Consider the following 57671-nt stretch of genomic DNA (forward strand, 5'->3'; position numbering starts at 1 on the left):
AATTATTCATAGAATCTTTGCTATAATAAAAAACCAAACTGCTTATAAAAACAATTTGGTTTTGTCATAGAAATCAGACTGACAACAAGAACACTTAATTTAATAATATAACCCTTGGTTTGGCAATGAAAAAAAGAAAAACAGTTTTAAAGAATAATCGTTTGTTAATGCATAAACACACGCTTCTAAAAACTCATTCTAAACGTAACATTAGGCGTAATACCCAAAGACTGTTGGCGTATGATATCTAACTCCGCATCGCCATCTGCATTTTCATCTAATTGGTAATTGATCGCAATAGGTACTTGTCTATTGTAGAGATTTAATACAGAGACTCCAATCTGTCCTTTCCAATCTTTATTTTTTATAATATCAAAATGATAGGTCAGAGAAGCATCTAACCGATGATAATTAGGCAAGTTTAGCGCATTGGGTGTGCCAAATTCGATCTCCTCATCTACCAGATCAGCATCGGTAAAAGGAGCACCAGACCTCCATAGCCAACCCAAAGAAAACTCCCAATCCTTTATTTCTAAAGTATTCGAAATCCTAAAATTATGAGTAATATCATTATTGCCCGGAAAAGAAGCTTCCTGAAATTCTGGAAATGTATATTCAATATTGTTAAACGTATACCCAATCCAGGTTCTAAAATTTTTAAACCTTCTTTTTAATAAAACATCCACGCCTACCACATCACTTTCTCCGGTAGATAAATCATTATTAATATTATTAAATCCGTTGGTAAGCGAAGTCAAGCCATCAATATTTTTGTAATAACCATCGATTTCGAAATTCCAATTGTTTTTGGAGAATAAGAACCCTCCAGAGAATTGTAAGCTTTCTAAAACAGGTATGTCATCATTATCCGAATGAATCCATAAGTTGTTTTCTAATCGTAGTTGGGTATCTTCAAACTCTACTAATTGGCTGATAGGTTGATATCGTAGTTCTCCAGTAGCTTTGATACGCAAAGAATTTGTAATCGGATATTCTATATTAATACGCGGTTCTACATAGAACTGATCCACCACCGAATAATGAGAAGCACGAAATCCAAGGTTCACAGAACCTTTTTGATCAGTGGTGTATTTATAATTGCTATAAAGCGTGTTCGCACTATTTTTTATGAGGTCTGTTTCATTAATCGGAGTTTCAAAAGTTCCCTCTCTGGTAACGGTATAAGATACTTCGTTGTTAGAAAACTGATATCCCAATGCTAGCGAGTGTTTGTTGTTAAATTTGTACTGCAAATCCACATCAAAACCAATATCTTCTACCGTATTTTTTCGGATGGATTGCTCCTCGATAACCGTTTCTTGTGTTTCTGTAAAGTTATAATCAGAATCATACTTAGAATAGTACCCTTTGATATTCGCCTCAATGTTTTTAAAACTGGTATGAATCCAAGAAAAACTGAGGCCTTCATTTTGGATCGTAAGATTATCTCGTAGTCGATCTTCTTCATTATTAATCTCAAAAGCGAGATCGTTTTTGGTATAAATTCCACTTACGCTAAGGTTATTATGCTCAGTTATGTCTGCAATGAGTTTTACACTAGTATCGTAGAAAAAGAAATTGTTATCTGAGACTTCTTCCTCGATTTCATCTTCTTCCTCTGCATCAATGGGATTTAAAGCTTTGGTGATTTTAGTGTTCTGAAACACTTTTTCGAAATAAGCGGAATAGGTAGGTGTTTCGAGATAATCAGTGTACGCCCTTCTTCCAGAAACAATGACTCCTATTTTTTTTCCGATAGGAGCTTTTAGAAATAGATCCGCATGCGTACCATTAATACCAAGACCACCTTCTAGTTTTTCAGGAATTTTGTAATCACTAGTGATATCAATTACACCAGAAACTCTGTCTCCGTATTTAGGATCAGCACCACCTTTAAATATTTTCGCATCTGATACTACATAGGGATTAAATGCAGAAATTAACCCAAATAAATGCCCAGTATTATACATTTTTATATGATCCCAAAGGATTAGATTTTGATCAGGAGAACCTCCTCTAATCTGAATTCCTGTGGCGGTTTCATCCGGACTGTTGATACCAGGAATGGATTGTATACTCTGGAAAACATCGGGTTCGATTTGTCCTGGTAAGATTCCTAATTCCTCATTGGTGATGATAAGGGATCCATCGATATTTTTTCCCAGTCCTTTGGTAATGTACTCTATGATAAGTACTTCGTCTAATGTGGTACTTTCTTTTATCAACTGAATGCGTTGGCAATCTGATTTTTTAAAAGCAGTGACAGGAATGGCTTTTTCGCTATATCCTACATACTGAATGGAGATGGTAGCAGTTTTATTAATTTTTTCGAATATGAAAAAACCATTTTCATCGGAGATCACACCTTCATTAGATTCGTTTATCACAATAGTGGCATAGGATAGAGGACTGTTGGTTTCACCATCATACAGATATCCACAAATGGTTGTTTTGGTATCAGGCATACTCACCGTAATTTGTCTTTCAGAAATCTTGTTATACGAAAGTTTTGTTAGGGATTGTAGCGTAAGCAGTATCTCATCAATAGGAGTATCTTGGATCTTAATAGAAACGGATTTGCCTTGTATAATATCATTGCTGTAAGAGAAAATAAGTCCGTAAGATTCAGAAATATCGGTAAGTACTTCTTGTAATGGAGCATTTTTATACTCCTTTACAATTTGTGCTTGGGCTGAGTAGGTTACTAGTAAAAGGAATACAATTGCTTTCTTCACGCTTGTTGTATTAAATAACAGTGGGAGTTTTTATTTATTAGACAGTTTTACCTCTTTTCCGTTTACGATATATTCAATATTCATAGGAACCAGTACAGATTCTAAAGCAAGGTTGACATTGTTATGTACAAAGCCTCCAGAAAACAATTTATTTTCGTCTATAGAGGTTCTCACAAAAGTTACGTTGTATTGTCGTTCTAACTCGTCTAACACTTCTTTTAGTGGAATGCTATTAAATAGACTTTCTCCTTGTTTCCATAGTGGTTGGGTCTCTGAAATTTTCACTTTATTTAATGTGTTATCCTTTAGAAGAACAGACTCGCCTTGTGTAATGATTTCTTGTACATCAGCACTGGTTTGCACTTTCACTTTTCCTTCATAGCACGCCACTTCAAAAATGTGATCTCTAGACTTTACATTAAAAATAGTTCCTAGTACTTCGACTTCTCCAGCGGTAGTTGCTACTGTAAAGGTTTCTCCTTTTTTTACAGTAAACAATCCTTCACCTTTTAAATCTATTTCTCGGTTTTGAGACCAAAAGAAACGATTGTACGATAGCGATGATCCTGCATTTACATCCGCTTTGCTACCATCTGGAAGAGTGATGGCAAGTTGTTCTCCATTAGCCGCTTCATGGGTAACTTTATTAAAAAATAATCCTATCACTAGCAGTATGGATGCTGCAGCAGAAATGGTGTAAATAATAGGTTTTAATGGAATAACTTTCTTCTTTTTTTGATGTTGTAATTTTTCTAAGGTTACCGAAAGAGAGGTTTCTTCATCAAAAGGAGGCGCATGAAAATACTCCAGCCCTTTTACAATTTTCTCATAATCTTCAAGCTCTTCAGATGTAGAAAATTGTGCTAGCTCATCATTGGTTAAATCATTGTTTAACCATTTTGCCAAATATGGATCTTTATCCTCTTCCATGTAGTGTAGTTATGTTTCGAATACTCAGATGTTTTAAAAATATCATACAGGTTTAATATCCGTATAACCGGCGTTTAGCAAAATACCCTACCTCGCTTAAATATTTTTTATAATCTTTCTTAGTTTTTTAAGGGCATTGTGCATTCTTTTTTCTACTGCTTTTACCGAAATCCCTAGCATTTCGGCGATTTCGTTATATGTTTTTTTATCGATTCTATTAAGTAAAAATACTTCGCGTTGTGCTTCAGAAAGATCTCCAATAGCATTTTGAAGCTTTATCATAAACTCCTTTTCTTCTAGAATAAAATCTGGAGATTCATGGTTTCTGTCTCTATGTGAAAGTTTGGAGTAGGCTAATCTTACTTTTTGATGTTCTACCTGATTTAAAAATAAATTGGTAGATACCTTATATAGAAAAGCTCGTGCTTTTTCCAGGATTACTTTTTTACAATTATTCCATAAACGGATAAAAGATTCTTGCATGATATCTTCTGCCTGGTCAGGGTCTCCACATTTATAATAGATATGATTTCTGATGGTTCTGGAGTGCGTTTTGAACAATTCGTTAAAGACGTCTTGTTCACAAACAGATTTGGAGGATACACTCATATGTGAATTTTTTTTTCGGTGCAGGGTAGGGTATTTTTTTTCTGCCCGGTTATACAGCCAAAAATAACTTATTATGAATTCCAAAACAAATCTTAGAACTGTGGTACTCCTAATTACAGTGATCGCCTTAACCTCTATTGCTTTTAAATTAAAACCCATCATATCTAGCTATGATGATTTTAATCCAGACAAAGTTTATAAAGTAAACTACAATTATTTTTTTAAGTCTGGAAATAAAAATACTTATGTAAAAGCATTTGTTCCGAAGAATAATTCGAGGCAAAGAATTTCGATAGGAAGTATCTATTTAGATAGTACGCTACACTTTAGTAAAAAGGAAGAACAACACGAAAATCTAAGAGCTGTTTGGAGTACTGATAGTAAGGATTCATACCATAATGTGAATTATGAGTTTATTTTCGAAGGGAAAGATAAAAGCTATATCATCCCTAAGAATTTTCTGAAAACTGCTGTTGGATATGAGTTGTTTTTACAACCTACAGCAAATATTCAGTCGGATCATGATATGATCACGGATTTAGCAAAACAACTGGTACAAAATGTTAGTACTGATAAGGAAATAGTTAGCAACGTTTTTGAATATGTTTCTAGCATTCCTTCGGCACCCATTATTACCCTTACGGATGCGCTCACAACGATTAAGCAGAATAGAGCTTCCTGTAATGGGAAAAGTAGGTTATTTGTAGCTTTATTACGGAATTTAGGATATCCAGCTAGAATTAAAGGAGGAATTATAGCTGAGAATACAACCAAAAGAACATCCCACGTATGGGCAGAAGTGCTTATCAATGAAAATTGGATTCCATTTGATACGCTCAACAATCATTTTGCATATCTACCCTCCAATTATTTAGAAATATATCAGGGAGATGAGTTTTTAATCACACACACTTCTGGAATTCAGTTTGATTATACTTATCAGATCGAAGAAATGAATCACATAGCTTTTTTGAAGATGAACTCTGAAGAAATTTCAAAGCTGTCTGGTATTTCTCTTTGGAGTATGGTTGAATCTGGAATTATCTCGAAATCTTCCTTACATCTATTATTACTATTGCCATTAGGAGGATTACTAGTAGCATTTTTAAGAAATGTTGTTGGGATAAAAACCTTTGGAATTTTTCTTCCTGTTTTAATTGCATTTTCTCTGTTACATACTGGTTTTTTTACAGGAATTATACTATTTGTTGGATTGATTCTATTGGTTGGTTTGATCTCGTATCCATTTGATTCTATTGGATTATTGTATACGCCTAAACTGGTAGTTTCTCTCACTATTATGGTAGGTTTAATGATTATTGCTACGAATATTGGGTTAACTTTTAATATCAGTTGGTTAACTACATTAACATTTTTTCCAACGATCATTTTAACCATTGCGGCCGAAAGATTTTCTAGAGCTACGGTCGAAGATGGCTATAAAATTGCAATTGATAAGCTGTTCCAAACGATCTTGGCTACAACACTATGCTATGGATTATTATCCTGGAAAGTACTGCCTTCTATCCTTATCATTTTTCCAGAAATTATTCTACTCATTATAGCATCAGCAATGCTTCTAGGAAGATATATAGGAATTCGATGGACAGAATTATACAGATTCAAACCTGTACTACAATAGGTGTTCTTACCCTATAGCGAACATACTTTACAACAATATACCATCAATAAACAAAAGACTATGCTTTCCACATTTTTAAGAATAAAACCATCCAAAAAAAATGAAGTGGTGGGTTTAAACGAAAGGAATATAAAATTCATCTATCCCAATAATAAGAAAAAGGATTATCCCTTGGCGGATGACAAAGTTCGTACCAAAGAAATTCTACATCAGCATCAGATTCCTTGTGCTAAAACATATGCAGTCGTAGCGTATAATAATGATATCAAAAAAGCTTGGGAAGTATGCAAACAATATGATGCGATGGCGATTAAACCCGCAAATGGATGCGGTGGTGGTGGAATAAAAATTATTAAAAGAGATCGTAATGGGAATTGGATCAGTAGCGAAAAAGTAATTACAGAACGACAAATATTTCAGCATATGGCTGCGATCATTATGGGATTCTTTTCTCTAGGTTCTCATGATAGGGTTTTGATTGAAGAATGCATAGAACCACATCCCTTTTTCCATAAAATTTATCCGGCGGGAGTTCCTGATTTTAGAATCATCACACTGCATCAAAATCCCGTTATGGGAATGCTAAGAATGCCAACGGATAGATCCGATGGAAAGGCAAACCTTCATCAGAATGGAGTAGGGATTGGAGTGGATTTAACTGCGGGAACATTAACGGAAGTGTATGATGGTAAAAATTACTTTGATCATCATCCCGATAGTGGATTTGTGATACAAAATATGCCTATTCCATATTGGGAAGAGATTCTGAAAATATCTATTGATACGGCAAGAGCTTTTCCTCTAAACTATCTAGGGATTGATATCGTCATAGACAAAAATAAAGGACCTCAGATTATGGAGATCAATGTGCGTCCAGGATTAGGGATTCAACTCGTAAATAAACAAGGATTAAAAAAAGCAATCAAAGAACAAGTAAAAAACTATTAAAAAGGAGAAGAAATTTATGAATACAATAAAGATTTGGATGACCGTTTTGTTGGGGTTTATATACATAAAATCATTTAGTCAGATTAAAAACACCTTCAATATTGGCACTGAAGGTGGCTATGAATACAATTATTTCAGAAGTCCAAAAGAGATACGAACTGATGAAGGAATTTTAAATGAAAGTGATTTAATATCAAGTAGTTTTTATCAGGATGTCGAAGCGGATTATAAATTTAGATATCGATGGAAAAACAATCGATTTAGAATTTCGGCTAATCCATTTGCAAGGATTTTTTATGAAGACATGGATGATAGCTATTGGAGTCTTAATACGGTAGCAAAATATGATTATAAGTTTAATAGAAAAACCGCTCTTATTGCCGAAGCTCGATTAATGAGAATGAATAGAGAAGGACTTGGAGGAGATCAAGATGTGCTTATTAATCCATTAGGATATACCAATTACGGAGGAACATTGGGAGTAGAATTTGCTCCGATCAAAAACAATGAGAGTTCTGTAGAAGGGTTCTATAATTTCAGAAATTTTGATGCATTTGGTGTCAGAGATTTACAATATAGTGAGTTTGGTGTGCAGCTAACTTCTGTGCAAACGTTTAAGATAGGTCGTTTGAAACATAAAGTAGGACTAAGTATTTATGCCAAAAAAAGACTGTATGATACCTTTAATACTAGTGATGTAGAACCCGACGGAGAAAGAGATTGGGATTATGTAAAAGGTACCTTGTCTTATGGATTACCAATCAATAAATACTTACAACTAAGACCTAGTTTTGTGTATTATATGCGTATCGATAATTCTACGAATCGCTCTGGATTTAATCAATTCGGTCCAGGAATCTCACTGAGATATAAGAATAAACGTACTAAAGTGCGCAGCTCTTTTTCATTTATAACTCGAGATTACACAGATATTGAAGCAAGAAATACAGAAGGAACAATTGGAGAAAATTTAAAGTATGAGTATGCTAACTTTCAATTAAATGCATCTCAAAAAATAGGTGGCGGTTTTTCTATCACGACTACGTTGTTTTCTAGAATTAGAAGTACAAATTATACCGATATAGACGCCAGGTCATTTAGGAATTATAGAAATCAATATGCTGGTATAGGCATATTGTGGGAGTTTTAAGATTTCTCCCGAATTGATGGTTGGTTTTTTAGTTAAGCGTTACTTTTGTAGCGCTTAATTTTTTATATATAACAAGCAAAATATTGGAGTATGGCTAGAGACGAGAAGCTTAAAGAACGATGGGAGATACTAGTTCAAAAATTATCTGCTCAATTTGGTGATGGTGAAGAACTGGATTTGGATGCAATCATATATTTAATAGGTGTTCAGGAATTGGGTCAAGTGCATCGTAGATTTAAGAAAGATGAAAAATTGGATCTCATGCATATCGCTATTTGTAGATTGTTAGAACCTTATGGATATTATGAATTCGATTATTTTGATGATGATGGCTGGCCTCATTATATCGTAAAAGAACAACTACCAAATCTAAAAGCAGGAGAACAATCCGTTTTAATGAAAGAAGCTATTGTGAATTATTTTTTGGCGAGTGAGTATATTTTTTAAAAAATGACGCAACCAATCGAAGAACTTGTCATCTAAGGAAGGTAATTATTAAAAAAACTATCTAATGAAAAAGCTTATTGTATTATTTGTAGCGACTCTTTCTTTATGTATTACTTCTTGTGGAAGTGATGATGATGGTGTAAGTCAGGATGCATTAATTGGTTCTTGGCAATTTTCTCAAGAATTTGAAAATGGAGAATTGATTACTTCAGATCCTTGTGATCTTCAGGATGTGGTAACTTTTAATGCTGATGGAACGTTTACGGGAAGATCTTTTGAGGATGATGGAACAGGAACTTGTGTAGAGTTGGAAGGAATTACAGGTACTTGGGAAAATGGTGGAAACAATGTATATAGTTTTACCAGCGATGGGGAAACCGATACAGAAACTATTACTTTTTCTGCAAACACTTTTTCTATTGAGTACTCAGAAACTTTCGAGGGTACAACTACAGTATACAGAGAAGTGTATACAAGAATCTAAATTATAGACAAGATAAACCAAAAAAGGGAACCAAGTAGGTTCCCTTTTTTTATTGATATCTAATATTAGTAATTATCTACTCATGGCATACCAGCAAGCCGAAGGAAGATTACTAATTAAGTCTTTTAATCCTTTCATATCAATAATCAGAATTCCAAAAAATAACTTTTTCATATCCGGCAATTTTTAATTAAACATTATACCATAGCTAACTTTTAGCTATGCACCAATACATTACATTTATTTAGTTAGGTAAGGTCGTTTGGGAAGATTGTATTAACAGATTTACTATCTATTTTAATACATTTAAATATAACAAATTATCAAAGTATTTTCAAGAGTTTTAACGAGCTTTAACGATCTTTTTTACAGTCTTTTATGCTTTTTATGGTTGTAATCAGTTTTTAAGAGAATAAATATCTTAGGCAGAACCGGTTTTTGTACAAAAAGTTTCATTCGCTAGGCCATCTTATCTAGTAAATGACAATATTCTTCTTTGCATTTTCTAGTTGCATGATAGTGCATGACAACACAAAATACTTTTGGAAGAGTGATTTTTCTTAAAAATGAACATTTTATTGGCTAAATCATGCATTTTTTAGATCACATGTATGATTTTATGTATTACAAATGTTAAATTTGCCCTCTCTAATAAGCACAAGATCATGATCGACAAGATTAAAGAGTATATATCGGAAGTTGAAGATTTTTCAGCAAAAACCAAAGAAGAAGTAGAGGCATTCAGAATAAAATTTTTAGGCCGTAAAGGTATTGTTAAAGATTATTTTGAAGAATTTAAAAATATAGCTAATGATCAGAAAAAAGAATTTGGTCAGACGATAAATAATCTTCAAAATAAGGTAAAGCAAAAAGTTGAATACTTAAAAGACGAATTAGAATCTAAAGAAGAGGAAAAAGGAGCTTATGGAGATCTAACAAGACCATCAGAACCCATAGCTCTTGGTTCTAGGCATCCGATATCATTGGTAAAGAATCAGATTATAGATATATTTTCTCGTATTGGTTTTAATGTAAGTGAAGGTCCTGAGATTGAAGATGACTGGCACAATTTTACTGCACTTAATTTACCAGAATATCATCCAGCACGTGATATGCAGGATACATTCTTTATACAAACCGATCCTGATATCTTATTGCGTACCCACACGTCTTCTGTGCAGGTGAGATATATGGAAGAGAATAAACCACCGATCAGAACGATTTCTCCAGGGCGAGTATATCGAAATGAAGCTATTTCGGCAAGGTCACATTGTTTTTTCCATCAGGTAGAAGGATTGTATATAGATAAAGACGTTTCTTTTGCAGACCTAAAGCAAACATTACAATATTTTACTACCGAAATGTTCGGTAAATCTAAGATCAGACTACGTCCATCTTATTTCCCGTTTACAGAACCAAGTGCAGAGGTGGATGTGTATTGGGGACTAGAGACCGAAACGGATTATAAAATGACCAAAGGAACGGGATGGTTAGAGATCATGGGTTGTGGCATGGTAGATCCTAATGTCTTAAAAAACTGTAACATAGATCCAGAAGAATATAGTGGTTTTGCATTTGGTATGGGAATCGACCGTATTGCATTATTATTATACGGAGTTTCGGATATTCGTATGCTTAGCGAAAATGACGTACGCTTTTTAGAACAGTTTAAATCAGCCTTGTAATTGAGAAAGGACATAGAAATACCTGTTGTAAAAGACGTTCACATTGCTGTGGTAAAAGAATGGAATGAAGAGTTCGGTGGATATGATTGGAACTCATATATTATTAATGATCAAGAAACACCTATAGAAATGGTATTTGTGGTAACAAAAGGCTACAATACCGAAAAAAAGACTTCTTTATTACGTCACGGAATAGGTACTGTAGAAGCTAAATCATCTGCTAAAATAGAGATGATCCAAGAAGAGTTGTTTGTAATGAACAATGAGTTTGCGGTTTCGTTCTTTTCGGAAGGTAAATTATATGATAAGAAATACATCTTCAGAAAAAACACCATAAATGAAAATGCTTTTCGTGATCTTCCTGTTATGGAACAACGTGGTGTTTTGGTTTCTTAAATAATTCAGTTAAATAACTTCCTTAAAAACAGGTAAATACCCTGTGTGTAGATGTGCGTAAGGATGTACATTTGTCTCATATTTCGTAATTAAAACTTCACAAATAACTTTATGGTGCATTAAGCATTTATAAAGTTATCAAAATCTTCCCCAGTATCATTGGTATACCAACAGCCGATGGTGGTGGGGATTTTTTAATCTTAAAACCTAAATAATATGAAAAAAGTATTTTTTTTAGCGATAGCAATAACGATTGGGGTATTCTACGCATGCGAAAGAGAAACTGTAGAAGAAAAAACAGAAGTTGAAGCCATTGAAGCTGTAGATGCAACAGAAATTGAAGGCAAAAGATATGGTAGATGTTTCTATTTAATAGAGCCTGGATTGAAGTTTCAAGGGAGATGCTATACTACATTTCCAAGTATCTGTAAAATGTACAAAATTTGTATACCAGATATTATATATGATCCATGTTGGTTCGTACCGTGCTGGATAGATATTTTTGACCCTTGGATTATTTATGAAAAGATAGATCCGAGAGAGTTTATTTCTATCAAGGATAAATTGGAATTGGATATAGATCCAAAAGAAGCCGTAATTCCTTTTGCTTTAAATGAAAGAATTGCTGGATTACAAGTATATAACGAAGAGGGTATACTAAAAGGAGAGACTTTTGTAATTAAAGAAAATCTCGTTTTGGATGCTGAGGTTTCTAAGGAGCTTGGATTACAGGGGAATGTGGTAAAAGCAGGAGAGTATCCTGTTATTATTAACAAAGAGAGTGAAACTTTTAATGTCATTTTGGCTGTAGAAAAAGGTTTCGAAAGATAATATTCATGTAAAATCATCTTAAAGATTGAAATCCACGATGTGGATAAAAAAATGTTGGTAAAAATAAAGGCTGGTATGTAATACACATATCAGCCTTTTTATAAAATGATTATTCCTTTTATTCTTGTACTTCAAATATAATAGGTAAGGAGTATAAAACACTTACAGGAGCTCCATCTTTAATTCCTGGTTGCATTTTAGGTAACATTTTTATGACACGCGAACCTTCTTCTTCTAAGCTAGGGTGAGGCCCTCTTACTTTTATATCCTCGATATCTCCGCTCTTATTTATTTTAAATCGCGCATATATTCTTAATCGTCCTGTTAAGCCAATGTCGTTACCAAGTTTGGTATTAAACTCATTTGCCACATGCTTACTTATTTCTTGGGAAAAACATTTTTTAGCTTCTGCACCAGATAGATCACTACAATTAGGATGTATTGGAGCAGCATCTAATTTCATGAAAGGAACACCTTCTACTTCTACTTTTTCAGTGATTATAGGTTTTACTTTAGAAATAGTTTGCATTAAATTCTTGAAAATCTCGATGTTTTCAGGAGTTAATCCGTTTCCGGGCATACTATTTATATCCTGCATCAGTGTAGAAAATAGTTTCTCACTTTCTTCGGTATAAGCACCTTCATTTTCTATCTTATTTAAGAGATACTCTGCTCTTTCAGTAAGGGTTGTTAGAGGAACCTCTTTGTTTTCTATTACGTGCTGATCTTCAGAACAAGAGCTATATACTAACATGGCTGCAATGACTGGAATTAGCAATAAATATTTTAATTGATAGATTTTTTTTGATTTTGACTTTTGTAACATAACTAGTCGACTTTTAATTAGTGAATGATTAAAAAATGTATTGATAAATGATATTTTTTCGGTTTGAAAAACCTGTGATAAAAGGTCTTGGTAGTAAGCTTTTTTATTAGTGATAGAAATAGCTTTGGCATCTGCGATATACTCCTGAAGCATTGCCATTCTGTTTTGATATATATAGATTAATGGATTGAACCAGAATAATATGCGGAGTATTTCGAAAAAGATGAGATCAAAAGAATGATATTCTTTTACATGAATTTTTTCATGTTCTATCACATTAGTTTTTTTCAGTTGTGATAGGTTATTTCCTATATAAATGGTTTTAAAAAAGGAAAAAGCAGCGGTTGTATTAGGCAAGGAAACAAATGTAATATCTTTGGATTTTACTTTGGTTCCTGTCTTTTTTAGTCTTACAATTTTAAATATTTTATAGATAAATAATAATAAACTGGCTGTTATACCTACATACCATATATATCCTAATATGGGTATTAGTGAGTAATAATTAAAAGCCTCGGTTTGGGAAGCTATAACTACTTCTGGTAGGTTATAAACTTGCATTGGCGAACTCGTAATCAATACTTCTGGCAATTGAATACTATACGTATCTGGGATGGTATTTCTAATAAAATCGAACCTAAGTAAAGGAAGTAGTAAGCTTAAAACTGGTGTGAGAAGCAAGTAGATTCTATTCCAATTAAAAAAGGTTTCTTTTTTAAGAAATAGGTCATAGGTTAATAAGAAAAGTAATTGAAATGCAATGATTTGTAAAATGTAATGTATCATGATATTATTCTTCTTCCTGATTAATTTCTTTGAGAGCGTCTTCCATTTCGGCAATGCTGATATCATTTTTCTTCATAAAAAATGAAACCATGCTTTTAAAAGATCCCTGAAAATATCCATCGATTAGTTTTGTAATACTTTGATTGCTGTATTCAGTTTTCTGGACTATAGGAATATAAATGTGAATTCTCCCTTCTTTTCGGTAGTTTACAAAACCTTTATCTTCTAGAATCCTTACGATGGTTGATACAGTATTATATGCTGGTTTAGGTTCTGGCAACTCTTCAAGAATCTGAACTACACTTCCTTCATGCAAATCCCATAGGATTTTCATGATGTCTTCTTCCGCTTTCGTTAATTGTTTCATTTTTGAATGATTTTTACTTTCAAACTAAGGTCTTAGTTTGAGAATGCTAATGTAAACTAAATATTTAGTTTGAACTAATATTTTAGTTTTAAATTTACATTTTAACATGAATTAGGATCGCATTAAAGGTGTTGAGAAGGTAGAAAAGCCTTTAAAAATGGTAGTTTATCGCTTAAAATAAAATATTAAAAACAAATTAAGAATCTTGCGATATAATCACTTGATCCTATTGTAAAATGAGAGTTTTAGAGATATTTTTTCTTATTGTTATAACAGTTTTACCTTTTATGAAACGACCATTACTTCAGGTAGCATCTAAAAGATATATTATTTATTTTCTTCTGGTACTGACCGTATTACACCTTCTAATAGATGGTTGGCGCTGGCAGATGTTTCCTGCTTATGTAATCATGGCTATTCTGATTTGGAGAATTAGTCGTATTGATTTTATGAAGACCGTTAAGCCAACCTTTATTCGCGTTTTTGGATATCTATTATTGGTTTTAGTTCTTGTTGTAGGATGGTTTATACCACAAGTACTTCCTGTTTTTTCTTTACCAGAACCAACAGGTATATACCAAGTAGGAAGTAAATGGACACACGTGAAAACTGACCTTGATGAAGTAATTACAAAGGATCCTTTTGATAAAAGAGAACTCATGGTAAAAATGTGGTTTCCCACCGATGATATTTCAAAAGGCGAGAGAGAACCTTATGTAGATGAGGCTAATCGGTTAGGTTTTATCAGAAAGTATAGTATGGGAATTTTACCTTCATGGACCATCAATTACCTAGATCGAGTAAAGACCTATGTGTATAAAGGAGCGCCTATTGCCCAACAGAAGTTTCCTGTCTTAATTTTCTCTCCAGGTTATGGTTCTAAATCTACAGGGTATTATGCATTATTATCGGAATTAGCAAGCCATGGATATATCATTGTTAACGTATCCCATACATATGAGAGTTTAGGGACTACTTTTCCAGATGGCACACAGAAGTTTTTTGATTATGAATATCAGTACGAACAAGACGCTTCATCTATGGAGCATATCTTGCCAATAAAAGAAGCATTTAGCAAAGATATTTCTTTTGAGGAGCGTCATAAAATACTAAGAGAAGCCTCTAAAGACTATTTCGTGACTCATATTGTAGAAAGATGGTCTAAAGACTTAATATATGTTATAAGTCATTTAGAAAAATTGAATACTGACGGATTTTTCAAAGAGCGACTAGATTTAGATAATATTGGGGCTTTTGGACATTCTAGAGGTGGTGGAGCTGCAGGACAAACAGCGTTAAAAGACAAAAGAGTAAAAGCTGCTGCTAATATAGATGGGATTCAATGGGGTGAAATGATGGATACGATATTTCAAAAACCTTTTCTTTTCTTATCTGCAGACTGGCCCGAAGATCACGAAAATATAAGTGCTCATGCATATGTAAACAAGAGTACCGATTATTTTTATGAATGTAAGTTGCTGACGTCTGGACATCCAAACTTTATGGATATTCCTCTTATGATCCCGCTACAATTGCTAGCAGGTACGGGTACTATTGATGCAGAACAAGGCTTAAAAATAACTAATGAGTTGATAGTTGAATTCTTTGATAAACACCTAAAAAAGGATGTTAAAGCAGATCCTTTTAAAATCAGGGAAAAGTATAATTTATTAGAAATGAAAGTTCATAAAGGAGATTCTATTAAATAGTAAAGTAGATATGAAGATAATTTTATTTCTAAATGTTTACTTCCATATTATGGTTTACACTAATGGTCAAAGAACTTCACAAGACCACAACGATTAAGAGTTGTAAATGGTCTGGGAAGTTCTTTTTTATTTTTTAACTTAAAACCATATAATCATGAAAAAACGATCAATAGTAATCATTGGGGCAATGTTATTTGCGTTAGTAGCTTGTCAAAAAGAAAATGTAACAGAAGAAACTGGTATTTCGGAAATGAATGTAGAACAAAATAGTATCGATCTACAGGAAAAAAGATCTGGTGAGTTTTGTAGATTTACGTTACAGATTGATGCTCGAAGTGTAATTGATCCTATTACAGGAAATCTTGTATGCCGATATAGTGCAGGTAATGTTTGCGCTATTGTAGAATGTATACCTGATCCAGATATTATTTTTGAATTACCTCCAGTTATTTGGGATCCATGTTTAGTAGTTCCGTGTGGCATAGATTTTATAGATCCTTGGATCATCAATGAACGAATCAACCCTAAAGAGTTTAGATCCTTTAAAGAACTCTATGAGCTAAGGATAGATGAAAGCGTAGAAGGTATTCCGTTCGCATTAAATAAAAATGTATTGGGAGTACAGTTTTATGAAACACCAACATCTGGGTTACAAGATCATGAAATTGCTTATGGAGATCCAACTCCGCAACCAAGTGTATTCTATTTGGAAAACAAAATTGTTTTAGATCCAGTAATGGCGAAAAAAATGGGATTACAAGGAAATGTGATTCTGCCTGGAAAATATCCTGTTATGGTTAACAAGGAAGATAAAACACACAATTTATTGGTAGTAGTAGAAAATGGATTCTAAACATTTAATTGCGTAGTAAAAAATGAAAGCCAGTTCTAGAACAACTGGCTTTCTTATATTTTATGTATGGCACTAATTAGTATCCCACTTTTTCACGTACTCTAGAAAGTACTTTTGCGGCTACTTCTGAAGCTTTTTTTGCTCCAACTGCTAAGGCTTTATCTACTTCTTCAAGATTTTCCATATAGTAGTTGTAGCGTTTACGCTCTTCGGCAAACTTGGTTATTAAAAGTTCGTACAATGCTTGTTTTGCATGTCCATATCCGTAGTTGCCTCCTTCATAATTTGCTCGCATTTCTGATATTTCATCAGGTGATGCAACCAGTTGATACAAGGCAAATACATTACAAGTATCTGGATCTTTAGGTTCTTCTAGAGGAGTACTATCGGTTTGAATAGACATAATATCTTTACGTAATTTTTTGTCTGGTAAAAATAGATTAATAGTATTTCCTTTAGATTTACTCATTTTAGCTCCATCAGTTCCTGGAACGTGCATGGTTTCTGATCTAAACTGAGCTTTAGGTAAAACAAAAATTTCTCCTACTTTATTGTGTATTCTTTCTGCTACATCACGTGTAAACTCTAAATGTTGTTCTTGATCTTTTCCCACAGGAACAATTTCAGCATCATATAATAAAATGTCCGCTGCCATTAACATAGGATAAGTGAATAACCCAGCATTTACATCTTCTAATCGATCCGCTTTATCTTTAAAAGAATGTGCTAAGGTCAACCTCTTATACGGGAAAAAACAATTAAGGTACCAGGCAAGTTCTGTTACCTGTGGAACATCGCTTTGACGATAAAACACAGTTTTTTCTATATCTAAACCAAAAGCTAACCAGGTTGCAGCAGTAGAGTAGGTATTCTCCCTTAATATGTTAGCGTCTTTAATTTGTGTGAGCGAATGCATATCTGCAATAAATAAGAAAGATTCATTCTCTGGCTGATTTGCCATCTGAATTGCAGGAATGATTGCACCTAGTAAATTTCCTAGATGAGGAGTTCCTGTACTTTGCACTCCTGTTAGAATTCTTGCCATAGTATTTTTTAGTTTCCGGCAAAGGTAATTTTTTTGTTCACATACCTCAAACCAATTATGTATTTTTGAAATTATGATCCTAAGGTATATATTAATACTTCTTTGGCGTATTTGGTTTTATATAATGATGGGAGTTCCTATTATTATATTATTTCCAGTGTTGCTGATATTGACTTCTAGAGAAGAATGGTATGCTAAATTCTTTGTAGTAGCTCGTTTTTGGGCAAAGATAGTATTGTATGGTAGTGGTTTTGTTCCAAAAGTGAAACAGGAGGGAGAAGTCGATCGAAATAGAAGTTATATGTTTGTTGCTAACCATACCTCTATGGCCGACATTATGTTGATGTTATATTGTATAAAGAATCCTTTCGTTTTTGTTGGAAAAAAGGAATTGGCAAAAATTCCAATATTTGGTTTTTTCTATAAAAGAACGTGTATTCTGGTAGATCGAAGTAGCCAAAAGAGTAGAAAAGAGGTTTTTGATAGAGCTCAAGAAAGATTAAAAGGTGGTACCAGTATTTGTATTTTTCCGGAAGGAGGAGTGCCAGATGATGAATCGGTTATGTTGGATGAGTTTAAAGACGGAGCGTTTAGACTTGCGATCGATCATCAAATCCCTATTCTTCCGTTAACTTTTCTGGATAACAAGAAACGATTTTCTTATACTTTTTTTAGTGGAAGTCCAGGTTTGATGAGAGCTTTTGTACATAATGAAATTCCTACCAAAGATTTTACTCAGGATCATAAAAAAGAACTTAAGAGCAAAACGAGAATTGTTATTTTGAATAAACTGAGTTCAAATTCCTTATAGATAAATACATTGTTTAAAAACAAAAGCTGTTCCTCCCCAGAAACAGCTTTGTCATCATTGCTTCCCTAGAGCAATAATTTAACCTAACCAACTAAATTTACCTAACACATTTTTAGGTATTCTTTCTTTTTCATGATACTAAAACCTAAAACTTACTCCGGTATATACACCAAAATAATAAGGCCTAAAATTTTGAGCGTTATCTCTAAAACCATTAAACTGATATTTAAAGATAGGCTCCATATTGATCTTAAATTGATCTGATAATTTATAATCAAACCCTATGCCAATATTACCACTAAAGCTAACATCATTTACGGTCTGCTCTCTTGATACATTATCATTTCTAAAACTTCCGGCAATCACAGAAACTTCATCACTTTCTAAAAATAAAGTGCTTACTCCTCCTATCATATGAATACCCATTTTAGAATCTGTAAGGGCATATTTCAGTTCTAAAGGAACTTCAATATATCCTATACTGTGATTAAGCAGTCCAGGATTTTGTGAAGTAACCAGAATTTCACTGTTAACATCTCCAGGTGGAGGTGCAAGGGAAACAGAACCATTACGATAATCCGATACTACAATGCTTTGTGTATTGCCAGCTCCGTTGGCATCTCTTCCTAATGCAGCAATTCCAAAACCTACATCTTCAGTGTTATACCCTACATCTACTTTACTTACACCAGATCTTACAATTAATCTTTTATTGATAGCATACGCAACTTGTATTCCGTAACTAAGATTAACTTCTCCTTGTTTTGTATTATCCGAGAATTGCGGATCTATTGAAGAACCGCCAAAAGAATCATAATAAACTGGTGCTACATTAGGAGCAATATTCCATCTTTTTTCTTTTTCAGGATCCGTAGTGGCAACAACTTTTTCTTTGTTTTCCTTTTCTTTAATAGCATCAAAGATTGATTTTTTACCAGTATTATCTGGATTTTCAATTTCTTTTGACTCCCCAGTATCACTAGCAATAGCTTCTTTAATATTATTGTCAATAATGGTAGGATCTACAAAATTAGAATCATTATCAATAATTGACTGCTTTTTACCATCAACGGTTGTACTTTCTTGCGCTGCTATTTTCTGTAGTTCATTCTTGTTAGAAGTAGTTGTTAGGTTTTGCTTTTCTATTTTAGAATTTGTGCTTTTAGATACAGTAGCAATATCAGATGTAAATTTTTCTTCTTGGATAGTAGTGTTATTTCTTATATCGTTACGATTTAGATTATTCGTGTCTTGTTTTTCTTCAGTTACAGATGTAATTGATGTATTCTGTTTATTAGCAGTATGATTAGAAGGGTTTATATTATCAATAAATGGCTGTGTTTTGTTAGAATCGGATATAGAAGTATCTGTAAGAGCCTCATTATTCGTGCTCATATTCTTTTCTTCACCATCTGTAAAACTAGCTTCCTGATTTACGACACCTTCTTTAGGTTTATTTAACTCGATACTAGGGTTTTTAGGTGTAATTACATTTTCATCCTGAACATTATCATTGGTAACAATTACATTATTTTTATTAGCCGTGTCAGGTAATAAAAAAGAACCTACTGATAAAATAACTGCAACTAAAGCAGCTACTCCTGCAACTCTGTACCAAAAAGGTATAATTAATATACGTTTGCGATCATCATTTTTACGGGCTTTTATTTTTTCCCATACCGCATCATTAGGAGTAACTTCAAAATCTTTGAATTTCTCCTGAAATAATCTGTCTATATTTTTTTTATCATCCATCTTCATCCTTCAATTGATTGAACACGATGTTCTTGATTACTTTCTATTTTTTCTTTTAAAATATTTCTTGCTCTCGCTAAATTAGACTTAGATGTTCCTACGGAGATCTCTAACATTTTGGCTATCTCTTTATGAGAATAACCATCTAAAACATATAGATTAAATACCAATCTATATCTATCAGGTAATTGTTGAATGATCTCTAATAAATAGTCTAAAGAAACATTGTCTTCATCTATTTCTACCTCTACATCTTCAATCTGCTCTTCTCCAATAATTTCGAATACTTTTTGTTTTCGATATTTTTGTAAAGCAGTGTTTATGGTTATTCGTTTAACCCATCCTTCAAAAGAGCCTTTTCCGTTATATTGTCCTATCTTATCAAAAATTGTGATAAAAGCGTCTTGCAAGGTATCTTCAGCACTAGAGTAATTATTCGAATATTTTAAACATATTGAAAATAATTTACTACCGTATAATTTATACAGTTGCTCTTGTGCCTTAGCATCTTGTTTTTTACACTTTTTTATGAGTTGCTCTAAACTCACGAACAATTTTGTTTGAGTTAAAAAGTTTAAACGAAATATTAATCTACAACAGGGACTTCCCTGATTAAAAATTGATTCTCTCCTTGATCATCTCTTCCTTGCCAAAATCTAAAAACATAAGAATCTTCTGAACCTACAATAAAATTAATAGATGCATCGATGAGATCACTTTGTGATAGATCTTCACATTCACGATCATTTACAACAACATTTACTACCGAAACCGTACGTTCATTAGATAATCTGTCATAATCAAAACCACTAAATGAATGACAATCAGAAGGTCTAAAATACGAAACAGTTATTTCATAGGTTTCTCCTCTTGTAAATTGATCCGGAATATCCACTTGCTCTATGGGTACTAACTCATAAGAGAAGTTAATGCCCAAATCATCATTTGTTAAACAACTAGATAAACAGGCTGTTACAATGATTAGTGCTATTATTTTAATCCTTTTCATACTGCTAACTTTGGGGTTATACATACCAAATTCTATTTAATAGATGATGAGTTAGTACGAAGGTTGCGTTTAAAGTATAAAAAAATAGTAGATTTTACTTATTTAATATTTCAGCGAAAAAATTTGCTTTTGTTTTGGTGTTTTGACAAAAAAAAATCCCGAGAACTCGGGATTTTTGTATAGAATTTGAAAATTGTTTATTCACTAACAATTTTGATAGCTTCTTTTATCTTCTCCTCTAATTCTTCCATAAGCTCAGGATTATCATTAAGTAATGATTTTACTGAATCTCTTCCCTGCCCAAGTTTTGTGTCCTGATAGCTAAACCAAGATCCACTCTTCTTTACGATTTCATAATCAACTCCGATATCAATGATCTCGCCAGTTTTAGAAATTCCTGTTCCATACATAATATCAAACTCAGCAGTTCTAAATGGTGGAGCTACTTTGTTTTTTACAACTTTAACACGTGTTTTATTTCCTTGTACTTCGCTATTACTGTTTTTAATCTGTGTCGATCTTCTGATGTCTAAGCGTACAGATGCATAAAATTTAAGTGCATTACCTCCAGTAGTGGTTTCTGGGTTACCAAACATAACTCCAATCTTCTCACGCAACTGATTAATAAATATTACTGTACAATTAGTTTTACTAATAGAACTGGTTAATTTTCGTAGTGCTTGAGACATTAATCGAGCATGAAGTCCCATTTTAGAATCACCCATTTCTCCTTCGATTTCACTCTTTGGAGTTAAGGCTGCAACGGAGTCAATTACGATAATATCAATTGCTCCTGATCTGATCAGATTGTCAGCAATTTCTAACGCTTGCTCACCATGATCAGGCTGTGAAATAATAAGGTTGTCAATATCTACTCCTAATTTTTCTGCATAGAATCTATCAAAGGCATGCTCTGCATCTATAAAAGCAGCAATTCCGCCATTTTTTTGCGCTTGCGCTATTGCATGTAATGTCAAAGTGGTTTTACCAGAAGATTCTGGCCCAAAAATTTCTATAACTCTTCCTTTAGGATATCCTCCAACTCCAAGTGCTAAATCCAAACCTAGAGATCCCGTAGGAATAACTTCTACTTCCTGAACTGCATCATCGCCCATTTTCATTACAGTTCCCTTACCATAAGCTTTATCTAGCTTGTCTAAAGTTAGTTTTAACGCTTTTAATTTTGCATCTTTTTCTTTTTCAGTACTCATGCGCTGACTCTCTTTTGTAATTGATTTTTGCTAAAATACTACAAGTTTTTTGCATAATACTTTCAAATATTCAACTTAGGCAACTAATTTATTAACAATGATCTGGTTCTTTAACCCGTTTTATGCTGCTTAATTTTTTTTTAATGATGGACGCAACCTTTTTTATATAACGGCATCTACCTAAAAAGCAATACTAGAACAATTGTGCGTAAAGAAGATGTAGATGAAGTTTCTTAAAAGAGTCGTAAGACATAACCTTTATGGACATATGACTACGAAAATTAGTAGTTGTATAGTAGAAGGTGGCTAGCTTCTTTATTTGATTTTAATCGTTTAGATGAAATAATTATTCAAATAACGAATTAGCCAAAAAATGCCTTGAAGTGGTTTTCAAGGCATTTTTTTATGGAGACAATCATACTCTTGGATATTATAGCAGGATTTGTACTTTTGCAAAAAATTAAATTATTTCTCTAACTTAAAAATTAGTATAGCATGCAACTGTACAATAAATTAAGTGCAAAAGAGAGAGCAGCCCTTATTGATGAGGCAGGTACGGATCGTCTTACGCTTTCTTTTTATAAATACGCACACATCGGTAACACCGAAATTTTCAGAAATCACTTATTTATTAATTGGAATGAATTAGATGTACTTGGTCGAATTTATGTGGCCAATGAAGGAATCAATGGTCAATTATCGGTTCCTGCACCTAACTTTAATGCTTTTAAAGAACATCTGGATAGCATTACATTTTTAGAAAATGTAAGATTAAACATTGCAAGAGAGCAAGATGTAAAATCTTTTTTAAAGTTGAAGGTAAAAGTTCGTAAGAAAATTGTCGCGGATGGATTAAACGATGATACGTTCGATGTTACCAATAAAGGAGTACACGTGGATGCTGAAAAATTCAACCAATTAATAGAAGATCCCGATACTATTTTGGTGGATATGCGTAATCATTATGAAAGTGAAATAGGACATTTTAAAGGAGCTATCACTCCAGATGTTGATACATTTCGAGATTCATTAGATATTATAGAAGAAGACTTAAAAGAGCACAAAGAAGATAAAAACCTGGTGATGTATTGTACAGGAGGAATCCGATGTGAAAAAGCAAGTGCATATTATAAGCATAAAGGTTTTAAAAAAGTATTTCAGTTAGAAGGTGGTATTATAGAATATGCCAGGCAAGTGGAAGAAAAAGGACTTGAAAACAAATATTTGGGAAAAAACTTTGTTTTTGATCATAGAAGGTCCGAAAGAATATCAAACGATATCATATCTAATTGCCATCAGTGTGGAAAACCTTGTGACACCCATGTAAACTGTGCTAACGAGGCATGTCATTTGTTGTTTATTCAATGTCCAGAATGTGCGGCAAAAATGGATAATTGTTGTTCTGTTGAATGCAAAGACATTAACAGTTTGCCGTATGAAGAGCAAAAAGCACTTCGTAAAGGAAAAGGGAACAGCAATAAGATATTCAAAAAAGGGCGTTCTGAGGTATTAAAATTTAAGCAGTAATGCTAAAATGATTTAGATACTATGGATTTAAAAGAAATCATAGTATCTTTATCGATTAAGTGAATGTTGGATGAGGAACATCCGACCTGAGTAAGAATCATATTTGTCGCATATTTTGCGAGCAAATTACAATATATAAAAGTATATGGGGTGTAGTAGTTGTTCCTCCGGGAAAGACGGACAGCCAAAAGGATGTAAGAATAATGGTACTTGTGGCACAGATGGTTGTAATAAGTTAACCGTTTTTGATTGGTTAGCGAATATGTCGCTTCCAAGTGGTGTAGCTCCTTTTCATTGTGTAGAAGTTCGTTTTAAAAACGGAAGAAAAAGCTTCTTTAAAAATACAGAAAATTTATCGTTAAGTATAGGAGATATTGTAGCTACAGAAGCTTCTCCTGGTCATGATGTAGGGATTGTATCACTTACAGGCGAATTGGTACGTATTCAAATGAAGAAGAAAAAGGTAGATATCGATAGCGATGATGTAAGAAAGATTTACAGAAAAGCATCGCAAAAGGATATTGATATCTGGCAAAAAGCTAGGGATCGTGAGAAACAGATTCAGGTAAGATCTAGAGAAATTGCCATTCGCTTAAATTTGCAAATGAAAATCTCTGATATAGAATTTCAGGGAGATGGATCCAAATGTACTTTTTATTATACTGCAGAGGAACGAGTAGATTTTAGACAGCTTATTAAAGAGTTTGCACAAGAATTCAGTACTAGGATAGAAATGAGACAAATTGGTTTTCGTCAGGAAGCAGCTCGTTTAGGAGGGATTGGATCTTGTGGGCGCGAATTATGCTGTTCTACGTGGCTTACAGATTTTAGGTCAGTGAATACCAGCGCGGCAAGATATCAGCAACTATCTTTAAATCCTCAAAAGTTAGCAGGCCAGTGTGGGAAATTAAAGTGTTGTTTGAATTATGAATTGGATGCTTATATAGATGCGCTGAAGGAGTTTCCGAAGACCGAAGTAAAATTGAAAACGGAAAAGGGTACAGCTGTTTGCCAGAAAATAGATATTTTCAAAGGATACTTATGGTATGCTTATGAAGGAGAATGGATGAATTGGCATAAAATATCTGCGGATCATGCAAACGAAATTATAGAGGCTAACAAGAAAAATGAAAAAGTACTTGGACTAGAGGAATTTGCTTCTGAACTATTAGAAGATACTAAAGTAGATTTTGAAAACGTTGTAGGACAAGATAGTTTAACAAGATTTGATCAACCTAAAAGAAGTAAAAGAAGAAGAAATAAGAACAGGAATAGAAATAAGAAAAAGGTTGCTGCGGATACTACTGCTAAAAAGCAAAACCCGCAAAAAACTAAAGAGAATCCTTCCAATACCAATACTAAAAATTCTAATTGGAAAAAGAATAATCAACGTAATAAAAAACGAAAACCACAGCAACGAAAAAATAATGATAAATCTTAGACTTATTATACTACTTTTTTTAGGCGTTTGCTTGTATTCATGTGATGATGCAAGGGTTTTTGATGAATATAAAACAGTTTCCAGTTCTTGGGAAAAACAAGAAAAAGTTACTTTTAATTTACCAGAATTAGACTCTATAGAAAACTATAACTTATTCATTAATGTAAGAAACAATAATGATTATAAGTTCAGTAATCTTTTCTTGATTAGTGAAATGGAATTTCCAAATGGTAAGATTGTTACAGATACATTAGAATATGAAATGGCAAAACCAAATGGAGAATGGTTAGGTGTAGGTTTTTCTGATGTAAAAGAGAACAAGCTGTGGTATAAGGAGAACGTTAGTTTCACAGAAAATGGAGTGTATAAAGTTACGCTTCAGCATGCTATGAGGAAGAATGGAGAGACATTCGGTATTAATGAACTCGAAGGAATTACAGATATTGGTTTTAGAATAGAATTTGCACAAAATCCTAAATAATAATGGCAAAAGCAACACCTAAATCGACTAGGAAAAAGTCGGCATCAAAAGAAATCAGTGTTTTAAACTATATTAAGTGGTTTTGGATCACTTTTGCTTCAGGAATTGGCCTAGTAATTCTGATATTTCTTTTTGCAAGTTGGGGGTATTTTGGTGAAATGCCAGGTTTTGATGAATTAGAGAACCCTCAGAATGATTTAGCTACTCAGATTATTTCTTCTGATGGAAAACAAATAGGAACTTTTTTCAAGGAAAACAGAACTCCAGTGAGTTTTGAAGATTTATCTCCGAAGTTGGTAGAAGCTTTAGTCGCTACAGAAGATGTGCGTTACTATGATCATTCCGGGATAGATGCTAGAGGTACGTTAAGAGCTGTCACATTTTTGGGAAGTAAAGGTGGAGCTAGTACGATTACACAGCAGTTAGCTAAACTTCTGTTTACAGGTACAAGATCTCGAGGTTGGCAACGATATACCCAAAAAATTAAAGAATGGGTAATCGCAGCTCGACTGGAAAGACAGTACACTAAGGACGAGATTATGGCAATGTATCTTAATAAATATGATTTCCTTAATCAGGCCATTGGAATTAGTTCTGCTTGTCGAATTTATTTTAATAAAACTCCTAAAGAGTTAAAACAGGAAGAGGCTGCTGTATTGGTAGGGATGTTAAAAAATTCTTCTTTGTTCAATCCGCTTAGACGTCCAGAATTAGTTAAAAACAGAAGAGATGTAGTGTTGTCACAAATGGCAAAATATGAATACATCACAGAAAAAGAAAAAGATAGCTTACAGCAGTTACCTTTGACACTAGATTATGCGCCAGAAGGGCATTCTGATGGAATAGCAACTTACTTTAGAGAGTATGTAAGAAGTTGGATGGGAAATTGGGTAAAGAAAAACCCGAAAGGAGAAGATGAAGATGGAAACACTCAGTTTTATAATATTTATAGAGACGGTCTAAGAATTAACGTAACTATCGATTCTCGCATGCAAAAATATGCAGAAGAAGCGGTGCAGGAGCATATGTCAAATCTTCAGAAAGAATTTGACAAGCAGGAAGAGAAAAATAAAACAGCACCGTTTAGAGATCTTACAAAGCAAGAAGTTGATGGTATTATCAAACGAGCTATTAGGAGTTCTGCGAGAAGAAAAAAGATGTTGTCTCAAAATAAAAGCGAAGAGGAGATTCTGAAATCATTTGATATTAAAACGGAGATGAAAGTATTTTCCTGGAAAGGGTATATAGACACTATTATGACTCCTAGGGATTCTATTTTATATTACAAGAGTTTTTTAAGATCAGGAATGATGTCTATGGAACCACAGACAGGACAGGTTAAGGCTTGGGTTGGAGGAGTAGATATTAAACATTTTCAATATGATCATGTGTATCAAGGAGCACGTCAGGTAGGATCGACATTTAAGCCCTTTGTGTATGCTACAGCAATTGATCAATTAAAATTATCACCTTGTGATACATTACCAATGTCACAGATTACAATACCAGCAGGATCTCATGGAGTAATGGAGGATTGGACACCAAAAAACAGTGACGCGGATTATACGGGATATTTAAGTCTTAAAGAAGCATTGGCAAAATCGGTAAATACCATATCTGCACGTTTAATGGACCGTATTGGACCAGAACCAATTGTGAGATTAGCAAAAAAATCAGGCGTTGAATCAGAAATTATTGAAGTAGCATCGATTGCCTTAGGATCTGTAGATCTCAAACTATCAGAGATGGTAGGCGCCTACAGTACTTTTGCTAATGAAGGTATTTATAATAAACCTGTAATGATCACCAGTATTGAAGATAAGAATGGTACAACATTATATCAATTCGAACCAGAAACACGTGATGTTATTAGTAAAGAGGCTGCTTATGTTACCCTAAATTTATTAGAAGGAGTTACACAATCAGGATCCGGAGCTCGTCTTAGATCGGGACCTTCTAATAGATACGATTATAAAAATGTGGTAACAGGTTATCCGTATCAATTTACGAATCCTATTGCTGGTAAAACAGGAACTACACAGAATCAAAGTGATGGATGGTTTATGGGAATTGTACCAAATTTATGTACCGGTGTATGGGTTGGTGGAGATGATCGTGCTACACATTTTAATTCTACCAGATATGGTCAGGGAGCGACTATGGCTTTACCAATCTGGGCATTGTATATGAGAAAATGTTACGCAGATAAATCATTAAAGGTATCTAAATCAGCTTTTAGTAAACCTGAAAACTTAACCATTGAGGTTGATTGCAAAGAGTTTAAGAAAAGGATTAAGGTTGAAGATCCGGTAGAAGACGAATTCGGTCTTTAAAATAAATTTCTGTTATCCATGATGGAGAACAAGGATACGAGCATAAAAGAACAAAAAGGATTTGTGAATCTGGATCAGAGGCTATATATCAAGTGTTTTTGGATCGGCTTTGTTTCTTTGATTGGCATCGGGATTTTGTTGTTTCTTTTGGCGAGTTGGGGTGTTCTCGGAAAAATGCCAACTTTTGAAGATCTAGAAAATCCTAGGACAGATTTGGCAGCACAAATTATTTCTTCAGATGGTGTGCAGTTGGGAACAATTTTTCAACCAAATGAAAACAGAACTCCTATTGTATATGATGATTTACCACAGCATTTGGTAGATGCTCTCATTGCTACTGAAGACGCACGTTTTTATGAGCATTCTGGAGTAGATGCCAGAGGTACATTACGAGCATTTACATCATTAGGAAAAAAAGGTGGAGCTAGTACCATTACGCAACAGCTAGCAAGATTACTTTTTATAGGTCTTAGATCAAAAAATATTGATAAGTACACTCAAAAAATTAGGGAGTGGGTTATTGCTGCACGTCTCGAAAGGCAGTATACAAAGAATGAGATCATAGCAATGTATCTGAACAAATATGATTTTGCGAGACAGGCAATAGGTATAGGATCAGCATCCAGAATTTATTTTAATAAGGAACCCAAGGATCTAACAATAGAAGAAGCTGCAGTGCTTATAGGAATGTTAAAAAGCGCTACCTATTATAATCCTATTACGAAACCAGAGCGTGCTCTGAACAGGAGAAATACGGTTCTGGCACAAATGGTAAAATATGGATATCTACAATTTAAAGAAAAAGATAGCCTTAAGAAGTTACCTATTCAATTGCAATATACTCCTGAAGGATATTCAGAAGGAAGTGCTACCTATTTTAGAAATGTGGTAAAGAAGGAGGTCCAGACTTGGATTAAAGAACATCCTAAGGGTGTAAATGATGAAGGTGTTACGGAATTTCATAATATTTTTAAAGATGGACTAAAGATTTATGTTACGTTAGATTCTCGAATGCAAAGGTACGCAGAAGAGGCTGTTAAAGAACATATGACGAATCTTCAAAAGGAGTTTAATAAGCAAGAAAAAACTAATAGAACTTCACCTTTTCGAGGTATTTCTTCTGGGCAAATAAAAGATATCGTAAATAGAGCTATTAAAAGTTCTTCGAGAAGAGCAATAATGAAAGAGCAAGGTGCAAGTGAAGAAGAAATAATTGCTTCGTTTGATAAGCCAACCAAAATGAGAGTGTTTTCCTGGAAAGGAACTATCGATACGATCATGACGCCTAGAGATTCTATCCTCTACTACAAACGGTTTTTACACACAGGATTGATGTCAATGGATCCCCAAACCGGGGAAGTTAAAGCTTGGGTAGGTGGAATTAATAACAGGTATTTTAAATATGATCATGTAAATCAAGGAGCGAGACAAGTAGGTTCTACATTTAAGCCTTTGGTATATGCTACTGCAATAGATCAGTTGAATTACGCTCCTTGTTACAGAATACCAAGAGCCAAAGTAACGATACCAGTGGGTAAACATGGTGTTTCTGGAGAGGATTGGACTCCAACAAATCCTGATAATAATTATGCGGGCTCTGTTACACTAAAAGAAGGTTTGGCAGGATCGATTAATACAGTTTCGGCTAGATTAATTGATAGAATCGGACCTGCACCTGTGATTAATCTTGCAAAAAAGCTGGGAATTACCACCCCTTTAGATACCGTTGCCTCTATTGTTCTGGGGACCGAGGCTATAAAACTTTCGGAAATGGTAGGAGCTTATAGCGTTTTTGCAAATGAAGGAATCTATAGTGAGCCTTATATTATTTCTCATATAAGAGATAAAAATGGAGCTTTATTGTATGAGAATGTTCCTAACAAAAAAGATGTTATAAATAAAGAATCTGCTTATCTAACGCTCAATTTAATGCAAGGAGTCACAGAAACAGGTTCAGGGAAACGATTACGTACTGAAGCTTCCAATTCATACATTTATAAGAAGCTGGTAACAGGACATCCTTACAAATTTGAGAATCCTATAGCAGGTAAAACAGGAACTACCCAGAATCAAAGTGACGGATGGTTTATGGGCATTGTACCAAATTTATGTACAGGAGTCTGGGTAGGTGGTGATAATCGTTCTACCCATTTCGAATCGATTGCCTACGGAAATGGAGCCACCATGGCATTGCCAATTTGGGCGCTTTACATGAGAAAATGTTATGAAGATCCAGTCTTAAATATATCTAAGTCAGAATTTAAAAAACCACAAAATCTTTCTGTGGAATTAGATTGCGATATTTATAAAAAAGAGGTTAAGTACGAAGATGAGCTGCGCTTTTAGAACGTATTTATCTATCTCTTAAATATTTCCAAAACTATAAGTTTTCAAACGTTTTAGTACTGTTTTTTTTGGTACATTTAATCCGCTAAAAATAGAATAATATGATTCGTAAAATAGTTAACGGAGTTCAGGAAGCTACCGAAGGAGTCAAAGATGATATGACTTTTATGCTAGGTGGTTTTGGGCTTTGTGGAATACCAGAAAACGCGATAGCAGAATTGGTTCGAAAAAATATCAAAGGGTTAACTTGTATCTCTAATAACGCTGGTGTGGATGATTTTGGATTAGGACTGCTACTACAGCAAAAGCAAATAAAGAAAATGGTCTCTTCTTATGTAGGAGAAAATGATGAATTCGAAAGACAGATGTTGAGCGGAGAATTGGATGTAGAGTTGATTCCTCAGGGAACATTAGCAGAAAGATGTAGAGCTGCGCAAGGCGGATTTCCGGCATTTTATACACCTGCAGGATATGGAACTGAAGTAGCAGAAGGGAAGGAGACAAGAGAGTTTAATGGCAAAATGTACATACTCGAAGAAGCTTTTAAAGCTGATTTTGCCTTTGTTAAAGCTTGGAAAGGTGATGATGCCGGTAATCTGATTTTCAAAGGAACAGCAAGAAACTTTAATCCTTGCATGTGTGGAGCGGCAAAAATAACAGTTGCCGAAGTAGAAGAACTAGTTCCTGCAGGAACACTAGATCCTGATCATATTCATATCCCGGGAATTTTTGTACAAAGGATTTTTGAAGGAAAGAACTATGAAAAAAGAATAGAACAAAGAACAGTACGAAAAAGATAAATCATATGTTAGATAAAAACGGAATAGCTAAACGTATAGCAAAGGAACTGGAAGACGGTTATTTTGTGAATTTAGGAATTGGAATTCCAACGTTAGTAGCCAATTATATACCAGATGGGATAGCAGTGGAGTTTCAAAGTGAGAATGGAGTATTAGGTATGGGACCTTTTCCTTACGAAGGAGAAGAAGATGCAGATATCATTAATGCAGGAAAACAGACAATTACAACAATGCCAGGAGCTTCTTTTTTCGATTCTGCTACAAGTTTTAATATGATTCGTGGTCAACATGTAGATCTAACTATTTTGGGAGCAATGGAAGTGGCAGAGAACGGAGATATTGCAAACTGGAAAATTCCTGGTAAGATGGTGAAAGGAATGGGTGGTGCAATGGATTTGGTGGCTAGTGCAGAAAATATTATCGTGGCCATGATGCATACAAATAGAGCAGGTGCTTCTAAATTACTATCTAAATGTTCTTTGCCTTTAACAGGAGTGAAATGTGTGAAAAAAGTAGTTACTAATTTAGCGGTATTAAGTATAACTGAAGATGGTTTTAAATTGTTAGAAAGAGCTCCAGGAGTAAGTGTAGAAGAAATTGAAAAAGCTACAGAAGGAAAGCTAATAATTGAAGGAAATGTGCCAGAAATGGTTTTGGATTAATCAAATCGAATTCTATATGAAAATGAACACTTTTCTAAATTAGGAGAACGAATAATAAATGAGATTAGTTTTTTTTGTAAAAATAGACTTACAAAAATTCAATATTTGTAAGATAAAACTTACTTAATAAATATGTTTTTACCTTACCTAAACCTTTGCTTTAACTTGTAAATAGGCATTAAACGTTATTAAATGTTAAAATTTTGTGTTTTTTGTCGATTTTAATTGTATTTAAACGTAATTTCCAAATTAATTTTGGATATTAGCAATCCCTTGAAAGTAGTACAGTTAAATGTTCTCTTTTAAAAATTAATTAAATTTTTAACCCTCACACATTGCCCTATTATGAAAAAGCGTTTAAATCGTATTCAGAAATCAGTTAAACCTACAATCGAATTGATTTCTAACTGTATGTATTTAGCAAAAAAAGTATTTTTGTTTTAACAAAAGGTATTCCTTTTTGTTATGTGATTTTTTGTTGTTAATAAATCGCAACCTCCCCAAGTCGCGATGAATATAAAAAACCTGTTAGTCTAAGGAGCTTAACAGGTTTTTTATATTTAAAGTTATTTGATTTCTGCGATAATGACACCAAAGTTGCCTTCTAGTTGTTCCCAGCTTTTAGCAGGCAAGTAGGTTTTTGACACAAAACCATCTAAATATAGCGCATTCTTGCAACCTTTCTCCTTAAAGAAGGAAGCGAAGTCATAAAAATTTATTTTTTCTTTGGACATTGCAAATAATAAATTACCGTTTGGTAATATTCCAACTCCGTTCCTAATATGAACATTTGGTGATCCTTGGTTAAATTTCTCATGAACTTTTCCTTCTATCAGTAACATAGGACCTGATTGGGTGGCATAGATTATGTTCTTTTCAAAAGAGAAGTTTTTGGTAGTTACAATATGTGGGGTATTATGGGTAATATAGAAAATTCCATTTGGTTGTAGATAAAAGTTGCCATATGCATTTTGAATAGTATCTAGTGGTGATTTTATAATATTATTTTCTATATACAATCCTTGTGGAGATAAGTCTTTCTTATACATTCCTCCATTCATAGCAAAAACGAGTTCCTTGCCATCATCATTTAGGGCTTTCTTAAGCTTCTGAAAACTTTCATAATTTTTATTGTTTTTATTTTTCCAAAAGAAATGTAATTGTTGATTCTTTAGATCAACTTGGTAACTTATGAATTTTGTATCATTATTGGTTTTTTGCGAGTAGCTGAAACCTATGTAGATAAAATATATTAAGACAAGAAGTGAATATTTATTTTTCATAGTTATGAAATATGGAACCAGAGTGTATAATTGTATTTTATAGGTATGATATGATGCTACGAGTTAGTTTTGTATTCATATAACATTAATTTTTCATTGTCACTGGGAATTGTAATGATTTTTACGAAATCGAAGTCTAGTTTTTCCAATAACTTCTGAGAGGATTTATTTTCTGGAATTGTAATAGCGCTGATTTTTTTTATTTTAAATTGTGTAATAGCAACTTCTTTTAGTTTAGAAGCACTTTCATAAGCGTAGCCCATTTTTTCATATGCTGGTAGAAATGCAAAACCTATGTCAAATCCATCAATTCCTTCTCGGTCATAGAGACCGCAACACCCAAGTTTTATATTGTCGGATTTTCGTATCACCGTATAATTCGAAAACCCGAGTCTTTCTAATTGTGGGAGCATTTTTTGTTCTATATAAGTTTTTGAATCTTCAATAGATTTCACGTTGCGATCACCAATGTTTTGTAACCACTTCGGTGTATTTAGAAGTTCTAAATAAAATGAAGCGTCCCCAATACCTGAGGGTGTTAATAATAATCTATCGGTCTCAAAGTGTTTCATGTATGCTACGAGGTTTTGATATCAAGAATGGTAATATACAAAAAGCCCAGAAACGATAGTTTCTGGGCTTTTTTATAAAAATTAAGGTTATCTATCTATAATTTTTATTCTACGATAAAACGAGCTTTTTGAGTGTTTACTTGTAGCATGTATACACCTGCTTCAAGATTTTGAACATTTATAGTGTTGGAGAAAGTTCCTTTTAGAACTGTTTGTCCAAGCATATTATAAATGATATAGTTTTGAGAACCTGATTTACCGTTATGAACATTAAGAGTTGATCCTGTTACAGGGTTTGGATATAGAGATAATCCTAATGGTGGTCCAACAAGATTATCAGATGTTGTTGCAAATGATGTTGTTGTTCCACAAGGTCCTAAATTCGTCCATCCTGTAGCAGTTCTTTCGTATAAGTTACCTTGGTATGTAACTTTATCACCTACTTGATAAGTTTGACTAGAACTCCATTCAGGTACACCAGCACATTGGTCTACTGGTCCGCTAGAATCACTTAAAGACACATTGTCAATAGCGATATCTGCTTGCCAAGTACTTCCAGTAATTCTGTTAAATCGTAACTGAACTCCTCCACCTACATAAGATGCAAGATCAATAGTAGCTGTTTGCCAAGAATTTCCTTGATTTCCTGTTTCGCTCCAGATACTAGTCCATGTAGCTCCTTCATCTGTACTTGCTTCAACAGCGATACTACCCATATCTGAAGCTCCATACATATGATAAGCGAATGAGAAATTAGCTTGGCTAAGTCCACTTAAATCAAAACATGGAGAAGTAATGATAGCTTGTTTGCTTGGATAACCTGTTCCATTTCCTGAAGCTTCTACATAAATATAGTAAGATCCTTGAGTAGCAGATGATGGTCCTGTGCTACTAGAGGGAGTACCATTAGCATCAACGGTCCAATTAAGGTCATCCGCTGTAGATTGTGTCCAATCTCCTATGGTGTTTTCGAATCCTTCACTATATGGGAAGGAAGAAATTCCTGAGGTACATCCACTTCCAGAACCTCCACCAGTTGTCGTAACATTTATTGTATTACTTGCTCCTGATACATTTCCAGCAGCATCTTTTGCACGTACGCTAAAAGAGTAAGAAGTATTAGCGGTAAGCCCTGTTACATTTGCAGTAGTGTTTGAGGTAGAACCGATAACACTACTTCCTTGATAAACATCGTATTCAGTAACACCTACATTATCAGTGGATGCATTCCAGCTCAATGTTAGAGCGGTTTCTTCTACATTAGATGCAGATAAACTAGTTGGTGCAGTTGGAGCCTGAGTATCAGCAGTTGCGCCACCTATAGTAACGGTGTAATCTTCTACTTCACCATATTGGAAAGATTCACAAGAAGTAGGCACTCCATTATATTTCATAGATACACGCATTCTCGTATTTCCGTCTGTAGCACCACTTGGCACAGTAAAACTTCCACTTACAGGAGTTGTTTGTGTAGCACTTTGTGTCCATATCTGTTCTCCAGAGTCTGTAAAGTCACCATCTTGGTTGTAATCAATCCAAACACTATATCCTTCACTATATACTGTTCCTGTCCAAGTAGGAGTTACAGTAATTGTGTAAGAATCACCTTTTGCTAATCCAGTAGCAACAGAAGTAAAATCTGAATATCCACCACTTCCAGCACCAGACGCGTTATCTATAGTTCCTAATTGAACTCTACTAATATATTCGTCTGCAACACTATTTCCGTTAGAATCACAATATGTCAATTGGAATTCTGTAGTAGTAAAGCTTGCTGTACTGCTATAGGAAGATGTAGTGCCATCAGAACACTTACTTCTTACTTGCACTTCATATGAAGTTAATTGAGTTAATCCACTTAGAGCGGTAGAAGTACCACTTACATCACTTAATGTTGTCCAAGAAGAAGTTCCTGCTACTCTATATCTAACATCATAAGTAGCCGCTGGTACTGATGTCCAGTTGATAGTAGCACTATCATAAGAGATATTCGATGCTCCAACTCCAGAAGGAACCGTAGCGTTACAAACTACTGGAGTTCCAGTTAATCCAGTTACAATTAGAGAGAAGTTTTGGCTTCCTCCTGTTAATGACCCTTTGTGAGTTACTGTAATTGTATATGTTCCAGAAGCACTACCTACATCAATTCTTTCGAATGGATCTACAGTATTGTCACCTGTTCCGTTAGTAGTTATGCTTGTTAATCTATATGGTTGGAATGTAGTAGATCCTTGGGTTACTCTAATATCAAGATCATTTACTAATACTGCATTATTAGAGTTGGTAGCTGTAACTGCCGTACCTGGTCTATCAGTCCAAGAAATAGAAGCCATTAACGGATTAGTTCCGTCAGAATCAACAGTAATTGTGTACGTCTGTCCACTGTTCAAAGTTAATTCTTCAATTTTTGTTTCGTTTCCTGCATTGGTGATAGTCTCAGCAGCTCTTTTAGCATTTAATAATCCCCAACCGTAAACAGCGTCAGGACCAGAAGGTCCAGCATCATCTGCAGTATGTAGAGCTAAACCTTTTAAAGTAGCAGCTCTCATAAGGTTACCATTTGTATTGTCATAATGTTGTTGTAATAATAACAATGATCCAGCAACATTTGGTGATGCCATAGAAGTACCCGTAATACTGGCATATGCTGTATTACTACTTTCGTATGTAGAATAAACTCCAGTACCATTTCCAGTAATGTCTGGTTTGATACGGTAATCATCGGTTGGTCCTTCACTACTTGAAGAGTTAATAGAAACACTATTTAAACTACCATCAGAAGCGATATTAGCATCTTGAGCATTTGCAACAACTAAATTATTTTTAGAAGTAGAATGTCCAGTAAGTTTATCATAAGAAGAATTCCCATCTAGCGGTTGACCGTTGTAACCATTTTGGTTACCATCGTTACCTGCGGCTACAACCATTAGATAGAAAGGAGCGTTAAACATTACTTCATCCCAATCTCTAGAAGTATCTATATAAGCACCAAAATATTGATCAGGTACAAGATCTCCTCTAAATCCGTAAGAGTGGTTAGAAATAATCATTCCATTAGCTGCAGCGCTGGTAGCTTCTGCAACATCGTTGTTCCACATATATCCATCTACTCTTGCCTGAGGTGCCATTCCTTTTGCCGCAGCTTGAACACCAGAAGCCATAATGGTTCCTGTTACGTGCGCAGCGTGGAAGTTTAATTGAGTTCCACCTTCAGATGCAGCATCTTGGATAGTAACACGATTGTTACCTCCAGGCCCATCATATTCTTGGTGAGATGCTCTTGCATGACCACCGTCCCAAACGTGAGCCGTCATGTTCTGACCATCTAAGTTTAATCCTAAAGAACCTCCAGAATTAAGATGATTTGTTCTTGTTGATTCTGCGGCATCCACGTTATAGGTTACGTAATAAATAGGAGTGCCATCTTCAGCAATTTTTTGTAATTCTGCAAAACTTCCGTTTTTAAGAGTGGTTTGAACAGGCCATCCATTTTGTTTTGCAGCCTGAATAGCTTCTTTCTTTTGAATAGCAGCTTTTTCAGCATTTTGCACTTGTAACTTGTTAAGTTCCGACAAGTTACTGCTCCGCATAATTTTTGACTTTTGTGCTGGTGTTTGAGCAAATACTCCAGCAGAAAGAAGAAACATTGTGGAAAACGCGAGAGTTCGCAGTTTTCCAAACCTTTTTGGCATAGTGCCAAAAACCCCAATAAGGTTTTTGTAACTTTTTTTCATTTTTATTGAGTTTGAGTTAGCTTTAATTAAATTTCTCTGATGATTTATCTGAGAAACAGCCAAAACTCTTAAATTATTCCTAATTGGCAAAAGATTTTCGATGAAGGGTTTAATAATGACTATACAAAACCTTAACAAAGAGTTAACGTTTGTTTCATTTATTCGGTAAGTAGGTAAAGGATTACAAAAAGTAATAACTTAACTGTTTAATCTAGTGTTTTTTGCACAAATTCTATAGCTCTATACTCGTTGTAAAAAATTCCCGAAGGCATATAAAAACCTACATGACCTCCAAAATCTGGGGTTTCTAAATAGAGGTCTGAATTTCTTTGAGCTTCGTTGTGTGGATAACAAGTAGTTCCTAGAAAAGTGTCATTTTTAGCATTGATGATTAGTGTAGGGATGGAAATGTCTTTTAGAAATTGATTGCTACTACACTTAGTGTAATAATCAATAGCATCCACATAGCCATGAGCAACACTTGTGTATAAATTGTCAATATCAATAAGGGAGCTACAAGCTTTGATATCGGATATACTAATTTCATTTGGAAATACTTGTTGCCTTTCCAACAACTTCTTTTTTAGACTCTGAATAAAACGTTGCTGATAGATAAAGTTTCTAGGTTTGTTAATTTCATTTAATGAGTTATAAAGATCACAAGGTACGGATACAGCCACAGCAGATTTTACTTGTTTAGGTGTTTTTCTTTCTCCTAAATATTTTAATGTGATATTGCCGCCTAGACTAAACCCACATATCGAGATAGCATGATAGTCTTTCTCTGTAATATGAGATATAATAGTAGCAAGATCATCACTTACTCCAGCATTATAGGATCGGTATAATCTATTTACTTCACCGCTACAATTTCTAAGATTTATGGCAGCTACATTCCATTGGTTTTTGACAAAATGTTTCGCAAGACCTAGGATATATTGCCTTTGTGCGTTTCCTTCTAGTCCATGGACCAAAACAGCTACTTTTCCTTTAGATCTGGGATCACTAGAATAGCTCCAATCGATATCGATAAAATCTCCGTCTTTTAGTTCTACTCTTTCTCGATTTTGTTCTATACCTTTTACTGTTCTAACCAGATTAGGATAGATGGTGGAAAAATGACCATTTCGGAAAAAATATGGTGGTTTGTAGTTTGAAGGGACGAAAGGCATTAGTATAAAATATTATCCTTTGGTTGTACTTTTTCGGGCAGATTTATCTCATCCAGCATATCTCGTAAGTCTATCTCTATAGTTCTACATAATGCTGTCATAGGAACATCGTTCACTCTTCCTTCAAAGGGGTCTTCACTATTACTACCTACTTTTTCCATCGTAGTAAATATCCAGGAAATTAGTACCGATAACGGGATCATTAAAAAGATAAACCAAGGCTGTAAATGTTGCGACATATCACCAAGCTCACTTTCAAAAACATTTAATAATCCAAATGGTAATAGTAATACAAAGATCCAAGTAAAAACAGTACTGAAATATGCATATTGTCTAGGAAAAGGGGTGTTTTTTATACGTTCACATTTACCTTGTAAGTTGTACAATTCTTCTAATACACCATGTAACAGCTGGTTATCAAATGGGCTTATTTTTTCAGAACTTAATAGCTCTTTTAGATGCAGTCCCTGATTTTTTACAAGATGAGTCGCTGCATTTTTTCTTTTTAGAAGGTCGTTGTATTCTTCTTCAGAAACAAAACTTTTAGAGGCATCACAGGCAGGATTTCGCTCTCCATGTTTTTGAAGTAAACGCTCTACTGAGGCATTTTCTTTCATCGAAAAAGAAGAGGGTTGTCTTAGTTGGACTCGTAAGGCGTTGATCCAAGCGATATGACGATATATTAATATTCTCTTGGTTTCTGTAGAATCATCTACTAAGCTCAAAACCTGATTTGCCCAGGTTCTGCTATAATTAACGATTCCACCCCATATTTTACGTCCTTCCCAGAATCGATCATAACTCTGACTGTTTTTAAAACCTATATAAAAAGCTACAGCAATACCAATAACAGATAAAGGTTGAAAGGGGATGTCTATAAATTGTAAGTCAAAAAAATAATAGAGAGAGAAAATACTTGCGGTATAGAGGATAAAGAAGAGTAGATTTTTCCATGCAAATCTTAAAATAAGTCCCCAACCAATATTACGTTTGATGTACATGTGTGATTTTTTGTTCTAAAGTAAGAAGACCTCGTTGGTTTTCAAAATAGAAATATTTAAAAGTCTAGCTCAATCTTGGGGATAATATTAACTAAAGTTTATTATGCAAGCATATTATCTGTTTTGTATTTTTGACCCAATAAAATCTTAAGTATGTATTTAAAAGAGTTCGAAATTCGATGGAATGATATTGATGCTAATCGTCATTTAGCAAATAAGGCGTATATAGAATATGCTGCGCATACCAGAATGACATTTTTATCTGAGCTAGGTTTTGATCAAAGACTCTTAGGTAAGCTTAATATAGGTCCTGTTGTTTTTTATGAACACATCTATTATTTCAAAGAAGTTTTTTATGGAAGACCCGTTAGAGTTTCTTTGGAACTTGTGGGTATGAGTGAAGATGGAAAGTTTTTTGAGTTCTTGCATAACTTTTATGATTATAAAGGAAGAAATTTTGCAAGATGCGAAATGATGGGGGCTTGGTTAGATTTGAAAACGCGGAGATTAATTCCACTTCCTGAAGAAATGCGTGAATTTATGGATAAAGTAGAGCGTCCGGATAGCTTTAAAATACTTACGAAAGAGGACACACGAAAGTTTGCCAAAATCCCAACTGATTTAAGTTAGTTTTTTGGGTTTTTTAGTAACTAGGTAGACTCCTACAAAAACTAGTATTGCCGCTATTATTTGAATCAGTTTTAAAGAATCTGCTCCCATTGCCATGGCAAAACTTATGGCTAATAATGGTTGTAGATATATGAAAGCGCCAATTGTAGACGCTTTTAAAGTTTTTAAAGCAAATACATTTAGAAGGTAAGTAAAAAAAGTGGTTCCTATTACTACAAATACCATTTTCCAAATAACATCATAAGGTAATGAGGTCCATTGAACTTCATTAAATTCTGAAATCGTAACAGGGAAATTAATGATAACACCTAATAAGAAAAACCATTTCATTAAGGTGATAGCATGATATTTAGCCGTTAATGGTTTTACCATTACAAGATAAATTGCGTAAGAAGCGGCATTTACTATAAACAGGGCGTTTCCTAATGGAATATTAGGGGCGTCTTGTCGTACTTCGGCTCCAAATAGTATAAGTCCTAATGCACCCGAGAAGCCTAATAAAATTCCAATAGATCGTAACCAGGTGATTTTTTCATTCAGAAAAATGGCAGATAGGATAAATACCAAAATTGGCGCTATGGTAATCATAACCGAACTATTAATAGGAGTTGATAGTTGTAGGCCTTTGAAAAACATCAACATGTTAATAGCCATCCCAAAAACTGCACAGCCAAAAATTCTTAACCAATCGGATCGATCAATTTTTTGTTTTGGCACCCATATAGAGGCAAGCCAAAAAAGTAAAGTGGCTCCTATAACCCTAAGAAAGATAAATCCAAAAGGTTTAATGTAGGTAGGCATAACACCTTTTGCCAATGTATGGTTAATGGCATAAATCAAACTTGCTCCAAAAGCAGCTAATAGCGCTATGGTTCTTTTATCCATTAATCTGCTTATTTGCCGCTTCAACCACTTTTTTGCTGTTTCCAATAAAAATTTGGTTGTCATATATGATTACCGGACGTTTTAAGAAGGTATAATGTTCTAGAATTAAGTCTTTGTAATCGTTCTCTGAAAGAGTCTTATTTTTTAAATCTCTTTCTTTATAAAGTCTCGCTCTTTTACTAAACAGAGATTCGTACGTTCCAGAAAGTGATTTCATTTCTTCTAGTTGAGTTTGGGTAATAGCTTCATTTTTAATGTCTTGTAAAACAAAGTCAGAAGAAGGATTTAATTCTTTTAAAATTCGTTTACAAGTGTCACAAGTGGATAGATGGTATATTTTTTTCACGAGAAAATAGTTAAAATGTCAAAATACATACAAAGGAAATTCATTTCACGATGAAAACTTATATTTTTGGCTAAAAATTAAGAACATCATCATTACATTTAAAAAGAAGCAATGAAAGATCAATTAGAAATTACCAGAACTAATAGAAGATTAATGTCCAAAATTATGGATAATTATTCATTAGAAGATCTTAATAAAGTTCCTGAAGGATTCAATAATAATTTGATATGGAATATAGCTCATGTAGTGGTAACACAGCAGTTATTAGTATACAAACTTAGTGGTCTACCAATGATGATTGATGATGAATTGGTGTTAAAGTATAGAAAAGGAACTAAAACAGAGGGTTTTGTAGATCAGGCAGAAGTTGAAAAAGTAAAAGAGTTAATGTTTAGTACATTGGATCAAACTGAAAAGGATATTGAAGCTTCTATTTTTAAAGAATATCAGGAATATCCAACTAGTACAGGTTTTGTTTTAAAATCTACAGAAGATGCTATGAGCTTTAATAATTTTCATGAAGGAATACATCTTGGGTATATTTTAGCACTAAAAAAGTCCTTATAATACGTTTTTATTTAAATAGGCTAACGCTTTCTCTTTACTTAATTTTATTTCAATAGGACCTTCTGCATAAGAGCTAACTTCATATTGATTATATAGAAGTATAATATGTTCTTCTGTAAATCCTATAGTAGATGGTAAATGGAAAGTGTCATTCTCAAAAAAATATCCAGTGCTATTGATAGATTCGTTTTTAGGGATATTATGAGTTTCTCTAAATACCTTTTCTGCAAAATCTTTAAAACCTTTATCATCTTTGATAAATTCTTCGTTGTTTATGATTTCACCAGTTTTAAGATCGATATTTAGGTAATTAGAATTACCACTACCATGTGCACCTCCAGTAAAAATATAGGATTCTATAAGAACGGATAGTATATTTTCATTTTGAAAACTAATGTCGCAATTGATACTAGCCTCGTAAGGAATAATTTCATCAGGAAATTCTTTTTTCATTTCGAGATATGAACTATTAAAGCTTTTTAATGCGTTTTCAATATTGTCAACTTTGTTGTCGTCTTCAATATTTAAAGCATCACAAGCAGCTTTTTCAATTCGCTTGTTTATCTTTTCCGACAGATCGTTTTCACTTATAGATTCTAAAAGTAAAACCTCAGTAATTACGCAGTCTGTATTTTCACAATCAAAGTAGGTTTCTATACTTATCGTTTTTTTCTGAAAACGTAGTGGTTCATGTTTTTCACAACTATAGAAATAAGATAGAATTACTAATAGGAAAATGAACTTTATTGGAGTGTTAGTTTTTCTGTTAATCATCTACTAAAGGTGTTCATTGAAATATGATTAGAACGAATTAAATCATACATTTGTTCAGTTTTTTAACATATTACTATTCAAGTTGATTTTTTCGACTCTAAAAAGTAAAATTTGATTAAAGAAACGTCAAAAAATTAAGAAATATTATAAAAATCGAAACTAGTGAAATTTAATACAAAAACAATACACGGAGGTCAGGAGCACGATCCGGCATACGGAGCAGTAATGCCACCAATATACCAAACCTCTACTTATGCCCAGACTACTCCAGGAGGACATAAAGGTTTTGAATATAGTAGAACACATAATCCTACAAGAAAGGCGTTGGAGAATGCATTTGCAAGTATAGAAAATGGAAAACATGGTTTAGCATTTGGATCTGGATTAGCAGCGATTGATGCCGTAATTAAATTACTAAAGCCAGGTGATGAAGTGATCTCTACAAATGATTTGTATGGAGGTACTTATAGGTTGTTTACAAAAATATTTGAAGATTTCGGAATCAAATTTCATTTTATTGGAATGGAAAATGCCGATGCTATAGAGAATTATGTAAATGAAAACACCAAGTTAATTTGGGTAGAGACACCAACAAACCCAATGATGAATATTATAGATATCAAAGCTATTGCTGCGATTTCTAAAAAGAATGATTTACTATTGGCGGTGGATAATACTTTTGCTACTCCTTATTTACAAAGACCTTTGGATCTTGGAGCTGATATTGTAATGCACAGTGCAACGAAATATATTGGTGGGCATAGTGATTTGGTAATGGGTGCTTTGATCGTAAAAGATGATGAAATTGCTGAACGTTTGTATTTTATTCAAAATGCAAGTGGAGCTGTTTGTGGACCTCAGGATAGTTTTTTAGCTTTAAGAGGTATAAAAACATTACACGTTCGTATGCAACGTCATTGTGAAAATGGTGAGGCAATTGCACATTATTTAAAGAAACATCCTAAAATAGAAAAAGTGTACTGGCCAGGATTTGAGGATCATCCAAACCATGAAGTTGCAAAAGCGCAAATGGATGGTTTTGGTGGAATGATATCATTTGTAACTAAGGATAGTAATTATGATGAAGCGATAAAAATCGTGGAGAACCTTAAGATTTTCACACTAGCAGAATCTCTTGGTGGTGTTGAGAGTTTAGCAGGTCACCCAGCAAGTATGACACATGCATCTATTCCGAAAGAGGAACGCGAAAAAACTGGTGTTGTAGATTCTTTAATTAGATTGAGTGTGGGAATAGAGGATGTAGATGATTTAATTGCGGATTTAGAACAGGCTATAGGCTAACTTGTTATTAAATTCAAAAAAATATAGGTATTATTTTGATAATATGATATATTTGACAAGTTAAATTAACCATTAAATAAGAATCTTTTAATCCTATTAACATATGCAAGCAAAAATAGATGCATTTATGGAAGAAGTAAGAGCTCGTAACTCGCATGAGCCTGAGTTCTTACAAGCGGTTCAAGAAGTTGCAGAAACTGTAATACCGTATATCGCTACACAAGAAATATATAATGGAAAAAACATTCTTTTAAGAATGGTGGAACCTGAGAGAGCGATTATGTTTCGTGTTCCATGGGTAGATGATAAAGGAGAGATACACGTAAATAGAGGATATCGAATTCAAATGAACTCTGCAATAGGTCCTTATAAAGGAGGATTGCGTTTTCATCCTTCGGTAAATCTAAGTATACTTAAGTTTCTTGCTTTTGAACAAGTATTTAAAAATAGCTTAACCACACTTCCTATGGGAGGTGGAAAAGGAGGTTCCGATTTTGATCCTAAAGGAAAGTCTGATGATGAAATTATGCGTTTTTGTCATAGTTTCATGAGTGAGCTTTGTAGACATATTGGGCCTGATACCGATGTTCCTGCTGGAGACATTGGAGTAGGAGGTCGCGAAATAGGATTCTTATTCGGTATGTATCGTAAAATACGTAATGAATTTACGGGAGTACTTACAGGTAAAGGAATTACTTGGGGAGGATCATTGATAAGACCTGAAGCTACAGGGTATGGAGCTGTGTATTTTGCACAAAATATGTTAGCTACAAAGAATGATTCTTTTGAAGGAAAGGTAGTTACAGTTTCTGGATCTGGAAATGTAGCCCAGTATGCTACAGAAAAGGCTACTCAGTTAGGAGCAAAGGTTGTTACTTTGTCGGATTCATCAGGTTATATTTATGACAAGGATGGTATCGACGAAGAGAAATTGGCTTTTGTTATGGAGCTGAAAAATGTAAAAAGAGGAAGAATCAGTGAGTATGTAGATAAATATCCTTCTGCAGAATTTCACAAAGGAGAAAGACCATGGAGTGTAAAATGTGATGTTGCACTTCCTTGTGCTACACAAAACGAACTTGATGGTGATGAAGCAGAGCAATTAATCGCAAATGGTTGTATCTGTATCAGCGAAGGAGCAAACATGCCAAGTACACCTGAAGCTATTGCTGCTTTTCATAAGGCAAAAATATTCTTTGCACCTGGGAAAGCTTCAAATGCTGGAGGAGTAGCAACATCTGGATTAGAAATGACTCAGAATTCCTTGAGATATAATTGGACGCGCGAAGAAGTAGACGAAAAATTGAAGCAAATTATGAAAGATATTCACTCTGCATGTTTAGAATATGGAACTCAGGAAGATGGATATGTAGATTATGTAAAAGGAGCTAATATCGCAGGTTTCGTAAAAGTTGCAGATGCTATGTTGGCACAAGGAGTAGTATAATATATTAATAATCCATACTATAGAAGCCGTTCTTATAATATTAGAACGGCTTTTTCATTATCTAAAAGCAATAATTAGTATTTTAGCGTGTTATCAAAGCAGAGTAAATAGCACTCAGAAATTATGCAGTATCTCAGACTATCAATATTTCTAATTTTCCCATTATTTCTTTTTTCTCAAGATTTCAGTAATCAATGGACTGGACATTATTCTTATTTTGAGATTAATGATATATATGCTGCCGAAGATCGTGTTTATGCAGCTTCAGAAAATTCGGTTTTTATTTTTGATACTGAGACCAGAACCTCAGAGACATTTTCTACAATTAATGGATTATCTGGAGAAACTATATCTTCCATTTATCATAGTTCCACTTATGATATTACTGTTGTAGGATACGATAATGGTTTATTAGAATTGATATTAGATGATGAAGTTAGAACTTTTATTGATATAGTGGATCAACCCACAATTCCTCCAACAGAAAAAAGAATTAATCATTTTTTCGAAAATGATGATAAACTTTATATTTCTACAGAATTTGGTATTGTAGAATTTAACTTGGAAAGAATAGAGTTTGGAGATACCTTCTTTATTGGTCCAGGAGGTTCCCAAATTAACGTTACAGGTACAATTGTTGCAGAAAATTCTATATACGCTACTACATTGAATAATGGAATATTTTCGGCGGATGTGACCAATCCCAATCTGGTAGATTTTAACCAGTGGGCTAATCCTATTCCCGGGAGTTTTAGAGATATAGTAATTTTTAATAATCAGATTTTGGTCCATCAAAACTTGGATCTAGTTCAAAGCTTAGAAAATAATGTACTTACTACTGTGTTTACCGCACCATCTCCAATTAGAGATATGTATGCGGATTCTGGAAATTTAACAATTTCGCTAGCAGATAGTGCACTGGTTTTAGATACAAACTTTTCTGAAACCGCATCCATAACGAGTACTACAGAAGATAGTTTTGAACTGAACACTTCTTTAACTATCAATAATGAGGTGTATCTCGGTACAAATACTAGAGGATTACTAGAACTTGAATTAAGTAATCCAGATACAAAAACATTAGTTTCTCCAGAAGGGCCTTTGAGTAATTTTACTTTTGGAATCGAAGCGTTGAATAATAATTTATGGGTGGTGTTTGGTCAGTATGATGTGAATTTTAATCCATTTCCATTACAAAGAAGAGGGATCAGTAAACTTACAGCGGATGGTTGGTTTAATATTTCTAGAAATGAAGTGTTGGGGGCAACATCTTTGTCTCATATTACCATAAATCCAAATAATGAAGATCAGGTTTTTATAAGTAGTTTGAGCAGTGGATTGATAGAAGTCAATAATAATGTAGTTACTAATTTATTTAATGATGTAAATAGTGGGTTCGAATCATTTATACCAGATAATTCTGATTTTGTATTCCTCAATGGTTCCGTTTTTGATAATGACGGTAATTTGTGGGTTAATAATTCTAGAGTAGATGATGGTCTCAAAAGATTTTCGCCTGGTGCTACACAAACCTTAAATGTTGATTTAAGTGGTATAATTTCGGATCCTTTAGGGAATCTTGGATTTTCTGATACTGTAATAGATAGAGATGGAAACCTTTTTATTGGCGGTTGGAATTCTGGAGTTATTGGTTATAATCCCGATACTGGTAACCAAATTCAGTTATCAGGAGAAGCTGAGGGATCAAATATTCCTAGTGATTATATATTAGCATTAGAAATAGATAGAAATAATCAATTATGGATCGGTACCTTTAGAGGGATAAGAGTTTTGTTTAATCCTTCAGGAGTTTTTCAACAAAGTAATCCGCAGGCAAGTCAAATCATTATTTTGGATGATGAAGGTGTGCCTCAGGAATTATTGTTCGATGAGACTATTACGGATATAGAGGCAGACGGTTCTAATAATAAATGGGTAGCGACTGCATCTTCTGGGGTATTTTATTTTTCATCAGACGGGCAAGAAACATTAGCTCATTTTACCACAGATAATTCTCCTTTACCTACTAATAACGTTCGAGATATTTCTGTTGATGATTCTACTGGATCTGTCTTTTTTGCTACAGAAAAAGGCTTGTTAGAGTTTAAAGGTACTGCAACAGGGCCAGAAAATAATTTGGATAATGTTGTGGCTTTTCCAAATCCTGTGAGACCCGGATTTAATGGACAAGTAACTATAAGAGGATTAACTAGTAGGGCTAATGTAAAAATTACCGATATAGAAGGTAATTTAGTTCATGAGGAAATAAGCGAAGGAGGTAGTATACAATGGGACACTACTGCTTTTGGCAGGCATAAAGTGGCTTCTGGTGTGTATCTAATTTTGGTCACGGGAGAAGATCAAGGAGAAACTACTGTTTCTAAGCTATTGGTAGTCAGATAATGGTTGTAAAAACATCTGCAATAGTCATTCATTCTTTGCGATATAGCGAAAGTGATTTAATTGTTTCTTTATTGACGAAGACTAGTGGCCTAAAATCATATCTATTAAAGGGAATTCTAAAATCTAAGCGAGGTAAAATTAGATCATCTTTGTTTCAACCTTTGACTTTATTAGAAATTGAAGCTAATCATAGAGATAAGGGAAATTTAGAGAGAATTCGAGAAGCAAGAATTCTAACTCCTTATTCTTCGCTGCATACAGATTTAATTAAAAACTCTTTAGTCTTTTTTCTTTCAGAGATACTTAAAAATACTATTCAAGAAGAAGAAGTTAATGATGAACTTTTTAATTATTTAGAGACTACTTTTCTATGGTTAGATGCTAACGATAATATTAGTAATTTTCATATTTCTTTTTTAATAAAACTTACACAATATTTGGGCTTTTATCCAGATATATCCAATATTCATTTGGATGTTTTTAATATGCAAGAAGGGTGTTTTCAGAATGATACATCAAACATTTATTGTATGGATGGAAATGTGATTTCCTTATTCAAGGAATTTTTAGGCACGACATTTGAGGCAAGTATGGATATTAAAATGTCTAGAATAGCAAGAAATGAGATTCTTGGGATGTTATTAGTATATTTTGAGCTACATTTGCACGGCTTTAAAAAACCAAAATCACTTTCGGTTTTGAACGAAATTTTTAGTTAAACAATGCGTTTATTTTTTGTTGTTGTATTCACCTTACTTTTTCTACAGGAAAGTGCTTCTCAAAGTATTACCGTGCTTAGTAGAGCAAATGGTCAGCCTATTCCTAGTGTTACAATACACAACAAATCAAAATCAAAAACAGCAATAACTGATTTTGATGGAGTAGCAGATGTTTCGGCTTTTTTGGAAAATGAAAAGTTGTATTTTGTGCATATCTCACATATTACAGCAACAGCGACGAAAGCAGAGATAATTACATCTTCGAATATGTTTTATATGGAGATCGACGAGAACCAGTTATCAGAAGTGGTTATTTCGGTTTCTAAATGGGAGCAGGATAAGAAAGATGTTACTCAAAAAATTGTTAGTATTACTTCTGATGAAATAGCTTTTTCTACTCCTCAAACATCTGCGGATTTATTACAAAATAGTGGTCAAGTATTTATACAAAAAAGTCAATTAGGAGGTGGTAGTCCAATTATACGCGGTTTTTCTACTAATAGATTATTGCTTACCGTGGATGGAGTGCGAATGAATAATGCAATTTTTAGAGGGGGAAATGTTCAAAATGTAATTTCGGTAGATCCTTTTACAATAGATCGTACAGAAGTTATTTTAGGGCCTGGATCAGTCGTTTATGGTAGTGATGCTGTGGGAGGTGTTATGAATTTTTATACGGCACAACCTAAGTTTGCAATTAGTGGTAAAAATAAGTTGAGTGGTAATGCTATCATGAGATATGCTAGCGCAAGTAATGAGAAAACAGGACATGTTGACTTTAATATTGGATTAGAAAAATGGGCTTTTTTGACAAGTGTAAGCTATACGGATTTTGATGATCTAAAAATGGGAAGTCATGGACCAGACGATTATTTAAGAACTGAATTTGTAGAAACGATTAGTGGGGTTGATACCGTTGTTCAAAATGATGATCCGAAGACACAGGTTTCTACAGGATATGATCAAATTAATTTTTTACAAAAAATACATTTCATTCCTAATGAAAGATGGGATATCAATGCAGGATTTATTTATACAGCAACATCTGATTATCCGAGATACGACCGTTTGATTAGACGTAGCGATGATCATTTAAGGTCTGCAGAGTGGTTTTATGGACCACAAAAATGGTTGATGGGAAACCTTCAATTAACCTACAAGTGGAAAAATACATTTTATAATAAACTAAAATTCACGGCTGCATACCAAAACTTTCAGGAGAGTAGGAATGATAGAGATTTTGGAGACGTGATTTTGTCAAGAACAAAAGAAAATGTGGATGCTTATTCTGCAAATCTTGATTTTGAGAAAATATTTAATGATAAAACAACCATGCATTATGGATTGGAGTATATTTTAAATCAAGTGTCTTCTGACGGTTCAGAATTCAATATTTCTACGAACGAGTTAATGGCTGCGCCATCCAGATATCCTGATGGATCTACTTGGCAATCTATTGCAGCTTATGTAAGTCTAAAAAGTAAGCTAAGTGAAAAATTAAGATTCCAAGGTGGATTGCGTTATAATAGAATTATTTTGTATTCGGAGTTTGATGATACTTTTTTTGATTTTCCATTCACCGAAGCTAATTTGGACACTGAAGCTTTTACAGGTACGGCAGGTTTTAGTTGGCTTCCGAATGATCTTTTGCATTGGAAATTAAACTTTTCTACAGCTTTTAGAGCTCCTAATATTGATGATGTAGGTAAGATTTTTGATTCAGAACCAGGATCGGTAGTCGTTCCTAATCCAGATTTAGAGCCAGAGTATGCGTACAATGGGGAACTAGGATTGACTGCAAATGTTGGAAAAAATTTCAAGATTGATTTAGCAACTTATTATACCCAATTGGATAATGCTTTGGTACGAAGAGATTTTTCTCTTAATGGCGAAACAGAAATTTTGTTTGGAGGAGAGTTGAGTAATGTACAGGCTATTCAAAATGCAGCGAATGCTCAAGTTTATGGGTTTGAGGCAGGGTTTCGTTATGATTTTGCTAAAAATTTAAACTTAGCGGCAAAATATACCTTTACAGGTGGAGAAGAAGAGTTGGATGATGGGTCAGTTTCGCCCTCGAGACATGTAGCTCCACAATTTGGAAGTACCAATCTAACCTATGATAATCATAAATGGATGATTGATCTTTCTGCAGTTTACAACGGTCAGTTTGATTTTGAAGACTTAGCACCTTCACAACAAAATAATGTTTTTTTATATGCATTGGACGAAAATGGAAATCCTTATTCGCCATCGTGGTATACGCTAAACGTTCGCTCTAGATATCAATTTACAAAGAGCTTGCAGGCTACTTTTACTATTGAAAATATTACTGATCAACGATACAGACCTTATTCTTCTGGAATCGCTGGTGCTGGTAGAAATTTTATTGCTTCCTTAAAATATTCGTTGTAGACTAAAGCATACGTTTTGAAAGACACATTATACATTTTTGATATTGATGGAACACTTACAGATAGCGTTCCTATGTACTTGATTTCTGTTACTAAGGCGATGCAAGCTTTAGGAATTGTTGATATAGATACTGATTACAATAATTATAAACATCATACTGATAGTTATGCGTTGCGTTACAATTATGAACGTAATTTTAATAAAAGTGTACCTAAGGATTTACTAGATAAATTTGAAAATAACTTGATATCAGCAATGAACGATTTTGATCCTGTAAAGGAGATTAGTGGTGCAAAAGAATTGATAGATAGATTTAGAGGTGACAATATTCCGTTTTGTTTTGCAACAGGAGCGTTACCTAAACCTGCCTTACAGAAATTAAATCAATGTGATATATGGTGCGATGAGCGATTATTAGCTACTTCTAAGACACATGAGTCAAGAGAAGGATTTGTGAAAGATGCTATAGAAAGGGCAAAATCTTTTTATGATAAAACATATTTTGAAAATATCGTTTCGTTAGGGGATGGTCTATGGGATTTAAAAACGGCACAAAACTTATCTTTAGATTTTGTTGGGATAGGAGAAAAGAATAAAGGAAAACTCATAGATAACGGAGCTACTCAATGTTATCCAAATTTAGTGGAGTTTATCAAAGAGTTGTTTTAAAGTCTTATTGCGCTCTTAGTTTTTTCATTAATTCAGCGTCGAAATTTTTCTTAAGAAGGGTAATTTCTTTTACATTTTCATTTGGTATCGCTATCGAAAGAACATAATGTTTAATTTTCCATCCTTTGCTAGTTTTTTCTAATACACCACTACCTCTACAAATACCCATTTGGGTGTCTAATAATTCATCAAACCATGCTAGATTGGAGTTTGACGGAACAAAAATATTTCGTTCAAGCGTACTGAAACTCCACGCTTTCCCTTTGTCAAAATAAGGTTTTGAAAAAGCCTTAAATGAAGTTAAATCCCAATTTTCTGTAGGATCAGTACCAATAAATATAGCATCTTCTGTCATTAGTGAAAAATAGTTGTCAAAAGATGCATCGGCAGCAGCTTTATGCCATTGTTCTAATATGGTATTAATTTGCTCTTTTTCTTGGGCAAAACCACAAAAGGAAACTACAAGCAATAAATAAAGGATATTTTTTTTCATAGTATACTATTCTTCAATTTCAATAATGTCTTCTTCAGGGTTTGCAATAGAATCTCTTAGAATGTCTCGCTCTCTTAATAGCTCTTTTTCGATATTTTCTGGAATAGCAAGAGATAATTCGTTTAACTGTATTATCAGACTATTGTATGCGGTAATTAGTCTAATATTAGCATTTATTAATTTCTGTGAATCTTGTTTTTTATTTTCGCTTAGTTGCAATAGTAAACCCGATTCTGTAGCTAAAACAGCGATACGAGAAATAATGGTATTTACTTTAAGATCTGCAGAAATATTTTCTTTAAAATTTTCAACCATTAAATTCATGCTATCAGCATATTTTCTAACATAGAAAGGATTAGATTCTTTCATGGATACAACTAAGTTTTTAAGATTTTGAAAATCTTCAAAACTTTCTAAGTCTTTAGAAGCTTCTGGAGACAATTTTAAAACATCAACCGTAGCCTTTTCTTTAGATAAACTATCTAGTTGGATAATTTCTTTTTCTTCCTGAGTAGTGTTGGAATTTTCTTTTTTGCATCCTGTACAGAATATAGTAAGAATACATAATGTAGAAAGCAATAATCTCATCGTGTAATTTTCAATAACAGACCAAAAATAAACAATATCGTTGCAACTAAAAATTAAAAGCCTTAAGTATATCTACCTAAGGCTTAAAACAATTACTAATTTATATATTACGCATAATACCAAGCGCCATTTACATAGACCACTTCTCTCCAACCATAACGAGAGCTATAGTAATACCATTTGTCATTGTATCTATATACTCTTAATCCGTATACCGTATAGTATTGACCATTTTCATAAGTTGGTTCTCCACCGCCACCATCTCCATCAGGATACATTTTATCAATTCCTTGTAAATCACTAGAGGATAATGCATTTCTTTGAACGGAATAAGTGCTACCATCTTTTTTAGTGATTGTAGGTTGCCCATTTTTAGAAAAAGAATAAGCTCCATACATCATAATAGATCCAAAATCTAAGGCATCAGTATATTCGTCACCATCATAACCCTGTTCTACATAGGTTCTGAAATTAAACTCTCTTCCGGATTGAATATTCTGAAAATTGATCGTTAGATATTGATCTCTATCTGCTCTACTTTGTTCGTGCCATAAACCTACAGCATGACCAATTTCGTGTATGGTATTTCCAGTACTACATCCGCTTGCAAGATTAATGTTTTGTCTTCCACCAACCATTCCAACATTAGAAGAACAACCACTACCAGGTCTAAAATAGATATAGTTTGGTTCGTTTGTTCTTTCAATAAATGTTAGATTCGTGTTGTTTTCCCAGCTTGCAATTGCATTAGTAACACGTGCCTTGTTCGGTAAATCACTCGCGATTGTGTAATATACCGTATTGTTCGGCCATCTTCCAGAAGTTCTTCCAACGCTTTTGCTTTCGGATGGATCTTGGCCATCTTCCAAAACAAAGTTAGTATCTTCGGAGAAGACGTGATCTTTGGGAAGAATGATATCCCCTTCAAAAATACGATCTCCATTTAGCGATTCGTAATTAATGGGAAGACCTGCATAGAATCCTTCTTCAATAGTTCCTGTCGTGCTAAAATTAGCCCTTTCTGCTCCATCAAAAAGAGGTGTTTCTGGTTCTAAATTCTCTAGATCCGAAATAGGCTCGTTCTCAGAGCATGAGAACATAGCTAATGCTGTTCCTAGCATTAGGATTGATTTGTTAATTTTCATTTGAGTTTGTGTTTTTATGTTATTAACACTTGCTCTAACCAGAAACCACATCAATTAGTATTTTTCTAATAAATAATTAACACTTAATGCGATATAAAACAGGAAACGTTAATATTTGTAACATAAGAACTAAAAATCCTACAAACAGATTGATTTTCAGTGATTTGTTTGTCGACAAGTTTAAGGGTTAGGGTTTTGTATAGTGAGATCAGAAATGATTTGCCAGGTGTTTTCTTGATTTTTTACTAGCAAAAAAGTTACTTGCATACTATTTTCAGGAGCTTCTAGTAGTGCAATAACGGTTGCAGAATGTTCTTTAATATCTAGATGTAAAATAGAGGTTTTATAAGGCGTGCCGCCAATTTTCTTTTGATTCATTAATGAAATATATCCGGCTCCTGAGATGACGGTGGTTTTATCAGAAGTAGGATATCGATTTACCACAACTCGAAAGTCGGGATGTAAAATTTCACCAAACATAACTGTGTTGCGTTGGGCTCCTGCGGTTACAAATTTTTCTACCATAGTTTTAATTTCGTTTTCCATAACCTCTTCATTAGTTTGAGATTTACAATCGGCCGTACATAAACATATAATACAAACCATAATTCGTGCTAAAGTTTTCATTAGTATCAATTTTAGAATTTTAAACGGTGTGAAACTAAGAATACGGAAACAGGATTTTTGTGACGATGATCACAAAGTGTAATTAGGACATTCTTTTACGAATTCTACTCAGAGTTTCTCTGGCAACGCCAATATAAGATGCTAAATATTGAACTGGTATTTGCTGAATAAGTTCTGGATTGTGTTCTAATAAATATTTATATCGATCTTCGGGCTTTAGCGATGTTAACATTGTTGTAAAGGTATGCTGCTCACTTAATAAATGTTCAAGTAGTTTTCTTCCTAAACGTTCAAAGGATATTGATTTGTCATAAAGTTGTAAAAGTTCAGTTCTCTTAATAAAAAAACCTTCTGTATCACTTATGGCTACAATGTTTTTGTTGGAAGTGTTTTGAGAAGCCAAGCTGGATATTTCTGTGGCAAAATCAGAAACACTAAAAAAAGAAGTGTAAATCTCTTTAGTATTAATGAGCTCGTATAGACCCAAAATGCCTTTGGTAACAAATAAAATCCCATGATTGTATTGCCCGTTTTGTAATAGAAATTCCTTTTTTGCTAATGTTTTGTATTCAGAAATTTTTAAAAATTCTTTAAACTCTTCGTCCGTGAGTTTATGAAAGTTATGAAGAGTGGTTTTGAGATGATTAATAGCATTGTCCATACTATACGTAAACTAACTTTTGTTTTGTGTAAAGCACTAAGGTATTGTTTTAAAAAAAAGAACACAACATTACTTATAAAGAATATAATTCGTATTTCTGCTCAATCCATTGGTTGAAATTTATATAACCTAATATGAAATTTGGGATGGGATTTTTCTTTAGTTCTAAAGCTAACTCCTCAAAAGCATCCTTCTTTGCTTTTTCAGAAAGTTCGACAGTTTTGCTTAAAAATTTCAACATGAGCTTTTCATAGACTTCTATGTTTTTTTGCTTTTTAATATGTTTTTTTAGTGCATCTATTAAATATCTCATCGAAAATCCATTTCCTAGTTCGTAGTGTGTTAAAAGGTTGAGCCAATAGGTGTAGGTGATAAGGTCTTTTCGGTCTTTTTTTGTCTGATTGTTTAGAATGTCATTGATCCAGTGAAGGGATTTTTGAAAATCTCTTTTTTGAAAGTAGATGTTGGCAAACTGAAATCTAAAAGAAAGCCAATAATTATCTGGAATTACATTTTTGTTTTCCTCTATAAAACCATGAATATTTTCTATAACCTCTTGTGTGTTGTGAATGTCTTTTAGGTTTCTGTGAATTTCTAATTCTATATTGTACAGACGAAGTTTTTCTTTAATTAATGAAGCAGAATTTACTGTAATCTCTGATGCTTTTTGTTTTAAGAATAATATTCTAACAAATGCTTCTTTGTATAGTTTTTCAAAAACAAGATATCCTAGATAATTATTGTAGACTGAGAAATATGTGGTAAAATATTCTTTAAGCAATTCTGGCTGTTGTTCCCATTCTTTGATCAGTTTTTCTATGAGTTGTTTTGTCTTTTTTGGATTGTTAGAGGCGAGATGTTTTCGGTATAAATGAAGTGCCTTTAGCGTTTTGTTCTGTAGGTGATTTGTTTTTTTGTGAGATAAAGAGGCGTTTATGGGGTCTGTGTTGGCTAATAAAAGATTGATATAGTTGGTTGTAGAATCTAAGCATTGTTTCTGCTCGGTGATAATATCTTTTAAGGTTTCGAAATCTTGAGGATGCAAGGCTTGATAAACTTTTCTTTTCCAATCCTTTATTTGAAAAAGCAATACGCTTTGTTGAAAGTTGATAGCTTTTTTTTCTGCTCTTTTTAATTCGCTATTGCAAATAGTATATAATCCTTTGTGAAATAAAATTTCAACATTCTTGATAATGCTTATTAATTCAGCTTGTATGGAGATTTTGGCGTGATAGTTTCTAAGAGATTGTAGAACACGTTGTTTTAGGTAGTTCTTTATGGTTGTTAGCTGGTTTATAAAAGCTTTGTCTGAGAATTGTACTTTGATTAATGTTTCATCATAGGTCTTTTGCGCATCAATAGCATCAAAAAGCAATAGGTATTCAGCGTCTTCTCCTCCTTTAGAACTTAATCGAAAATAACGCTTTTCACTTTTTGTCAATGACTTAATTAAATAGAATAATTCTTCGTTTTTTTTCATTTTAGAAACCTATGTTTTTTCAAAAATAATACTTTTTTTCATGATTCTTATCGTATACCTTTGAGATAATCTTAATCAATACTTTATTTTAATATGTCAAATGCAATTAGCTGGTTTGAAATACCAAGTACCAATTTTGAAAGAGCTGTAAAATTTTACAATGAGCTTTTAGATGTAGAACTACAACCCATGGAGATGGAATTTAAAATGGCGTTTTTTCCATACAAAGATGGTGGAGTAGGTGGCTGTGTTACGCATGGAAACGGAAATACACCATCACAAGAAGGTACATTTGCCTACCTTAATGGAGGAGATGATCTTTCCATTCCTTTAGCTAGAGTAGAAAAAGCTGGAGGAAAGATTTTAATGCCTAAAACTTCTATAGGAGAAAATGGATTTATGGCAATTTTTCTGGATACCGAAGGAAATAGGGTTGCATTTCATTCTATGCAATAAACTATTTAATACATTCCTAAACTATCTAGAGATTTATACTATCCAACAGAAGTTCATTAAGAAATTCAGGATGTTTATGTTACTCTAGATAGTGTTTTGCTATATTTAATAACTGATACATAAGACCATGCAATATTTTACACAAGACTTTGTAGAATTTTTTAAGGAATTAGAATTTAATAATCATAAAGAGTGGTTTCATGCCAATAAAAAGAGATATGAAGCAAGTGTGAAGAGACCTTTTGAGATTTTTGTAGGTAAAATGATTCAAGAAATTCAGAAGTACGATCCTACATTGCAAATTGATGCTAAAGAGTGTATACTACGTATAAACAGAGATATTCGTTTTTCAGAAGATAAATCCCCGTATAATTTATATTACACGGCTTTTGTATCTAAGGGAGGACGAAAAGATAAAAGTGTTCCGGGTTTATTTTTGCGATTGTCACCTATTATGGTTGGAGTTATGGGAGGATGTTTTGGTAT

52 protein-coding genes (1 of these 52 running past the window's edge) are annotated in these 57671 nt (G+C 33.7%); 28 read left to right on the plus strand and 24 right to left on the minus strand.

Features of this window, described 5'->3' with window-relative positions; all coding sequences use genetic code 11:
- Window positions 1–185: 185 nt before the first annotated feature.
- The 3 genes from Q1A73_RS22990 to Q1A73_RS23000 form a co-directional block, all read right to left on the minus strand.
- The gene (locus Q1A73_RS22990; RefSeq protein WP_299610716.1) at window positions 186–2735 is read right to left on the minus strand and encodes a carboxypeptidase-like regulatory domain-containing protein; all 2550 of its coding nucleotides are present in this window, start codon (window positions 2733–2735) and stop codon (window positions 186–188) included.
- 30 nt (window positions 2736–2765) lie between these two features.
- A complete protein-coding gene (locus Q1A73_RS22995) occupies window positions 2766–3665 on the minus strand; it encodes a FecR family protein (protein ID WP_299610719.1) in 900 nt (299 codons plus the stop codon).
- A gap of 96 nt (window positions 3666–3761) precedes the next feature.
- Entirely contained in the window at window positions 3762–4274 is a 513-nt protein-coding gene (locus Q1A73_RS23000; protein WP_299610722.1) for an RNA polymerase sigma factor, read from the minus strand.
- Window positions 4275–4347: 73 nt separating this feature from the next.
- Here Q1A73_RS23000 and Q1A73_RS23005 point away from each other — a divergent pair, with 73 nt between their 5' ends.
- From Q1A73_RS23005 to Q1A73_RS23040, 8 genes are all read left to right on the plus strand, one after another.
- Window positions 4348–5916: a 7TM domain-containing protein gene (locus tag Q1A73_RS23005; protein ID WP_299610724.1), complete on the plus strand. Its 1569-nt coding sequence runs from the start codon at window positions 4348–4350 to the stop codon at window positions 5914–5916.
- Between the two features lie 60 nt (window positions 5917–5976).
- Window positions 5977–6864 (plus strand): sugar-transfer associated ATP-grasp domain-containing protein, encoded by an 888-nt coding sequence (locus Q1A73_RS23010; protein WP_299610727.1) that lies wholly within the window; start codon window positions 5977–5979, stop codon window positions 6862–6864.
- A gap of 16 nt (window positions 6865–6880) precedes the next feature.
- Window positions 6881–8014: a hypothetical protein gene (locus Q1A73_RS23015; protein WP_299610730.1), complete on the plus strand. Its 1134-nt coding sequence runs from the start codon at window positions 6881–6883 to the stop codon at window positions 8012–8014.
- 90 nt (window positions 8015–8104) lie between these two features.
- Entirely contained in the window at window positions 8105–8461 is a 357-nt protein-coding gene (locus tag Q1A73_RS23020; RefSeq protein WP_299610732.1) for a hypothetical protein, read from the plus strand.
- Between the two features lie 64 nt (window positions 8462–8525).
- Window positions 8526–8945, plus strand: coding sequence for a lipocalin family protein (locus tag Q1A73_RS23025; RefSeq protein ID WP_299610734.1), 420 nt, complete (start codon window positions 8526–8528; stop codon window positions 8943–8945).
- 665 nt (window positions 8946–9610) lie between these two features.
- Window positions 9611–10630, plus strand: coding sequence for a phenylalanine--tRNA ligase subunit alpha (gene pheS / locus Q1A73_RS23030; protein ID WP_299610738.1), 1020 nt, complete (start codon window positions 9611–9613; stop codon window positions 10628–10630).
- Window positions 10631–11026: a hypothetical protein gene (locus Q1A73_RS23035; RefSeq protein ID WP_299610740.1), complete on the plus strand. Its 396-nt coding sequence runs from the start codon at window positions 10631–10633 to the stop codon at window positions 11024–11026. It begins immediately after the preceding gene.
- A gap of 216 nt (window positions 11027–11242) precedes the next feature.
- Entirely contained in the window at window positions 11243–11857 is a 615-nt protein-coding gene (locus Q1A73_RS23040; RefSeq protein WP_299610743.1) for a hypothetical protein, read from the plus strand.
- A gap of 118 nt (window positions 11858–11975) precedes the next feature.
- Here Q1A73_RS23040 and Q1A73_RS23045 read toward each other — a convergent pair whose 3' ends face one another.
- Window positions 11976–13469, minus strand: a complete 1494-nt coding sequence (locus Q1A73_RS23045) for a M56 family metallopeptidase (protein WP_299610745.1) — start codon at window positions 13467–13469, stop codon at window positions 11976–11978.
- A gap of 4 nt (window positions 13470–13473) precedes the next feature.
- Entirely contained in the window at window positions 13474–13836 is a 363-nt protein-coding gene (locus tag Q1A73_RS23050; RefSeq protein WP_299610748.1) for a BlaI/MecI/CopY family transcriptional regulator, read from the minus strand.
- Between the two features lie 287 nt (window positions 13837–14123).
- Between Q1A73_RS23050 and Q1A73_RS23055 the strand changes: the two genes are divergently transcribed.
- Both Q1A73_RS23055 and Q1A73_RS23060 read left to right on the plus strand, forming a co-directional pair.
- Entirely contained in the window at window positions 14124–15545 is a 1422-nt protein-coding gene (locus Q1A73_RS23055; RefSeq protein ID WP_299610751.1) for a hypothetical protein, read from the plus strand.
- A 154-nt stretch (window positions 15546–15699) separates the two neighbouring features.
- The gene (locus Q1A73_RS23060) at window positions 15700–16398 is read left to right on the plus strand and encodes a hypothetical protein (RefSeq protein ID WP_299610753.1); all 699 of its coding nucleotides are present in this window, start codon (window positions 15700–15702) and stop codon (window positions 16396–16398) included.
- A 76-nt stretch (window positions 16399–16474) separates the two neighbouring features.
- Here Q1A73_RS23060 and trpS read toward each other — a convergent pair whose 3' ends face one another.
- Complete coding sequence (gene trpS / locus Q1A73_RS23065; protein ID WP_299610756.1) at window positions 16475–17443, minus strand: tryptophan--tRNA ligase; 969 nt, start codon at window positions 17441–17443, stop codon at window positions 16475–16477.
- A gap of 73 nt (window positions 17444–17516) precedes the next feature.
- On the opposite strand from trpS, the gene Q1A73_RS23070 reads away from it, so the two are divergent.
- Window positions 17517–18254 carry a lysophospholipid acyltransferase family protein gene (locus Q1A73_RS23070; protein WP_299610759.1) on the plus strand — a complete coding sequence of 246 codons (738 nt, stop codon included), beginning with the start codon at window positions 17517–17519 and terminating at the stop codon, window positions 18252–18254.
- Between the two features lie 138 nt (window positions 18255–18392).
- Here the strand turns inward: Q1A73_RS23070 and Q1A73_RS23075 are convergent, their stop codons facing one another.
- From Q1A73_RS23075 to recA, 4 genes are all read right to left on the minus strand, one after another.
- Window positions 18393–20009, minus strand: a complete 1617-nt coding sequence (locus tag Q1A73_RS23075; RefSeq protein ID WP_299610761.1) for a hypothetical protein — start codon at window positions 20007–20009, stop codon at window positions 18393–18395.
- A gap of 2 nt (window positions 20010–20011) precedes the next feature.
- Complete coding sequence (locus Q1A73_RS23080; protein ID WP_299610763.1) at window positions 20012–20557, minus strand: RNA polymerase sigma factor; 546 nt, start codon at window positions 20555–20557, stop codon at window positions 20012–20014.
- 38 nt (window positions 20558–20595) lie between these two features.
- Window positions 20596–21018, minus strand: a complete 423-nt coding sequence (locus tag Q1A73_RS23085; RefSeq protein WP_299610766.1) for a hypothetical protein — start codon at window positions 21016–21018, stop codon at window positions 20596–20598.
- A gap of 197 nt (window positions 21019–21215) precedes the next feature.
- On the minus strand, window positions 21216–22229 hold the full coding sequence (recA, locus tag Q1A73_RS23090) for a recombinase RecA (RefSeq protein WP_299610768.1): 1014 nt from the start codon (window positions 22227–22229) through the stop codon (window positions 21216–21218).
- A 495-nt stretch (window positions 22230–22724) separates the two neighbouring features.
- Between recA and Q1A73_RS23095 the strand changes: the two genes are divergently transcribed.
- The 7 genes from Q1A73_RS23095 (at window position 22725) to Q1A73_RS23125 (ending at window position 31819) form a co-directional block, all read left to right on the plus strand.
- On the plus strand, window positions 22725–23756 hold the full coding sequence (locus tag Q1A73_RS23095; RefSeq protein ID WP_299610771.1) for a rhodanese-related sulfurtransferase: 1032 nt from the start codon (window positions 22725–22727) through the stop codon (window positions 23754–23756).
- Between the two features lie 145 nt (window positions 23757–23901).
- Complete coding sequence (ricT, locus tag Q1A73_RS23100) at window positions 23902–25197, plus strand: regulatory iron-sulfur-containing complex subunit RicT (protein WP_299610774.1); 1296 nt, start codon at window positions 23902–23904, stop codon at window positions 25195–25197.
- Window positions 25184–25678 (plus strand): gliding motility lipoprotein GldH, encoded by a 495-nt coding sequence (locus Q1A73_RS23105; protein ID WP_299610777.1) that lies wholly within the window; start codon window positions 25184–25186, stop codon window positions 25676–25678. Before ricT ends, Q1A73_RS23105 begins: the two co-directional genes overlap by 14 nt.
- 2 nt (window positions 25679–25680) lie before the next feature.
- A complete protein-coding gene (locus Q1A73_RS23110) occupies window positions 25681–28011 on the plus strand; it encodes a transglycosylase domain-containing protein (protein ID WP_299610779.1) in 2331 nt (776 codons plus the stop codon).
- An 18-nt stretch (window positions 28012–28029) separates the two neighbouring features.
- The gene (locus Q1A73_RS23115) at window positions 28030–30357 is read left to right on the plus strand and encodes a transglycosylase domain-containing protein (RefSeq protein ID WP_299610781.1); all 2328 of its coding nucleotides are present in this window, start codon (window positions 28030–28032) and stop codon (window positions 30355–30357) included.
- A gap of 101 nt (window positions 30358–30458) precedes the next feature.
- Window positions 30459–31157 (plus strand): CoA transferase subunit A, encoded by a 699-nt coding sequence (locus tag Q1A73_RS23120; RefSeq protein ID WP_299610783.1) that lies wholly within the window; start codon window positions 30459–30461, stop codon window positions 31155–31157.
- Between the two features lie 5 nt (window positions 31158–31162).
- Window positions 31163–31819 (plus strand): CoA transferase subunit B, encoded by a 657-nt coding sequence (locus tag Q1A73_RS23125; RefSeq protein ID WP_299610785.1) that lies wholly within the window; start codon window positions 31163–31165, stop codon window positions 31817–31819.
- 566 nt (window positions 31820–32385) lie between these two features.
- On the opposite strand, the gene Q1A73_RS23130 is transcribed toward Q1A73_RS23125, so the two are convergent.
- From Q1A73_RS23130 to Q1A73_RS23150, 5 genes are all read right to left on the minus strand, one after another.
- Window positions 32386–33102, minus strand: coding sequence for a phosphodiester glycosidase family protein (locus tag Q1A73_RS23130; RefSeq protein WP_299610787.1), 717 nt, complete (start codon window positions 33100–33102; stop codon window positions 32386–32388).
- 56 nt (window positions 33103–33158) lie between these two features.
- Window positions 33159–33674, minus strand: a complete 516-nt coding sequence (locus Q1A73_RS23135) for a GNAT family N-acetyltransferase (RefSeq protein ID WP_299610789.1) — start codon at window positions 33672–33674, stop codon at window positions 33159–33161.
- Between the two features lie 104 nt (window positions 33675–33778).
- Window positions 33779–37408, minus strand: a complete 3630-nt coding sequence (locus tag Q1A73_RS23140; RefSeq protein ID WP_299610792.1) for a S8 family serine peptidase — start codon at window positions 37406–37408, stop codon at window positions 33779–33781.
- Window positions 37409–37614: 206 nt separating this feature from the next.
- Window positions 37615–38580, minus strand: a complete 966-nt coding sequence (locus Q1A73_RS23145; protein WP_299610795.1) for an alpha/beta fold hydrolase — start codon at window positions 38578–38580, stop codon at window positions 37615–37617.
- Window positions 38580–39581 carry a bestrophin family ion channel gene (locus tag Q1A73_RS23150; RefSeq protein WP_299610798.1) on the minus strand — a complete coding sequence of 334 codons (1002 nt, stop codon included), beginning with the start codon at window positions 39579–39581 and terminating at the stop codon, window positions 38580–38582. The genes Q1A73_RS23145 and Q1A73_RS23150 overlap by 1 nt, the downstream gene beginning before the upstream one ends.
- A gap of 153 nt (window positions 39582–39734) precedes the next feature.
- On the opposite strand from Q1A73_RS23150, the gene Q1A73_RS23155 reads away from it, so the two are divergent.
- Complete coding sequence (locus tag Q1A73_RS23155) at window positions 39735–40211, plus strand: thioesterase family protein (RefSeq protein ID WP_299610800.1); 477 nt, start codon at window positions 39735–39737, stop codon at window positions 40209–40211.
- On the opposite strand, the gene Q1A73_RS23160 is transcribed toward Q1A73_RS23155, so the two are convergent.
- Together Q1A73_RS23160 and Q1A73_RS23165 are read right to left on the minus strand one after the other, a co-directional pair.
- On the minus strand, window positions 40203–41096 hold the full coding sequence (locus Q1A73_RS23160) for a DMT family transporter (RefSeq protein ID WP_299610802.1): 894 nt from the start codon (window positions 41094–41096) through the stop codon (window positions 40203–40205). The two genes, Q1A73_RS23155 and Q1A73_RS23160, sit on opposite strands and share 9 nt — an antisense overlap.
- Window positions 41089–41442 (minus strand): ArsC/Spx/MgsR family protein, encoded by a 354-nt coding sequence (locus tag Q1A73_RS23165; protein ID WP_299610804.1) that lies wholly within the window; start codon window positions 41440–41442, stop codon window positions 41089–41091. Before Q1A73_RS23165 ends, Q1A73_RS23160 begins: the two co-directional genes overlap by 8 nt.
- Before the next feature lie 111 nt (window positions 41443–41553).
- Between Q1A73_RS23165 and Q1A73_RS23170 the strand changes: the two genes are divergently transcribed.
- Entirely contained in the window at window positions 41554–42009 is a 456-nt protein-coding gene (locus Q1A73_RS23170; protein WP_299610806.1) for a DinB family protein, read from the plus strand.
- On the opposite strand, the gene Q1A73_RS23175 is transcribed toward Q1A73_RS23170, so the two are convergent.
- Window positions 42004–42783 (minus strand): DUF3298 and DUF4163 domain-containing protein, encoded by a 780-nt coding sequence (locus tag Q1A73_RS23175; protein ID WP_299610808.1) that lies wholly within the window; start codon window positions 42781–42783, stop codon window positions 42004–42006. The genes Q1A73_RS23170 and Q1A73_RS23175 overlap by 6 nt on opposite strands.
- 162 nt (window positions 42784–42945) lie before the next feature.
- Here Q1A73_RS23175 and Q1A73_RS23180 point away from each other — a divergent pair, with 162 nt between their 5' ends.
- The 6 genes from Q1A73_RS23180 to Q1A73_RS23205 all read left to right on the plus strand — a co-directional run bounded on the left by Q1A73_RS23180 (window position 42946) and on the right by Q1A73_RS23205 (window position 51735).
- Window positions 42946–44085, plus strand: a complete 1140-nt coding sequence (locus Q1A73_RS23180) for a cystathionine gamma-synthase (protein WP_299610810.1) — start codon at window positions 42946–42948, stop codon at window positions 44083–44085.
- 103 nt (window positions 44086–44188) lie between these two features.
- Entirely contained in the window at window positions 44189–45532 is a 1344-nt protein-coding gene (gdhA, locus tag Q1A73_RS23185; RefSeq protein ID WP_299610812.1) for an NADP-specific glutamate dehydrogenase, read from the plus strand.
- A 123-nt stretch (window positions 45533–45655) separates the two neighbouring features.
- On the plus strand, window positions 45656–47935 hold the full coding sequence (locus Q1A73_RS23190; protein ID WP_299610814.1) for a two-component regulator propeller domain-containing protein: 2280 nt from the start codon (window positions 45656–45658) through the stop codon (window positions 47933–47935).
- Window positions 47935–48654, plus strand: a complete 720-nt coding sequence (recO, locus tag Q1A73_RS23195) for a DNA repair protein RecO (protein ID WP_299610816.1) — start codon at window positions 47935–47937, stop codon at window positions 48652–48654. The genes Q1A73_RS23190 and recO overlap by 1 nt, the downstream gene beginning before the upstream one ends.
- A 3-nt stretch (window positions 48655–48657) precedes the next feature.
- Window positions 48658–51066 carry a TonB-dependent receptor gene (locus Q1A73_RS23200; protein WP_299610819.1) on the plus strand — a complete coding sequence of 803 codons (2409 nt, stop codon included), beginning with the start codon at window positions 48658–48660 and terminating at the stop codon, window positions 51064–51066.
- Between the two features lie 15 nt (window positions 51067–51081).
- Window positions 51082–51735: an HAD family hydrolase gene (locus Q1A73_RS23205; RefSeq protein WP_299610822.1), complete on the plus strand. Its 654-nt coding sequence runs from the start codon at window positions 51082–51084 to the stop codon at window positions 51733–51735.
- A 4-nt stretch (window positions 51736–51739) separates the two neighbouring features.
- On the opposite strand, the gene Q1A73_RS23210 is transcribed toward Q1A73_RS23205, so the two are convergent.
- From Q1A73_RS23210 to Q1A73_RS23235, 6 genes are all read right to left on the minus strand, one after another.
- The gene (locus Q1A73_RS23210; protein ID WP_299610825.1) at window positions 51740–52228 is read right to left on the minus strand and encodes a nuclear transport factor 2 family protein; all 489 of its coding nucleotides are present in this window, start codon (window positions 52226–52228) and stop codon (window positions 51740–51742) included.
- 6 nt (window positions 52229–52234) lie between these two features.
- The gene (locus Q1A73_RS23215; protein ID WP_299610828.1) at window positions 52235–52816 is read right to left on the minus strand and encodes a hypothetical protein; all 582 of its coding nucleotides are present in this window, start codon (window positions 52814–52816) and stop codon (window positions 52235–52237) included.
- A 107-nt stretch (window positions 52817–52923) separates the two neighbouring features.
- Complete coding sequence (locus Q1A73_RS23220; protein ID WP_299610830.1) at window positions 52924–53961, minus strand: M12 family metallopeptidase; 1038 nt, start codon at window positions 53959–53961, stop codon at window positions 52924–52926.
- Between the two features lie 180 nt (window positions 53962–54141).
- A complete protein-coding gene (locus Q1A73_RS23225; RefSeq protein WP_299610833.1) occupies window positions 54142–54588 on the minus strand; it encodes a nuclear transport factor 2 family protein in 447 nt (148 codons plus the stop codon).
- Between the two features lie 82 nt (window positions 54589–54670).
- Complete coding sequence (locus tag Q1A73_RS23230) at window positions 54671–55249, minus strand: Crp/Fnr family transcriptional regulator (RefSeq protein ID WP_299610836.1); 579 nt, start codon at window positions 55247–55249, stop codon at window positions 54671–54673.
- 73 nt (window positions 55250–55322) lie between these two features.
- Window positions 55323–56729 (minus strand): hypothetical protein, encoded by a 1407-nt coding sequence (locus tag Q1A73_RS23235; RefSeq protein WP_299610839.1) that lies wholly within the window; start codon window positions 56727–56729, stop codon window positions 55323–55325.
- Window positions 56730–56822: 93 nt separating this feature from the next.
- On the opposite strand from Q1A73_RS23235, the gene Q1A73_RS23240 reads away from it, so the two are divergent.
- The gene (locus Q1A73_RS23240) at window positions 56823–57185 is read left to right on the plus strand and encodes a VOC family protein (protein ID WP_299610841.1); all 363 of its coding nucleotides are present in this window, start codon (window positions 56823–56825) and stop codon (window positions 57183–57185) included.
- 127 nt (window positions 57186–57312) lie between these two features.
- Window positions 57313–57671 carry the 5' portion of a DUF2461 domain-containing protein gene (locus Q1A73_RS23245; RefSeq protein WP_299610843.1) on the plus strand. Its footprint extends 307 nt past the window's final position, so only the first 359 of its 666 coding nucleotides appear in the window; the start codon lies at window positions 57313–57315; the stop codon falls past the right edge of the window.

Source organism: uncultured Aquimarina sp., from assembly GCF_947492115.1.
In the GTDB taxonomy this organism is placed as follows: domain Bacteria; phylum Bacteroidota; class Bacteroidia; order Flavobacteriales; family Flavobacteriaceae; genus Aquimarina.

What these genes read in the sequence shown, in the direction of transcription:
- Q1A73_RS22995 (WP_299610719.1), bottom strand. Translation starts at nt 3,665, where the DNA reads ATGGAAGAGGATAAAGATCCATATTTGGCAAAATGGTTAAACAATGAT.
- Q1A73_RS23000 (WP_299610722.1), bottom strand. Translation starts at nt 4,274, where the DNA reads ATGAGTGTATCCTCCAAATCTGTTTGTGAACAAGACGTCTTTAACGAA.
- Q1A73_RS23005 (WP_299610724.1), top strand. Translation starts at nt 4,348, where the DNA reads ATGAATTCCAAAACAAATCTTAGAACTGTGGTACTCCTAATTACAGTG.
- Q1A73_RS23010 (WP_299610727.1), top strand. Translation starts at nt 5,977, where the DNA reads ATGCTTTCCACATTTTTAAGAATAAAACCATCCAAAAAAAATGAAGTG.
- Q1A73_RS23015 (WP_299610730.1), top strand. Translation starts at nt 6,881, where the DNA reads ATGAATACAATAAAGATTTGGATGACCGTTTTGTTGGGGTTTATATAC.
- Q1A73_RS23020 (WP_299610732.1), top strand. Translation starts at nt 8,105, where the DNA reads ATGGCTAGAGACGAGAAGCTTAAAGAACGATGGGAGATACTAGTTCAA.
- Q1A73_RS23025 (WP_299610734.1), top strand. Translation starts at nt 8,526, where the DNA reads ATGAAAAAGCTTATTGTATTATTTGTAGCGACTCTTTCTTTATGTATT.
- pheS (WP_299610738.1), top strand. Translation starts at nt 9,611, where the DNA reads ATGATCGACAAGATTAAAGAGTATATATCGGAAGTTGAAGATTTTTCA.
- Q1A73_RS23040 (WP_299610743.1), top strand. Translation starts at nt 11,243, where the DNA reads ATGAAAAAAGTATTTTTTTTAGCGATAGCAATAACGATTGGGGTATTC.
- Q1A73_RS23045 (WP_299610745.1), bottom strand. Translation starts at nt 13,469, where the DNA reads ATGATACATTACATTTTACAAATCATTGCATTTCAATTACTTTTCTTA.
- Q1A73_RS23050 (WP_299610748.1), bottom strand. Translation starts at nt 13,836, where the DNA reads ATGAAACAATTAACGAAAGCGGAAGAAGACATCATGAAAATCCTATGG.
- Q1A73_RS23055 (WP_299610751.1), top strand. Translation starts at nt 14,124, where the DNA reads ATGAAACGACCATTACTTCAGGTAGCATCTAAAAGATATATTATTTAT.
- Q1A73_RS23060 (WP_299610753.1), top strand. Translation starts at nt 15,700, where the DNA reads ATGAAAAAACGATCAATAGTAATCATTGGGGCAATGTTATTTGCGTTA.
- trpS (WP_299610756.1), bottom strand. Translation starts at nt 17,443, where the DNA reads ATGGCAAGAATTCTAACAGGAGTGCAAAGTACAGGAACTCCTCATCTA.
- Q1A73_RS23070 (WP_299610759.1), top strand. Translation starts at nt 17,517, where the DNA reads ATGATCCTAAGGTATATATTAATACTTCTTTGGCGTATTTGGTTTTAT.
- Q1A73_RS23075 (WP_299610761.1), bottom strand. Translation starts at nt 20,009, where the DNA reads ATGGATGATAAAAAAAATATAGACAGATTATTTCAGGAGAAATTCAAA.
- Q1A73_RS23085 (WP_299610766.1), bottom strand. Translation starts at nt 21,018, where the DNA reads ATGAAAAGGATTAAAATAATAGCACTAATCATTGTAACAGCCTGTTTA.
- recA (WP_299610768.1), bottom strand. Translation starts at nt 22,229, where the DNA reads ATGAGTACTGAAAAAGAAAAAGATGCAAAATTAAAAGCGTTAAAACTA.
- Q1A73_RS23095 (WP_299610771.1), top strand. Translation starts at nt 22,725, where the DNA reads ATGCAACTGTACAATAAATTAAGTGCAAAAGAGAGAGCAGCCCTTATT.
- ricT (WP_299610774.1), top strand. Translation starts at nt 23,902, where the DNA reads ATGGGGTGTAGTAGTTGTTCCTCCGGGAAAGACGGACAGCCAAAAGGA.
- Q1A73_RS23105 (WP_299610777.1), top strand. Translation starts at nt 25,184, where the DNA reads ATGATAAATCTTAGACTTATTATACTACTTTTTTTAGGCGTTTGCTTG.
- Q1A73_RS23110 (WP_299610779.1), top strand. Translation starts at nt 25,681, where the DNA reads ATGGCAAAAGCAACACCTAAATCGACTAGGAAAAAGTCGGCATCAAAA.
- Q1A73_RS23115 (WP_299610781.1), top strand. Translation starts at nt 28,030, where the DNA reads ATGATGGAGAACAAGGATACGAGCATAAAAGAACAAAAAGGATTTGTG.
- Q1A73_RS23120 (WP_299610783.1), top strand. Translation starts at nt 30,459, where the DNA reads ATGATTCGTAAAATAGTTAACGGAGTTCAGGAAGCTACCGAAGGAGTC.
- Q1A73_RS23125 (WP_299610785.1), top strand. Translation starts at nt 31,163, where the DNA reads ATGTTAGATAAAAACGGAATAGCTAAACGTATAGCAAAGGAACTGGAA.
- Q1A73_RS23130 (WP_299610787.1), bottom strand. Translation starts at nt 33,102, where the DNA reads ATGAAAAATAAATATTCACTTCTTGTCTTAATATATTTTATCTACATA.
- Q1A73_RS23135 (WP_299610789.1), bottom strand. Translation starts at nt 33,674, where the DNA reads ATGAAACACTTTGAGACCGATAGATTATTATTAACACCCTCAGGTATT.
- Q1A73_RS23140 (WP_299610792.1), bottom strand. Translation starts at nt 37,408, where the DNA reads ATGAAAAAAAGTTACAAAAACCTTATTGGGGTTTTTGGCACTATGCCA.
- Q1A73_RS23145 (WP_299610795.1), bottom strand. Translation starts at nt 38,580, where the DNA reads ATGCCTTTCGTCCCTTCAAACTACAAACCACCATATTTTTTCCGAAAT.
- Q1A73_RS23150 (WP_299610798.1), bottom strand. Translation starts at nt 39,581, where the DNA reads ATGTACATCAAACGTAATATTGGTTGGGGACTTATTTTAAGATTTGCA.
- Q1A73_RS23155 (WP_299610800.1), top strand. Translation starts at nt 39,735, where the DNA reads ATGTATTTAAAAGAGTTCGAAATTCGATGGAATGATATTGATGCTAAT.
- Q1A73_RS23160 (WP_299610802.1), bottom strand. Translation starts at nt 41,096, where the DNA reads ATGGATAAAAGAACCATAGCGCTATTAGCTGCTTTTGGAGCAAGTTTG.
- Q1A73_RS23170 (WP_299610806.1), top strand. Translation starts at nt 41,554, where the DNA reads ATGAAAGATCAATTAGAAATTACCAGAACTAATAGAAGATTAATGTCC.
- Q1A73_RS23175 (WP_299610808.1), bottom strand. Translation starts at nt 42,783, where the DNA reads ATGATTAACAGAAAAACTAACACTCCAATAAAGTTCATTTTCCTATTA.
- gdhA (WP_299610812.1), top strand. Translation starts at nt 44,189, where the DNA reads ATGCAAGCAAAAATAGATGCATTTATGGAAGAAGTAAGAGCTCGTAAC.
- Q1A73_RS23190 (WP_299610814.1), top strand. Translation starts at nt 45,656, where the DNA reads ATGCAGTATCTCAGACTATCAATATTTCTAATTTTCCCATTATTTCTT.
- recO (WP_299610816.1), top strand. Translation starts at nt 47,935, where the DNA reads ATGGTTGTAAAAACATCTGCAATAGTCATTCATTCTTTGCGATATAGC.
- Q1A73_RS23200 (WP_299610819.1), top strand. Translation starts at nt 48,658, where the DNA reads ATGCGTTTATTTTTTGTTGTTGTATTCACCTTACTTTTTCTACAGGAA.
- Q1A73_RS23210 (WP_299610825.1), bottom strand. Translation starts at nt 52,228, where the DNA reads ATGAAAAAAAATATCCTTTATTTATTGCTTGTAGTTTCCTTTTGTGGT.
- Q1A73_RS23215 (WP_299610828.1), bottom strand. Translation starts at nt 52,816, where the DNA reads ATGAGATTATTGCTTTCTACATTATGTATTCTTACTATATTCTGTACA.
- Q1A73_RS23220 (WP_299610830.1), bottom strand. Translation starts at nt 53,961, where the DNA reads ATGAAAATTAACAAATCAATCCTAATGCTAGGAACAGCATTAGCTATG.
- Q1A73_RS23225 (WP_299610833.1), bottom strand. Translation starts at nt 54,588, where the DNA reads ATGAAAACTTTAGCACGAATTATGGTTTGTATTATATGTTTATGTACG.
- Q1A73_RS23230 (WP_299610836.1), bottom strand. Translation starts at nt 55,249, where the DNA reads ATGGACAATGCTATTAATCATCTCAAAACCACTCTTCATAACTTTCAT.
- Q1A73_RS23235 (WP_299610839.1), bottom strand. Translation starts at nt 56,729, where the DNA reads ATGAAAAAAAACGAAGAATTATTCTATTTAATTAAGTCATTGACAAAA.
- Q1A73_RS23240 (WP_299610841.1), top strand. Translation starts at nt 56,823, where the DNA reads ATGTCAAATGCAATTAGCTGGTTTGAAATACCAAGTACCAATTTTGAA.